This window comes from Paenibacillus validus NBRC 15382 (assembly GCF_004000985.1).
GTDB lineage: Bacteria > Bacillota > Bacilli > Paenibacillales > NBRC-103111 > Paenibacillus_G > Paenibacillus_G validus.
In genome coordinates this window covers 1-55,990 of the sequence record NZ_BIMH01000032.1, presented here as the reverse complement: position 1 = coordinate 55,990, position 55,990 = coordinate 1, and the positions used below count along the sequence as shown (strand labels likewise).

The 55,990-nt window shown below is 50.5% G+C and carries 70 protein-coding genes and 1 other annotated feature; of the genes, 1 reads left to right on the top strand and 69 read right to left on the bottom strand.

Features of this window, described 5'->3' with window-relative positions; genetic code table 11:
- Positions 1–65 precede the first annotated feature (65 nt).
- From cwlD to PVA01S_RS18280, 69 genes are all read right to left on the bottom strand, one after another.
- On the bottom strand, positions 66–827 hold the full coding sequence (gene cwlD / locus PVA01S_RS18620; protein WP_127608827.1) for an N-acetylmuramoyl-L-alanine amidase CwlD: 762 nt from the start codon (positions 825–827) through the stop codon (positions 66–68).
- A 73-nt stretch (positions 828–900) separates the two neighbouring features.
- Positions 901–2,076: a sulfate adenylyltransferase gene (gene sat, locus PVA01S_RS18615; protein ID WP_054799666.1), complete on the bottom strand. Its 1,176-nt coding sequence runs from the start codon at positions 2,074–2,076 to the stop codon at positions 901–903.
- Positions 2,077–2,120: 44 nt separating this feature from the next.
- The gene (locus PVA01S_RS18610; RefSeq protein ID WP_054799667.1) at positions 2,121–2,813 is read right to left on the bottom strand and encodes a phosphoadenylyl-sulfate reductase; all 693 of its coding nucleotides are present in this window, start codon (positions 2,811–2,813) and stop codon (positions 2,121–2,123) included.
- A gap of 212 nt (positions 2,814–3,025) precedes the next feature.
- Positions 3,026–3,418 (bottom strand): 30S ribosomal protein S9, encoded by a 393-nt coding sequence (gene rpsI, locus PVA01S_RS18605; RefSeq protein WP_054797104.1) that lies wholly within the window; start codon positions 3,416–3,418, stop codon positions 3,026–3,028.
- Positions 3,419–3,436: 18 nt separating this feature from the next.
- Entirely contained in the window at positions 3,437–3,874 is a 438-nt protein-coding gene (rplM, locus tag PVA01S_RS18600; RefSeq protein ID WP_054799668.1) for a 50S ribosomal protein L13, read from the bottom strand.
- A gap of 132 nt (positions 3,875–4,006) precedes the next feature.
- Positions 4,007–4,783: a tRNA pseudouridine(38-40) synthase TruA gene (gene truA / locus PVA01S_RS18595; RefSeq protein ID WP_127608826.1), complete on the bottom strand. Its 777-nt coding sequence runs from the start codon at positions 4,781–4,783 to the stop codon at positions 4,007–4,009.
- A 107-nt stretch (positions 4,784–4,890) separates the two neighbouring features.
- Positions 4,891–5,259, bottom strand: coding sequence for a 50S ribosomal protein L17 (gene rplQ / locus PVA01S_RS18590; RefSeq protein ID WP_054797102.1), 369 nt, complete (start codon positions 5,257–5,259; stop codon positions 4,891–4,893).
- An 18-nt stretch (positions 5,260–5,277) separates the two neighbouring features.
- Positions 5,278–6,222 carry a DNA-directed RNA polymerase subunit alpha gene (locus PVA01S_RS18585; RefSeq protein WP_054797101.1) on the bottom strand — a complete coding sequence of 315 codons (945 nt, stop codon included), beginning with the start codon at positions 6,220–6,222 and terminating at the stop codon, positions 5,278–5,280.
- A gap of 127 nt (positions 6,223–6,349) precedes the next feature.
- Entirely contained in the window at positions 6,350–6,745 is a 396-nt protein-coding gene (rpsK, locus tag PVA01S_RS18580; protein ID WP_013921137.1) for a 30S ribosomal protein S11, read from the bottom strand.
- Between the two features lie 21 nt (positions 6,746–6,766).
- A complete protein-coding gene (gene rpsM / locus PVA01S_RS18575; RefSeq protein WP_127608825.1) occupies positions 6,767–7,135 on the bottom strand; it encodes a 30S ribosomal protein S13 in 369 nt (122 codons plus the stop codon).
- A 15-nt stretch (positions 7,136–7,150) separates the two neighbouring features.
- The gene (rpmJ, locus tag PVA01S_RS18570) at positions 7,151–7,264 is read right to left on the bottom strand and encodes a 50S ribosomal protein L36 (protein WP_003333770.1); all 114 of its coding nucleotides are present in this window, start codon (positions 7,262–7,264) and stop codon (positions 7,151–7,153) included.
- Between the two features lie 159 nt (positions 7,265–7,423).
- A complete protein-coding gene (gene infA, locus PVA01S_RS18565) occupies positions 7,424–7,642 on the bottom strand; it encodes a translation initiation factor IF-1 (RefSeq protein ID WP_009676800.1) in 219 nt (72 codons plus the stop codon).
- A 2-nt stretch (positions 7,643–7,644) separates the two neighbouring features.
- Positions 7,645–7,953, bottom strand: a complete 309-nt coding sequence (locus PVA01S_RS18560; RefSeq protein WP_054797098.1) for a KOW domain-containing RNA-binding protein — start codon at positions 7,951–7,953, stop codon at positions 7,645–7,647.
- Positions 7,954–7,959: 6 nt separating this feature from the next.
- A complete protein-coding gene (map, locus tag PVA01S_RS18555; protein WP_127608824.1) occupies positions 7,960–8,712 on the bottom strand; it encodes a type I methionyl aminopeptidase in 753 nt (250 codons plus the stop codon).
- A complete protein-coding gene (locus PVA01S_RS18550; protein WP_127608823.1) occupies positions 8,712–9,362 on the bottom strand; it encodes an adenylate kinase in 651 nt (216 codons plus the stop codon). Before PVA01S_RS18550 ends, map begins: the two co-directional genes overlap by 1 nt.
- 169 nt (positions 9,363–9,531) lie before the next feature.
- Positions 9,532–10,833 carry a preprotein translocase subunit SecY gene (gene secY, locus PVA01S_RS18545; protein WP_054799670.1) on the bottom strand — a complete coding sequence of 434 codons (1,302 nt, stop codon included), beginning with the start codon at positions 10,831–10,833 and terminating at the stop codon, positions 9,532–9,534.
- The gene (rplO, locus tag PVA01S_RS18540; protein WP_054797097.1) at positions 10,833–11,273 is read right to left on the bottom strand and encodes a 50S ribosomal protein L15; all 441 of its coding nucleotides are present in this window, start codon (positions 11,271–11,273) and stop codon (positions 10,833–10,835) included. The genes secY and rplO overlap by 1 nt, the downstream gene beginning before the upstream one ends.
- Before the next feature lie 33 nt (positions 11,274–11,306).
- Positions 11,307–11,495, bottom strand: coding sequence for a 50S ribosomal protein L30 (rpmD, locus tag PVA01S_RS18535; RefSeq protein WP_127608822.1), 189 nt, complete (start codon positions 11,493–11,495; stop codon positions 11,307–11,309).
- A gap of 10 nt (positions 11,496–11,505) precedes the next feature.
- A complete protein-coding gene (rpsE, locus tag PVA01S_RS18530) occupies positions 11,506–12,003 on the bottom strand; it encodes a 30S ribosomal protein S5 (RefSeq protein WP_127608821.1) in 498 nt (165 codons plus the stop codon).
- A gap of 29 nt (positions 12,004–12,032) precedes the next feature.
- The gene (rplR, locus tag PVA01S_RS18525) at positions 12,033–12,401 is read right to left on the bottom strand and encodes a 50S ribosomal protein L18 (RefSeq protein WP_127608820.1); all 369 of its coding nucleotides are present in this window, start codon (positions 12,399–12,401) and stop codon (positions 12,033–12,035) included.
- 64 nt (positions 12,402–12,465) lie between these two features.
- Positions 12,466–13,008 (bottom strand): 50S ribosomal protein L6, encoded by a 543-nt coding sequence (gene rplF / locus PVA01S_RS18520; protein WP_127608819.1) that lies wholly within the window; start codon positions 13,006–13,008, stop codon positions 12,466–12,468.
- 31 nt (positions 13,009–13,039) lie between these two features.
- Positions 13,040–13,438, bottom strand: coding sequence for a 30S ribosomal protein S8 (gene rpsH / locus PVA01S_RS18515; RefSeq protein WP_054797092.1), 399 nt, complete (start codon positions 13,436–13,438; stop codon positions 13,040–13,042).
- Positions 13,439–13,471: 33 nt separating this feature from the next.
- Positions 13,472–13,657, bottom strand: coding sequence for a type Z 30S ribosomal protein S14 (locus tag PVA01S_RS18510; protein ID WP_113022649.1), 186 nt, complete (start codon positions 13,655–13,657; stop codon positions 13,472–13,474).
- Positions 13,658–13,706: 49 nt separating this feature from the next.
- Positions 13,707–14,249 (bottom strand): 50S ribosomal protein L5, encoded by a 543-nt coding sequence (rplE, locus tag PVA01S_RS18505; protein ID WP_054797111.1) that lies wholly within the window; start codon positions 14,247–14,249, stop codon positions 13,707–13,709.
- A 32-nt stretch (positions 14,250–14,281) separates the two neighbouring features.
- On the bottom strand, positions 14,282–14,635 hold the full coding sequence (rplX, locus tag PVA01S_RS18500; protein ID WP_218029647.1) for a 50S ribosomal protein L24: 354 nt from the start codon (positions 14,633–14,635) through the stop codon (positions 14,282–14,284).
- Between the two features lie 94 nt (positions 14,636–14,729).
- The gene (rplN, locus tag PVA01S_RS18495) at positions 14,730–15,098 is read right to left on the bottom strand and encodes a 50S ribosomal protein L14 (RefSeq protein ID WP_054797090.1); all 369 of its coding nucleotides are present in this window, start codon (positions 15,096–15,098) and stop codon (positions 14,730–14,732) included.
- 41 nt (positions 15,099–15,139) lie between these two features.
- Positions 15,140–15,403 carry a 30S ribosomal protein S17 gene (rpsQ, locus tag PVA01S_RS18490; protein WP_054797089.1) on the bottom strand — a complete coding sequence of 88 codons (264 nt, stop codon included), beginning with the start codon at positions 15,401–15,403 and terminating at the stop codon, positions 15,140–15,142.
- A 24-nt stretch (positions 15,404–15,427) separates the two neighbouring features.
- On the bottom strand, positions 15,428–15,628 hold the full coding sequence (rpmC, locus tag PVA01S_RS18485; RefSeq protein WP_013921153.1) for a 50S ribosomal protein L29: 201 nt from the start codon (positions 15,626–15,628) through the stop codon (positions 15,428–15,430).
- Positions 15,618–16,052 carry a 50S ribosomal protein L16 gene (gene rplP / locus PVA01S_RS18480; RefSeq protein ID WP_054797088.1) on the bottom strand — a complete coding sequence of 145 codons (435 nt, stop codon included), beginning with the start codon at positions 16,050–16,052 and terminating at the stop codon, positions 15,618–15,620. The genes rpmC and rplP overlap by 11 nt, the downstream gene beginning before the upstream one ends.
- 2 nt (positions 16,053–16,054) lie before the next feature.
- Positions 16,055–16,720, bottom strand: coding sequence for a 30S ribosomal protein S3 (gene rpsC / locus PVA01S_RS18475; RefSeq protein ID WP_054797087.1), 666 nt, complete (start codon positions 16,718–16,720; stop codon positions 16,055–16,057).
- 13 nt (positions 16,721–16,733) lie between these two features.
- Entirely contained in the window at positions 16,734–17,069 is a 336-nt protein-coding gene (rplV, locus tag PVA01S_RS18470) for a 50S ribosomal protein L22 (protein ID WP_054797086.1), read from the bottom strand.
- Positions 17,070–17,117: 48 nt separating this feature from the next.
- On the bottom strand, positions 17,118–17,396 hold the full coding sequence (gene rpsS / locus PVA01S_RS18465) for a 30S ribosomal protein S19 (RefSeq protein WP_054799674.1): 279 nt from the start codon (positions 17,394–17,396) through the stop codon (positions 17,118–17,120).
- A gap of 39 nt (positions 17,397–17,435) precedes the next feature.
- Complete coding sequence (gene rplB / locus PVA01S_RS18460; RefSeq protein ID WP_127608818.1) at positions 17,436–18,266, bottom strand: 50S ribosomal protein L2; 831 nt, start codon at positions 18,264–18,266, stop codon at positions 17,436–17,438.
- Between the two features lie 32 nt (positions 18,267–18,298).
- Entirely contained in the window at positions 18,299–18,589 is a 291-nt protein-coding gene (gene rplW / locus PVA01S_RS18455; protein WP_127608817.1) for a 50S ribosomal protein L23, read from the bottom strand.
- Positions 18,589–19,212 carry a 50S ribosomal protein L4 gene (rplD, locus tag PVA01S_RS18450; RefSeq protein ID WP_054799675.1) on the bottom strand — a complete coding sequence of 208 codons (624 nt, stop codon included), beginning with the start codon at positions 19,210–19,212 and terminating at the stop codon, positions 18,589–18,591. The genes rplW and rplD overlap by 1 nt, the downstream gene beginning before the upstream one ends.
- Positions 19,213–19,236: 24 nt before the next feature.
- The gene (rplC, locus tag PVA01S_RS18445; protein ID WP_054797084.1) at positions 19,237–19,863 is read right to left on the bottom strand and encodes a 50S ribosomal protein L3; all 627 of its coding nucleotides are present in this window, start codon (positions 19,861–19,863) and stop codon (positions 19,237–19,239) included.
- 51 nt (positions 19,864–19,914) lie between these two features.
- Complete coding sequence (gene rpsJ / locus PVA01S_RS18440; protein ID WP_013921163.1) at positions 19,915–20,223, bottom strand: 30S ribosomal protein S10; 309 nt, start codon at positions 20,221–20,223, stop codon at positions 19,915–19,917.
- A 239-nt stretch (positions 20,224–20,462) separates the two neighbouring features.
- Complete coding sequence (gene tuf, locus PVA01S_RS18435; RefSeq protein WP_127608816.1) at positions 20,463–21,653, bottom strand: elongation factor Tu; 1,191 nt, start codon at positions 21,651–21,653, stop codon at positions 20,463–20,465.
- Positions 21,654–21,687: 34 nt separating this feature from the next.
- On the bottom strand, positions 21,688–23,763 hold the full coding sequence (gene fusA / locus PVA01S_RS18430) for an elongation factor G (RefSeq protein WP_127608815.1): 2,076 nt from the start codon (positions 23,761–23,763) through the stop codon (positions 21,688–21,690).
- A 35-nt stretch (positions 23,764–23,798) separates the two neighbouring features.
- The gene (rpsG, locus tag PVA01S_RS18425) at positions 23,799–24,269 is read right to left on the bottom strand and encodes a 30S ribosomal protein S7 (RefSeq protein ID WP_054797082.1); all 471 of its coding nucleotides are present in this window, start codon (positions 24,267–24,269) and stop codon (positions 23,799–23,801) included.
- A gap of 49 nt (positions 24,270–24,318) precedes the next feature.
- Positions 24,319–24,738, bottom strand: a complete 420-nt coding sequence (gene rpsL, locus PVA01S_RS18420) for a 30S ribosomal protein S12 (protein ID WP_054797081.1) — start codon at positions 24,736–24,738, stop codon at positions 24,319–24,321.
- Positions 24,739–24,870: 132 nt separating this feature from the next.
- Positions 24,871–25,122 (bottom strand): ribosomal L7Ae/L30e/S12e/Gadd45 family protein, encoded by a 252-nt coding sequence (locus tag PVA01S_RS18415; protein ID WP_127608832.1) that lies wholly within the window; start codon positions 25,120–25,122, stop codon positions 24,871–24,873.
- A gap of 154 nt (positions 25,123–25,276) precedes the next feature.
- A complete protein-coding gene (gene rpoC / locus PVA01S_RS18410) occupies positions 25,277–28,900 on the bottom strand; it encodes a DNA-directed RNA polymerase subunit beta' (RefSeq protein WP_127608814.1) in 3,624 nt (1,207 codons plus the stop codon).
- A 119-nt stretch (positions 28,901–29,019) separates the two neighbouring features.
- Positions 29,020–32,574 (bottom strand): DNA-directed RNA polymerase subunit beta, encoded by a 3,555-nt coding sequence (rpoB, locus tag PVA01S_RS18405; RefSeq protein ID WP_127608813.1) that lies wholly within the window; start codon positions 32,572–32,574, stop codon positions 29,020–29,022.
- 371 nt (positions 32,575–32,945) lie between these two features.
- Positions 32,946–33,542 (bottom strand): class I SAM-dependent methyltransferase, encoded by a 597-nt coding sequence (locus PVA01S_RS18400; RefSeq protein ID WP_127608812.1) that lies wholly within the window; start codon positions 33,540–33,542, stop codon positions 32,946–32,948.
- Between the two features lie 87 nt (positions 33,543–33,629).
- Positions 33,630–33,992, bottom strand: a complete 363-nt coding sequence (gene rplL / locus PVA01S_RS18395) for a 50S ribosomal protein L7/L12 (RefSeq protein ID WP_054797080.1) — start codon at positions 33,990–33,992, stop codon at positions 33,630–33,632.
- A 65-nt stretch (positions 33,993–34,057) separates the two neighbouring features.
- Positions 34,058–34,567 carry a 50S ribosomal protein L10 gene (rplJ, locus tag PVA01S_RS18390; protein ID WP_054797079.1) on the bottom strand — a complete coding sequence of 170 codons (510 nt, stop codon included), beginning with the start codon at positions 34,565–34,567 and terminating at the stop codon, positions 34,058–34,060.
- A 160-nt stretch (positions 34,568–34,727) separates the two neighbouring features.
- Positions 34,728–34,892, bottom strand: a sequence feature (ribosomal protein L10 leader region).
- A 57-nt stretch (positions 34,893–34,949) separates the two neighbouring features.
- Positions 34,950–35,642, bottom strand: coding sequence for a 50S ribosomal protein L1 (gene rplA, locus PVA01S_RS18385; protein WP_054799676.1), 693 nt, complete (start codon positions 35,640–35,642; stop codon positions 34,950–34,952).
- A gap of 92 nt (positions 35,643–35,734) precedes the next feature.
- The gene (rplK, locus tag PVA01S_RS18380; protein ID WP_127608811.1) at positions 35,735–36,160 is read right to left on the bottom strand and encodes a 50S ribosomal protein L11; all 426 of its coding nucleotides are present in this window, start codon (positions 36,158–36,160) and stop codon (positions 35,735–35,737) included.
- Between the two features lie 41 nt (positions 36,161–36,201).
- On the bottom strand, positions 36,202–36,735 hold the full coding sequence (gene nusG, locus PVA01S_RS18375) for a transcription termination/antitermination protein NusG (protein WP_127608810.1): 534 nt from the start codon (positions 36,733–36,735) through the stop codon (positions 36,202–36,204).
- A 28-nt stretch (positions 36,736–36,763) separates the two neighbouring features.
- On the bottom strand, positions 36,764–36,976 hold the full coding sequence (secE, locus tag PVA01S_RS18370; protein ID WP_127608809.1) for a preprotein translocase subunit SecE: 213 nt from the start codon (positions 36,974–36,976) through the stop codon (positions 36,764–36,766).
- An 18-nt stretch (positions 36,977–36,994) separates the two neighbouring features.
- Positions 36,995–37,144 carry a 50S ribosomal protein L33 gene (gene rpmG / locus PVA01S_RS18365; protein WP_014372565.1) on the bottom strand — a complete coding sequence of 50 codons (150 nt, stop codon included), beginning with the start codon at positions 37,142–37,144 and terminating at the stop codon, positions 36,995–36,997.
- A gap of 243 nt (positions 37,145–37,387) precedes the next feature.
- Positions 37,388–38,032: an RNA polymerase sporulation sigma factor SigH gene (gene sigH / locus PVA01S_RS18360; protein ID WP_127608808.1), complete on the bottom strand. Its 645-nt coding sequence runs from the start codon at positions 38,030–38,032 to the stop codon at positions 37,388–37,390.
- 114 nt (positions 38,033–38,146) lie between these two features.
- The gene (locus PVA01S_RS18355; protein ID WP_054797077.1) at positions 38,147–38,662 is read right to left on the bottom strand and encodes an NYN domain-containing protein; all 516 of its coding nucleotides are present in this window, start codon (positions 38,660–38,662) and stop codon (positions 38,147–38,149) included.
- A gap of 37 nt (positions 38,663–38,699) precedes the next feature.
- Entirely contained in the window at positions 38,700–39,440 is a 741-nt protein-coding gene (gene rlmB / locus PVA01S_RS18350; RefSeq protein WP_054797076.1) for a 23S rRNA (guanosine(2251)-2'-O)-methyltransferase RlmB, read from the bottom strand.
- A 16-nt stretch (positions 39,441–39,456) separates the two neighbouring features.
- Positions 39,457–39,990 (bottom strand): Mini-ribonuclease 3, encoded by a 534-nt coding sequence (locus PVA01S_RS18345; RefSeq protein ID WP_127608807.1) that lies wholly within the window; start codon positions 39,988–39,990, stop codon positions 39,457–39,459.
- Positions 39,987–41,402 (bottom strand): cysteine--tRNA ligase, encoded by a 1,416-nt coding sequence (gene cysS / locus PVA01S_RS18340; RefSeq protein ID WP_054797075.1) that lies wholly within the window; start codon positions 41,400–41,402, stop codon positions 39,987–39,989. Before cysS ends, PVA01S_RS18345 begins: the two co-directional genes overlap by 4 nt.
- Positions 41,392–42,060 (bottom strand): serine O-acetyltransferase, encoded by a 669-nt coding sequence (gene cysE / locus PVA01S_RS18335; protein WP_127608806.1) that lies wholly within the window; start codon positions 42,058–42,060, stop codon positions 41,392–41,394. Before cysE ends, cysS begins: the two co-directional genes overlap by 11 nt.
- A gap of 404 nt (positions 42,061–42,464) precedes the next feature.
- The gene (gene gltX / locus PVA01S_RS18330) at positions 42,465–43,916 is read right to left on the bottom strand and encodes a glutamate--tRNA ligase (protein ID WP_127608805.1); all 1,452 of its coding nucleotides are present in this window, start codon (positions 43,914–43,916) and stop codon (positions 42,465–42,467) included.
- Between the two features lie 40 nt (positions 43,917–43,956).
- A complete protein-coding gene (ispF, locus tag PVA01S_RS18325) occupies positions 43,957–44,442 on the bottom strand; it encodes a 2-C-methyl-D-erythritol 2,4-cyclodiphosphate synthase (protein WP_054797074.1) in 486 nt (161 codons plus the stop codon).
- Positions 44,439–45,146: a 2-C-methyl-D-erythritol 4-phosphate cytidylyltransferase gene (gene ispD, locus PVA01S_RS18320; RefSeq protein WP_127608804.1), complete on the bottom strand. Its 708-nt coding sequence runs from the start codon at positions 45,144–45,146 to the stop codon at positions 44,439–44,441. The genes ispF and ispD overlap by 4 nt, the downstream gene beginning before the upstream one ends.
- Before the next feature lie 99 nt (positions 45,147–45,245).
- Positions 45,246–46,343: a PIN/TRAM domain-containing protein gene (locus PVA01S_RS18315; protein ID WP_127608803.1), complete on the bottom strand. Its 1,098-nt coding sequence runs from the start codon at positions 46,341–46,343 to the stop codon at positions 45,246–45,248.
- 151 nt (positions 46,344–46,494) lie between these two features.
- A complete protein-coding gene (gene pssA, locus PVA01S_RS18310; RefSeq protein WP_127608802.1) occupies positions 46,495–47,232 on the bottom strand; it encodes a CDP-diacylglycerol--serine O-phosphatidyltransferase in 738 nt (245 codons plus the stop codon).
- Positions 47,233–47,308: 76 nt separating this feature from the next.
- Positions 47,309–48,358 carry a DNA integrity scanning diadenylate cyclase DisA gene (gene disA, locus PVA01S_RS18305; protein WP_054799679.1) on the bottom strand — a complete coding sequence of 350 codons (1,050 nt, stop codon included), beginning with the start codon at positions 48,356–48,358 and terminating at the stop codon, positions 47,309–47,311.
- Between the two features lie 48 nt (positions 48,359–48,406).
- Positions 48,407–49,774 (bottom strand): DNA repair protein RadA, encoded by a 1,368-nt coding sequence (radA, locus tag PVA01S_RS18300; RefSeq protein ID WP_054797073.1) that lies wholly within the window; start codon positions 49,772–49,774, stop codon positions 48,407–48,409.
- A 167-nt stretch (positions 49,775–49,941) separates the two neighbouring features.
- Positions 49,942–52,386 carry an ATP-dependent protease ATP-binding subunit ClpC gene (gene clpC, locus PVA01S_RS18295; RefSeq protein ID WP_127608801.1) on the bottom strand — a complete coding sequence of 815 codons (2,445 nt, stop codon included), beginning with the start codon at positions 52,384–52,386 and terminating at the stop codon, positions 49,942–49,944.
- 72 nt (positions 52,387–52,458) lie between these two features.
- On the bottom strand, positions 52,459–53,535 hold the full coding sequence (gene mcsB / locus PVA01S_RS18290) for a protein-arginine kinase McsB (RefSeq protein WP_054797072.1): 1,077 nt from the start codon (positions 53,533–53,535) through the stop codon (positions 52,459–52,461).
- A 29-nt stretch (positions 53,536–53,564) separates the two neighbouring features.
- Positions 53,565–54,083, bottom strand: a complete 519-nt coding sequence (gene mcsA, locus PVA01S_RS18285) for a protein-arginine kinase activator protein McsA (protein WP_127608800.1) — start codon at positions 54,081–54,083, stop codon at positions 53,565–53,567.
- A gap of 36 nt (positions 54,084–54,119) precedes the next feature.
- On the bottom strand, positions 54,120–54,581 hold the full coding sequence (locus PVA01S_RS18280) for a CtsR family transcriptional regulator (protein ID WP_054797071.1): 462 nt from the start codon (positions 54,579–54,581) through the stop codon (positions 54,120–54,122).
- A gap of 498 nt (positions 54,582–55,079) precedes the next feature.
- Between PVA01S_RS18280 and pdaA the strand changes: the two genes are divergently transcribed.
- Complete coding sequence (gene pdaA, locus PVA01S_RS18275) at positions 55,080–55,835, top strand: delta-lactam-biosynthetic de-N-acetylase (RefSeq protein WP_236595711.1); 756 nt, start codon at positions 55,080–55,082, stop codon at positions 55,833–55,835.
- The last annotated feature ends 155 nt before the right edge of the window (positions 55,836–55,990 follow it).

Here is a 55,990-nt window from a genome sequence, read left to right as displayed (position 1 = left end):
GTGTCACCTCAGCCGTTCTATTCAAATTTAATGGATCGATACACTGAGGCTATTATACCACATTTTTATGGGCTTCCCACTTTTTCACCGGAATAGTAACGAATGATGCCTTGGTATATCGATGCGGCTACCTTCTTCTGATACGTCGGATCTCCAAGCTGTTTGGCTTCGGCCGGGTTGGAAAGGAATCCGACTTCTACTAGCGCGCTCGGGATTTTCATTGCTTTCAGCAAATAAATTTCCTTGTCCGCTTGTTTCGCGATCCGATCGGTATTTTTCAAATTTTTCTTAATCTCTTCCTGAATCAATGTGGCAAGGGTATGGTTATCCGCATGATTACCTCGATAAAAAAACGTTTGCGCCCCAGTCCATTTCGTCGAAGGGATGGCGTTCATATGTATACTGATGAACATATCAGCCTTTTGCTGTGAAATAAATTGTGCACGGTTCAGCAGGTCTTCGGTTTTTCTTTTGCTGTACCCTTTGGTTGAAGGATCGGCCAAGTCGCGATCGTCCTCTCGCGTCATGACCACTAACGCCCCCGCTTGTTGCAAATAATCGCGCAAGTTAAGCGTTATCGCCAGATTCACTTCCTTCTCCACCAAGCCTTCCTTACTGCTAGCGCCTCCGTCCGGTCCCCCATGTCCCGGGTCCAAGGCGATGATTTTGCCGGAAAGGGGCGTCGTCCAGTAGGTCCACGTTTTGCTTGCGGGCAGTTCATATGTAAACATAAATAGCATTAACGCCACTAGCAGCGCGGACATGACGATTTTCAGCCCGCTGTGCATGGTTAGCCAGACAACGACCCTCTTTCTTCTTCGGAACATGAAAAATCCACCTCGCCTTCCCATAGACTCTCTTTCATCTATATGGGACGAGGTGGACAATTATACCTTATGCTTATACCTGATACTCAGGCTCTTTCATGCCTTCGATCAGCACTTCCGCCACTTCCGGACGGGTGAACTGCGGCGGCGGACATTGACCGTCGCGCAGCAGCGCGCGAACCTTGGTACCGGAAAGATGCAGATGATCCGATGACGGATGCGGGCATGTTTTGCTGGAGGCCATGTTGCCGCACTTGGTGCAGAAGAAGCTATGTTCGAAGAACAAAGGAGTAATCCCAAGCTCTTCAGCCGTAAAGTTGCTGAAAATTTCCTGTGCTTCGTAGGTGCCGTAGTAATCGCCAACGCCGGCGTGGTCCCGGCCGACGATAAAGTGCGAGCACCCGTAGTTTTTGCGAACCATAGCATGGAAGATCGCTTCACGCGGTCCCGCATAGCGCATAGCGGCAGGGAACACACCCAAAAACACGCGGTCTTGCGGATAATAGTTTTCCAAGAGAACCAAGTAACTTTTCATCCGAATCTCAGCGGAAATATCATCGGACTTCGTTTCCCCGACTAGCGGATTCAGGAACAGCGCATCGACGATCTCCATGGCGCTTTTCTGAATGTATTCATGCGCCCGGTGAACCGGATTACGCGTTTGGAAACCGACAACCGTCTTCCAGCCTTTCTCTGCGAAAATACGGCGAGTTTCCGATGGATCGAAGTAAAAATCTTCGAACTTTTCCGGCTTCGGACGATTCAATACTTGAACCGGACCCCCGATATAAGTGGACGGCTTGGTGAAAAGCTTCTGCACGCCCGGATGAGCCGGGTCGTCGGTCTTGAAGACTTTGACCGCTTCGTGGTTCTGATCGACTTGGTAGATGCTCTCTACCTTAATGAGTCCGTACGTAATACCGTCAGATTCGCCTACAAGGGCAACCTCTTGGCCGATTTGCAGCGATGCAGCTTCCTTCTCATCTATGCCCAGCGTGATGGGGATGCTCCAAACCGTCCCGTCGGCCAGTCGCATGCGCTCTACGACCGAATGATAATCCTGCTCAACCATAAATCCGGTTAAGGGCGAAAAAGCACCGACACCGATCAAGTCCAGATCGGAAATAGCCCAAGTGTTAATGCGCAGCTGATGCAGTCCTGCCGCCCGGTTTAAAAGCTGTTCTCTTTCGCCGCCGTCTACAACACGATTAATCAACGTGCCGCCATGCGGTTGTATCGTTGTTCCCATGATTCCGCTTCCTCCTGCCGAATGATCGTTATTCTAAGTATACGTTATTTGTGCAGACCGCACTCGGTCTTCTCGAAGCCCGCCCAACGGCCTGCTCGCGGATCCTCGCCTGGCGCTACCGGTTTGGTGCAATGCTCGCAACCGATGCTAGGGTAGTTTTGGTCGTGCAGTTGGTTGTATATGATGTTGTTGGAGCGAATATAGTTCCATACGTCTTCAGAGGTCCAATCGGCCAGCGGGTTAAACTTCACCAGTCCGAACTTCACATCATATTCGACTTTCTTCGCATTCGCGCGTGTTGGCGCTTGATCGCGGCGAATGCCGGTGATCCAGGCGTCGTAGTTTTTCAAGATGTCCGTCAACGGTTCTACTTTACGAATGTTGCAGCATTGAGTCGGGTCGTTTTTCCAAAGTTGATCTCCATGCGCGGCAGCTTGCTCCTCAAGCGTCAGTTTCGGCAGTACTTGTACGAATTCAAGGCCGTAATGCTGCTGCAAACGGTCACGCGTTTCATAGGTCTCTTTGAAGTGCACATTCGTGTCCAGGTAGAAAATGTCCGTCTTCGGACTAACTTTTTGGAGCATGTCGACGAGGACGACGTCTTCAGCTCCGAAACTACAGGCTAAGGTGATATTCGGGAATCTTTCTACCGCCCAGGCTAAAAGTTCCTGTGGAGTCTTGTTCTCAAATTCTTCGGCAGCTTTAGTAATCAATGCTTCTTTTTCAAACAAATTCATAGTCTGATGAACCTCCCGCGAGATAATCCCGAGTATAATAATAAGATTTTAGTGATTTATTAATAATTATAATTGATACGGACTTTTTGTCAATTTAAAATTTTTGTACTTCGCCATTTTGCATCATATTAGGGATTTGCCTAAACGGTGCAAGATGGGATTGAAAAAAGCCTTTCCGATGAAGATAATCGGAAAGGCTTTGCTGTTGCAAATTAACGTTTCGAGAACTGAGGAGCGCGACGAGCGGCTTTCAAGCCGTACTTTTTACGCTCTTTCATACGAGGGTCGCGAGTCAGGAATCCGGCTCTTTTCAGAAGACCGCGGTATTCCGGATCTGCTTTCAAAAGCGCACGGGAAATTCCGTGACGGATCGCGCCGGCTTGTCCGGAGATCCCGCCGCCATGAGCAAGAACCAAAACGTCGTATTTCGACAACGTCTCTGTCAAGTTCAACGGTTGTTTTACGATCAGTTTCAATGTTTCCAAGCCGAAGTATTCGTCCAGCTCGCGTTTATTGATTACGATACGGCCTTCGCCCGGTACTAAACGTACGCGTGCTACCGAGTGCTTACGACGGCCGGTGCCATAATATTGTACTTGTGCCACAAGACAGTCCTCCCTTTATTAACCGCGAAGTTCCCAAACTTCAGGTTGTTGTGCTTGATGCGGATGTTCCGAACCGGCATATACGTTAAGCTTTGTTTTCAGACGGCTGCCCAAACGGTTTTTCGGAAGCATGCCGTGGATCGCCGACTCCAATACGCGCTCAGGCTTCGTATTCAGAAGCTCTTGTGCGGTAGCTACTTTCAAACCGCCCGGATACAGGGAGTGACGATAGTATTTTTTGTTTTGGAGCTTTTTGCCTGTCAGGTGAATTTTCTCAGCGTTGATGACAATAACGAAATCGCCAGTGTCCACATGCGGAGTAAATTCAGGTTTATGTTTGCCGCGCAAAATGGCAGCCGCTTCGCTGGCAAGACGGCCAAGCGTTTTGCCGGTCGCATCGATGATGTACCATTTGCGTTCTACTTCATTTGGCTTCGCCATATATGTGGTACGCATGTAAATGTTCCTCCTAGATCTATCTTCATCACATTCATTCATATACTTATTCATCGGTTTCAAGACCCGGGGCCGTGGGGTAGCCAGTCAAAGAAACACCATCTAATAATATACTATATCCCATCCAAGGAATCAAGTAATTATCGGCGAATCCTCATAAAAAACTTCCCACAGCATAAGACCGTGCGCCATTGCCGTCGGACCGGCCAAACCGCGATTTCTGGCTTCGAGAATCGCTTTCATGTGCGAAGCTTCCCGCTTGCCTTCACCGATCTGCATCAACGTCCCGACAATGATCCGAACCATATTGTATAAAAAACCGTTCCCGGTCAAATAAATATGGAACACGCTGGATTGCAGGTGCTTGTCCGCCTCTTCTGTCTCCAGCCGCGCTTCGTATATCGTTCGAATACGGCTCGGAGCCACCGTTCTGATGGAGCAGAAAGAAGTGAAATCATGCTCGCCCTCTACGTAGGTCAGCGCTTCTCTCATCGCGTCTATGCGAAGCGCTGTAGGGTGATAAAACTCCATATGACGTCTTAGCGGGTCCATATACTTACCGACGCGTATCGAATAACGATACGTTTTCCGCTTGGCCCATCTCCGGGAGTGAAAATCGTCCGCTACCTGCCTCGCATCCCAAACCCGTATATCATCCGGAAGTCTGGCATTAATGGCCATGCACCAACGGTTCAGCGGAATTTGGGAAGATGTTAGAAAGTTAAACACCTGTCCTCGTGCGTGCACCCCGGCATCCGTACGTCCGGATGCCGTTATTTTGACCTCTTCGCCCGCCAGTAAAGCAATGGCACGCTCAAGTCGGTCTTGTACCGTGTTTAGTCCTGGCTGCGATTGAAAGCCGTTGTAAGACGTTCCATCGTAGCTTACCGTCATGCAAATATTTCTCACGACGAGCCCTCCGTGAACTGGGACTGGAATCAAGGCGCACATACGTACAAAAAAAGGGTTTCATCAGAATCAAAAGATCCCGTCCACCCTTTCACAACCTTTTTCTCTTATGCCCGGTCAACCAGTTCCAAGTAAACCATAGGCGCAGCATCACCGCGACGCGGTCCAAGCTTCAGGATACGTGTGTATCCGCCTTGACGCTCAGCGTAGCGAGGAGCCAAATCGGAGAAAAGTTTTTGAATCGCGTCTTGATTTTCGTTCGCTTGTTCACGACGAACGAAAGTAGCGACTTGACGACGAGCGTGAAGATCTCCCCGTTTAGCCAACGTGATCAATTTTTCTGCGATCGAACGCAACTCTTTTGCTTTCGCTTCTGTCGTTTGAATGCGCTCATGTATAAATAAGTCGGTTACCAGGTCACGAAACAATGCTTTACGCGAGCTGGAGTCACGATTTAACTTTTTGTATGCAGCCATCTGTGCAACCTCCTTCTGTTAATCTTCCATTCTTAGTCCAAGTCCGAGCTCTTCGAGCTTTTCTTGAACTTCTTCGAGAGATTTGCGTCCCAAATTGCGGACCTTCATCATATCTTCTTCCGTTTTCGTAATCAATTCTTGTACCGTATTGATGCCGGCACGCTTCAGACAGTTATAAGAACGAACGGACAGGTCGAGTTCCTCGATCGTCATCTCGAGTACTTTCTCCTTCTTGTCCTCTTCTTTCTCAACCATAATCTCGGCGTCTTTCGCTTCATCGGTCAGACCGACGAAGAGCATCAGATGCTCCGTCAAGATTTTGGCGCCCAAGCTTACCGCTTCTTCCGGTCGAATACTGCCGTCAGACCATACTTCAAGTGTGAGTTTGTCATAGTTGGTAACTTGGCCGACGCGCGTATTTTCTACGCTGTAATTGACACGAGTAATCGGAGTATAGATCGAATCGATCGGAATCACGCCGATCGGCTGATCCTCTCTCTTGTTCTTGTCTGCCGATACGTATCCGCGGCCGCGGTTCGCATGAATTCGCATGTGAAGCCGTGCATCGGAGGACAGCGTAGCAATGTGCAGATCCGGGTTTAAGATCTCCACATCGCTATCGCCGCGAATATCGCCAGCCACAACAGCCCCTTCACCTTCGGCGTCGATCTCAAGAACCTTTTCCTCATCGGAATGGATCTTAAGCGACAAGCCTTTAAGGTTCAGGATGATTTCCGTAACATCTTCCATGACACCCGGAACCGTGGAGAACTCGTGCAGGACGCCGTCGATTTGAACGGAATTAACCGCCGCACCCGGAAGGGAAGACAGCAATATTCTGCGTAATGAGTTGCCGAGCGTAGTTCCATAGCCTCTTTCCAAAGGCTCCACGACAAATTTGCCATATGTGCCGTCATCACTTAATGATACGGTTTCTATTTTCGGCTTTTCGATTTCGATCATTGTAAACCCTCCTTCAAACGTCGTTTCCTTCTGGATAACTTAAGACGCATAAAACGTGCAGTATACCTATCCAAATAGTATAGACACCATTTGGATATTTATACCACCCGGGCTTAGCGATCCTGGATTAGACACGACGACGTTTCGGAGGACGGCAACCGTTGTGAGGGATCGGAGTCACGTCTTTAATCAGGTTTACTTCAAGACCTGCAGCTTGAAGCGAACGAATCGCTGCTTCACGGCCTGCACCTGGTCCTTTAACCATGACCTCTACGGCCTTCATCCCATGCTCCATTGCCGCTTTCGCTGCAGACTCAGCTGCCATTTGTGCGGCGAACGGAGTGCTTTTACGGGAACCTTTAAAACCGAGGTTACCGGCGCTTGCCCAAGAAATCGCATTTCCGTGCGGGTCAGTGATGGTAACAATCGTGTTGTTGAATGTAGAGCGGATATGAGCTACTCCACTGTCGATATTTTTCCGATCGCGACGTTTCGTACGAACTACTTTTTTAGGTTTAGCCATTTTAAGCGTTACCCCCCTTTACTATTTTTTCTTATTCGCTACCGTACGACGAGGACCTTTACGCGTACGAGCATTTGTTTTAGTACGTTGACCGCGAACCGGCAAGCCGCGGCGGTGGCGAACGCCACGATAACATCCGATCTCAATCAGACGTTTGATGTTCAACGAGATTTCACGACGCAGGTCGCCTTCCACTTTCAGCGTTTTGTCGATAACCTCGCGGATTTTGCTCACTTCGTCTTCTGTCAGATCGCGAACGCGAGTGTCCGGATTGATACCGGTTTGAGCGACGATTTTCGCAGCCGTTGTGTTGCCGATCCCGAAGATGTAAGTCAAAGCGATGATCACGCGTTTGTCACGGGGTAAGTCTACACCAGCAATACGTGCCATTAAACGAGCACCTCCTTAGCCTTGTTTTTGTTTATGTTTCGGATTTTCGCAAATTACCATAACGTTGCCTTTGCGGCGAATGACTTTGCATTTTTCGCAAATCGGTTTGACCGACGGTCTAACCTTCATGGTGGTTACCTCCTCAAAGCTTTCCGTAAGGAAAGCTGCTTCGTAAGCATGGTCTTAGTTTTCCGCAGGAAAACTGACTTCGTAAGGATTTTGCTCAGCTTTCCGCGAGGAAAGCTGCTTCGTAAGCATATGGTTTAACTTCTCTTGCTACAAGTTCATCTATTTAAAACGATAGGTTATACGGCCTCTGGTCAAATCATACGGCGAAAGTTCAACCGTCACTTTGTCACCCGGCAAAATGCGGATAAAGTGCATTCTGATTTTTCCGGATACATGAGCAAGTATCTTATGACCGTTCTCCAGTTCTACCTTGAACATTGCATTCGGAAGAGGTTCAATCACTGTACCTTCAACTTCAATTACATCTTCTTTGGCCACAGTCATTCTCCTTTCTCTTGCGCATCGTGCGATAAATGGTTCACTGCCTGAGTCAAAGCAAATCGAAGCTTTCCGTTGGTAACTCGGCCCGTCTCGCGGAGACTGTCGGCCACTTCGGAGCTAATTGCCGGAAGAAGCTCGAGATGAATGAGATTTTTCTTCTTAGGTTCATCGAATTTCCGTTTGCCGCCGTCTGCAATCCACACGTATCGTTGGTCTACGACGCCGATTATGACGGCGTACTTCCCGGAATCCCGTCCCCGATTCACCCTTACGATTTGTCCGATATGAGGTTCATTCGTTGGTTCCATCCGCTTCTAAGCACCAGGCAACGTTAAAATCTCGTAACCGTCTTGCGTTATGGCGATGGTGTGTTCGAAATGTGCGCACAGTGTGCCATCCACCGTGACCACCGTCCAATTGTCTTCAAGCGTTCGGACGTAACGTTCACCCACATTAACCATCGGTTCGATCGCAAGCACCATCCCCGGCTTCAAGCGCGGTCCATGACCGGCGATGCCATAGTTCGGTATTTGCGGCTCCTCATGGAGCTCCGTTCCGATGCCGTGACCTACATACTCTCGAACAATCGAAAATCCTTCATTCTCTGCGCATCTTTGAATGGCATTGGATATCGTATACAGCCTGACGTCGGGTCCGGCTACTGCCAGCCCTGCGAGCAACGAGCGTTCCGTGACGTCGAGCAATTTGCTCGCCGTTTCGGAGATCGTGCCGACGCCATATGTCCAGGCGGAATCGCCATGATATCCTTTATATTGAGCACCGATGTCGATACTGATGATGTCACCGTCTTTCAGCTTGCGCTGACCGGGAATACCGTGAACCAATTCATCATTCACCGAAGCGCAGATGCTTCCGGGAAAACCATTGTAGCCTTTAAAAGATGGAATTGCACCCTGACTGCGAATAAAGTTTTCTGCGATCTGATCGAGCTCTTTCGTTGTAATATCGGGCTGAATGGCTTTTTGCAGCAAACGATGCGTCTCGGCCACAATACGGCCCGCCTCGCGCATGAACTCCAGTTCAGCTGCTGATTTACAAATGATCATTACGCTTGCCCTCGCAATAGTGAACTGATTTGTGCAGTGACCGTGTTAATTTCTTGCTCACCGTTAACCTCACGCAATATTCCCTTGTTACGATAATACTCCAGAAGAGGAGCGGTTTTATTGATATACTCGTCCAAACGAGTCCCTACTTTTTCTTCGGTATCATCCGAACGCTGATACAATTCACCCGAACATTTGTCGCAAACATTGTCACGCGCAGGTGGGTTAAACAAGACATGATACGTTGCACCGCAAGATTTACAAATACGACGACCCGTCAAACGGGCGAGCAGCAAATCGCGATCGACCGCGAGGTTAATCACATGATCGATGCTTTTGCCAAGTTCCGCGGCAATCCCGTCAAGCGCTTCGGCTTGAGAGATCGTTCTCGGAAATCCGTCGAGTAAAAATCCTTTATCGCAATCTGGCTGAGACACTCGATCACGGACAATACCGATCGTGATCTCATCCGGTACAAGCAACCCTTGATCGACATACTTCTTAGCTTCGACGCCAAGCGGCGTTTCTTGCTTCATGGCAAGCCGGAATGCATCACCGGTGGAGATATGCGGAATCTGGAACTCATCAACGATTCGTTCCGCTTGCGTTCCTTTACCTGCACCAGGAGGCCCCATAAAGATGATATTCACCGTGACTTCCTCCCCCACTTGCATCGTTCGATGCTAACAGCACAATAGGTGCCGATAGCTCTCATCAAATTCGCGTTACCGTGAATTTCCTTCAACCCATGCGACGCCGATGAACGTTGGTTCGTCAGCGTCATAGGTATTATATGAGTTCACTATCAGAACCTATTTGCTATTTATTAATGAAGCCTTTGTAATGGCGTTTGATCAATTGGCTTTCGATGGTTTTCATCGTTTCCAAACCTACACCGACTACGATAAGTAAGGAAGTACCGCCAATTTGAACCGACTGCGGCAAACCGGCGATTGCGGCGAAAATCATCGGAATAATCGATACCGCGGCCAAGAACAACGCACCGGAAAGGGTGATTCGAGTCATCACTCGGGTAAAGTACACTTCCGTGTTTTTCCCCGGGCGAATGCCTGGAATGTATCCGCCGTTCTTTTTCATCTGCTCGGCCATTTGTACAGGGTTAAACTGCACGAACGTGTAGAAGTACGTAAAGCCGATAATCAGCAGAACGTACAGTACCATGCCGAGAGGTGCCGTATGGCTCAAGTTTGTAATGATCCATTCCGCGACGCCATTCCCTCTCCAAAAGCTTGCAATGGTTGGAGGGAATACAAGCAGCGACAACGCGAAGATGACGGGAATAACGCCCGCAGCATTCACTTTAAGCGGAATGTGCGTGGATTGTCCGCCGAACATTTTACGTCCGACTACGCGTTTAGCGTATTGAACAGGGATCTTACGAACTCCTTGCTGAACGAAAATGACACCGGCAATCAACGCGATAACGACGATGAGAATGATCAGCACCTTAAGAATATTAAGGAACAGCGCATCTCCGGCATCGGCAAATTGCGTTTGGTAAATTTGGCCGATACCTGTCGGAATCGCAGCGACAATACCCGCGAAGATGATAATGGAAATACCATTTCCAATGCCATTTTCGGTGATTTGTTCCCCTAACCACATCAGAAATGCTGTACCAGCCGTGAGCACGATGGCGATTAAAGCATATGTCGTGAAATTCGGGTTAATAACCAGACCCGTGTAAAGCCGGTTAAAACCGATCGCAAAACTAAATGCTTGTATAAGCCCTAACACGATGGTCCCGTAACGGGTAATTTGACTAAGCTTCTTGCGGCCCACTTCGCCTTCTTTGGCCCATTGGGTGAACGTCGGGATGACATCCATCGACAACAGCTGAACGATGATCGATGCCGTAATATACGGTGTAATCGTCATCGCGAAGATCGAAAATTGGAACAGCGCACCACCGGAGAAAGTGTTCAACAACGCGAACACTCCACTCGTGCTGGCTTGATCTTGAAGCTTTAGAATCTCTGTGTTGATGTTAGGTACCGGAATAAAAGCACCAATTCTGTAGACGATCAACACAAGCAGCGTGAACAGGATCCGTTTCCTCAGATCGTCTACTTTCATAATATTGGATATGGTACGGAACATTAAATCACCTCGGTTTTACCGCCGGCAGCTGTAATTTTCTCTACCGCAGATTGGGAGAATTTGCTCGCCTTTACATTCAGTTGAACCGTGATTTCGCCGTTTCCTAAAATTTTGATGCCGCTCAACGGGTTTTTAACAACGCCGGATTCCATCAAAAGCTCAGGAGTGACTTCCGTACCGCTTGCGAACTTGTTCAAGTCCTCAACGTTTACAGTTGCATACTCTTTGCGGAACTGGTTGGTAAATCCACGTTTTGGCAAGCGACGATAAAGCGGGTTTTGACCGCCCTCGAAACCAGGACGAACACCGCCGCCGGAACGAGCATTTTGACCCTTATGACCGCGAGTTGACGTTTTACCCATGCCGCTACCAATACCGCGGCCTACACGCTTACGGGATTGACGGGAACCAGGGACAGAAGTAAGTTCATGCAATTTCATCGTTTGCACCTCCTCTAGCTATATGTTCAAATCTTAAGCTTCGATTTCTTTAACTTCGACCAGGTGATTCACTTGGCTGACCATACCGCGGATTGCCGCATTGTCTGCTTGTGTTACCGATTGATGAAGTTTGCGAAGTCCAAGTGCCGTAACCGTACGACGTTGTGTCTCAGGACGGCCGATCAGACTGCGTTTGAGGGTAATTTGCAATTGCTTAGCCATGGTATCCCTCCTAACCTAAAAGTTCTTCTACGGTTTTACCGCGAAGCTTAGCAACATCTTCCGCACGCTTCAGGCGCTCTAAGCCTTCCAGTGTAGCGTTAACCATGTTGATGGAGTTCGAGGATCCAAGCGACTTCGTCAAGATGTCGCCTACGCCCGCCAGCTCAAGCACCGCACGAACCGGACCGCCTGCAATAACTCCTGTACCTTTGGAAGCAGGTTTCAAAAGAACTCTACCCGCGCCAAAATGTCCGGTCACCAGGTGAGGAATTGTTGTTCCGACGATAGGAACATGGATCAGGTTTTTCTTAGCATCTTCGATACCTTTACGAATCGCATCAGGTACCTCGGAAGCTTTACCGATTCCAGCGCCTACCCAACCTTTGCCATCGCCCACAACAACAAGTGCGCTAAAGCTAAAACGACGACCGCCTTTTACAACTTTAGCAACGCGGTTAATGTGAACGACTTTTTCAGTCAGCTCTAAAGTATTGGGATCAATACGCAAGTCTTTTACCTCCTTATGTGTAGATTGGTTTAGAATTCAAGACCTGCTTCGCGAGCAGCGTCTGCAAGTGCTTTAACACGACCATGGTACAAGTATCCGCCGCGGTCGAAAACGACCTTCACAACGCCGGCTTTTTTCGCACGTTCTGCGATTAAAGAACCGACTTTAGCTGCTGCGTCTACGTTGCCGCCGTTGCCGAGGCCTTCTTTCAGCTCTTTATCTTGTGTGGAAGCAGCAGCGATTGTTACGCCCTTCACATCGTCGATCAATTGAGCGTACATATGCTTGGAAGAACGGAAAATGTTGAGGCGCGGGCGCTCAGCCGTTCCTTGAATTTTCTTACGAACGCGAAGATGTCTTTTCAAACGCGCTTTGTTCTTGTCGCTTTTAGTAATCATTCGAGGTCACTCCTTTCGAGATCGATGTCGAAGCAATCGGTTCAGCTTAGACTCTTAAGCTGCCTTATTTCTTCTTACCGGCTTTACCTTCTTTACGAAGAATACGTTCGCCTTCGTACTTAATTCCTTTGCCTTTATACGGCTCAGGTTCACGTACGGAACGGATTTTAGCTGCGGTAGCACCGACCAGCTCTTTATCGATTCCTCTTACGATGATTTTCGTGTTGGTTGGCACTTCGAACTCAATGCCAGTTGCCGGCTCGATTTCAACCGGGTGAGAGTAACCAACGTTCAAAACCAGCTTGTTGCCGGATTTGTTCGCACGGTAACCTACGCCAACGAGATCGAGATTTTTGACGAAACCGTCAGTTACCCCGCTCACCATGTTCTGAACGACGCTGCGCGTCGTACCATGAAGGGAGCGATGCAATTTATTGTCAGAAGGACGCTCTACGTTGATGACGTCTTCTTGAACACTTACTTTCATATCTTTGTGCAGTTCACGGCTCAAAGTTCCTTTCGGTCCTTTAACCGTAATCAATGTGTTGTCAAGTGTTACGTTAACTCCGCTAGGGATCGTGATTGGTTTGCGACCAATACGGGACATGTTGTGCACCTCCGTTCTTTAAAAATCGATATTACCAAACGTAGCAGATAACCTCTCCGCCAGCTTTCGATTGACGAGCTTCTTTATCTGTCATAACGCCCTTGGACGTCGAGAGAATCGCGATGCCGAGGCCGCCCAGTACGCGAGGTACTTCTTGGCTTTTCGCATAAACGCGAAGACCTGGTTTGCTGATTCTTTTCAATCCTGTGATAACACGCTCATTGTTGGAGCCGTATTTCAGGAACAAGCGAATGATACCTTGCTTGCTGTCTTCGATATATTCAGCGTCACGGATGAAGCCTTCCTTCTTGAGGATCTCAGCGATCTCGCGCTTGATCTTCGAAGCCGGAATTTCCACAGTCTCATGACGAACAACGTTAGCGTTGCGAATGCGTGTAAGCATATCTGCAATTGGATCGGACATAACCATGTGTTGTAAACCTCCTTCCCGAAACTTTGAGTTTTACCAGCTTGCTTTTTTAACGCCAGGAATTTGACCTTTGTATGCCAATTCGCGGAAGCAAATTCTGCAAATTTTGAATTTACGCAATACCGAATGGGGACGACCGCAGCGTTCGCAGCGCGTATATGCCTGCACTTTAAATTTCGGAGCACGCTGCTGCTTAATCTTCATCGAAGTTTTTGCCACTCTCGTTAACACCTCCATAGGTTCCAGTGAAACCCGTATCGTAAGCTAATTATTTCGCGAACGGCATGCCGAGCTGCGTCAGCAATTCGCGGGATTCTTCGTCTGTTTTCGCCGTTGTGACGATTACGATGTCCATACCGCGGACTTTGTCCACTTTGTCATACTCAACTTCAGGGAAAATGAGCTGCTCTTTCAAGCCAAGCGTGTAGTTACCGCGGCCGTCGAAAGCTTTCGTGGATACGCCGCGGAAGTCACGTACGCGCGGAAGGGCCACGTTGAACAGTTTGTCCAGGAAGTGATACATACGCTCGCCGCGCAGCGTTACTTTCACGCCGATTGGCATATTTTCACGCAGTTTAAAGCCTGCGATGGATTTTTTCGCTCTTGTGATAACCGGTTTTTGACCGGCGATCAACTGAAGATCGGAAACGGCGGTATCAAGCACTTTGGAGTTGGAAACCGCTTCGCCCACACCCATGTTGATAACCACTTTCTCGATTTTCGGAACTTGCATAACCGTGGTGTAGTTGAACTTTTGGATCAACGCTGGTGTAACTTCGTTCAGAAAACGATCTTTCATTCTTGCTGCCATGAGTTTGTGTACCTCCTTTCTTACCTTCTCAATTAATCGATAATCTCGCCGGATTTTTTCGCAACGCGAACTTTTTTACCGCTATCCAATACTTTGTAACCAATACGAGTCGGTTGGCCGCTTTTCGGATCAACCAGCATCACGTTGGAAACGTGAATTGGAGCCTCTTGCGTAAGAATTCCGCCTTGCGGATTTGCTTGCGAAGGTTTCGCATGTTTCTTGATCATGTTTACGCCCTCGACCAGCACGCGGTTTTGACGCGGGTAAGCTGCGATTACGCGGCCTTTCTTCCCTTTGTCTTTACCTGTGATAACAAAAACCGTGTCGTCTTTCTTGACGTGCAATTTATTGTTGTGGGACTCGAGTTTTTTCGGTTGTTTTGGCATTTGGATTTACACCTCCTACAGGCTTTCGTTAGAAAACCGCTTCGTAAGAAAAATCTTAGGCTTTCGATTGAAAGCCAGCATCTGTTTCGATCAATTAGATAACTTCAGGCGCCAGAGAAACGATTTTCATGAAGTCTCTGTCACGAAGTTCACGAGCTACCGGTCCAAAGATACGTGTGCCGCGCGGGCTCTTATCTTCTTTTACGATAACCGCTGCATTCTCGTCAAAGCTGATGTAGGATCCGTCCTTACGACGAGCACCGCGTCTCGTGCGTACCACTACAGCTTTAACAACGTCACCCTTTTTGACAACGCCGCCTGGTGTTGCTTCTTTCACCGAGCAGATGATCAAATCGCCAATGTTAGCTGTACGACGACCCGTACCACCCAACACACGGATACACATCAGCGACTTCGCACCAGAGTTGTCAGCTACGTTCAATCGAGTAAATGGTTGAATCATTGTGTATTCCCTCCTTCCGGAATTGATGCCAGATGCATATATTAAACGATAACCGCTTTTTCAACCACTTCAACCAATCTCCAACGTTTATCCTTGGAGAGCGGACGAGTTTCCATGATTTTTACAACATCGCCGATTTTAGCTTCGTTGTTCTCATCATGCGCTTTGAACTTCTTCGTATATTTAATGCGCTTGTGATACAAATCGTGTTTTTTGTAAGTTTCTACAGCAACAACGATGGTTTTATCCATTTTGTCGCTCACGACTTTGCCCACTTGCGTTTTGCGCTCGTTGCGTTCAGCCATTGCGAGATCCTCCTCTCAAATTCATTAACTAGTGATTCCCAATTCTCTTTCACGCAAAACAGTCTTTGCCCGAGCAATCTCTTTGCGTACTTTTTGAATCTGTACGGGATTATCCAGTTGACCTGTAGCCAGTTGAAAACGGAGGTTAAAGAGTTGCTCTTTAAATCCGGCAATCTTTTGTTCGATCTCAGCAGTGGTTAAGTTGCGAAATTCACTAGCTTTCATTTGCTTCACCACCCAGTTCTTCTCTTTTCACAAACTTCGTCTTGATCGGCAGCTTGTGAGAGGCGAGACGCATAGCTTCACGGGCGATTTCTTCGCTAACGCCGGCAAGTTCGAACAGAACTTTACCTGGTTTTACGACTGCAACCCATTTCTCTACGTTACCTTTACCGCTACCCATCCGAACTTCAAGCGGCTTTTGGGTAATCGGTTTGGAAGGGAAAATTTTGATCCAAACTTTACCGCCCCGCTTAATATAACGAGTCATCGCGATACGGGCAGCTTCGATTTGACGGTTGGTTACCCAAGCCGGTTCCACAGCTTGCAAACCGTATTCGCCGAAATGTACTTCCTGACCGCCTTTTGCGCGACCGCTCATGCTGCCGCGGTGCTCTTTGCGGTGTTTTACACGTTTAGGAACTAACATGATTAGTTGCCTCCTTCCGTAGCAGCCTTTTTCTTAGCCGTTGGAAGAACTTCGCCACGATAGATCCAAACTTTTACGCCGATCCGTCCGTACGTGGTGTGAGCTTCAGCCGTTCCGTAGTCGATGTCCGCACGCAGCGTGTGCAGCGGCACCGTACCTTCGCTGTAGCCTTCCGTTCTGGCGATTTCCGCTCCGCCCAAACGACCGCTAACCGATGTTTTAATCCCTTTAGCGCCGGATCTCATCGATCTTTGAATCGCTTGTTTCAACGCACGACGGAACGATACGCGACGCTCCAATTGTTGTGCAATGCTCTCAGCGACCAGAATCGCATCCAGGTCAGGGGATTTTACTTCACTGATATTGATGTGTACTTTCTTGCCGTTCGTCAGCTTGGACAGGTAGGCGCGGATCACTTCTACTTCGGAACCGCCTTTACCGATAACCATACCTGGTTTCGCCGTATGAATCGTAACGTTCACGCGGTTAGCCGCACGCTCGATTTCGATGCGGGAAACGGCGGATTCTTTCAATTTTTGCTTCAAATATTCGCGAATTTTAACGTCTTCCATCAACAAATCGCCGAAATCTTTGCCGGCATACCATTTGGACTCCCAATCGCGAATAATACCGATTCTAAGTCCTACCGGGTTTACTTTTTGGCCCACACGTTGTCCCTCCTTATTTCTCAGATACCACTAATGTAATGTGGCTGGTACGTTTATTGATGCGGCTCGCACGACCCATAGCGCGAGGACGGAATCTCTTCAAAGTCGGTCCTTGATCGACAAACACTTGGGAAATCACCAGGCTGTTAGGATCCAGGGAGTAGTTATGCTCCGCATTCGCAACGGCCGAGTTCAGCAGCTTCTCGATGATCGGAGATGCCGACTTAGGCGTATGACGCAAAATTGCAATCGCTTCACCCACTTGCTTGCCGCGGATCAAGTCAACCACGAGCTGAGCTTTACGGGGAGCAATGCGTACGTATCTTGCAATGGCTTTAGCTTGTTGCATGGATGTACCTCCTCTCGTTCACAAACTGAATCTATGTCACGTTCAATCTTAGCGTTTACCCGTTTTCTTATCGTCGTCGTGACCTTTGTACGTACGGGTTGGCGCGAATTCACCAAGCTTATGTCCTACCATATCTTCCGTTACATAAACCGGAACATGCTTTCTACCGTCATAAACGGCAAATGTGTGTCCGATGAATTGCGGGAAAATAGTGGAGCGGCGGGACCAAGTTTTGATCACTTGTTTCTTGGTTGCTGCATTCATGTCTTCCACTTTCTTCAAAAGATAGCCATCGATAAACGGCCCTTTTTTCAAACTGCGACCCATGCTTCGTTCCTCCCTTCTTTAAGCCAAACGGTAAGTCTATTACTTCGTACGGCGACGTACAATGTATTGGTTGGAAGCTTTGTTTTTCTTCCGTGTTTTGTATCCGAGCGTCGGTTTGCCCCATGGAGACATTGGAGATTTACGACCGATCGGGGAGCGACCTTCACCACCACCGTGCGGGTGATCGTTCGGGTTCATGACGGAACCGCGAACTTCCGGTCTTTGACCGAGCCAACGGGAACGTCCTGCTTTACCGATTTTGACAAGTTCGTAATCTTCGTTACCTACGGAACCGACCGTTGCGCGGCAAACTTTGAGGATTTTTCTCATTTCGCCGGAAGACAAACGAATCGTTACGTATTGATCTTCTTTACCGAGCAACTGAGCTTCTGTACCAGCAGCGCGAACCAATTGGCCGCCTTTGCCAGGTTTCAACTCAATATTGTGGATAACCGTACCGACCGGGATATTCTCGAGCGGAAGCGCGTTACCTACTTTGATGTCTGCATCCGGACCGGATACGACTTGGTCGCCCACTTTCAAGCCTTTAGGAGCGATGATGTAGCGTTTTTCGCCATCCACGTAATGGATCAGCGCGATGTTAGCGGAACGGTTCGGATCATACTCGATTGTAGCAACGCGACCGGGTATTCCATCTTTATTCCGTTTGAAATCGATAATGCGGTATTTACGCTTATGTCCGCCGCCTTGGTGACGAACCGTAATTTTACCTTGGTTGTTACGACCCGCTTTTTTGCTCAGAGGAGCCAAAAGCGATTTCTCCGGCGTCGATGTTGTGATTTCTTCGAATGTCAAAACCGACATCGCACGTCTGGCCGGGGACGTAGGCTTATATTTTTTGATTGGCACGTGGATTCCCTCCTTACTTCAAAAATTATGCTTTAGACGGACTCGAAAAATTCGAGTTCTTTGCTGTCTGGCGTAAGAGTAACTATCGCTTTTTTCCACTCGGACGTATATCCGGAGTAACGACCGTAACGCTTAGGCTTAGCCGGCATTCTCAATGTATTTACATTGGTTACTTTCACTTTGAAAATTTGCTCGATCGCTTGTTTGACTTCCGTTTTGTTGGAACGGATATCAACCTCGAACACATATTTCTTCTCAGCCATCATTTCGCTGGTACGTTCAGTAATGATCGGGCGCTTAATAATATCGCGAGGGTTTTTCATTACGCAAACACCTCCTCTACTTTTTGCACCGCATCTTTCGTAATGATCAGCTTGTCGTACACCATAACGTCAAGCACATTAATACCTTCAGCCGCGACAAACTTCACGCCTGGGATATTACGCGCGGACAACGCTACGTTCTCGTCATAAGCTGCCGTTACGACCAAAGCCTTACGTTCTACTTTCAAGTTGTTCAAGATCGCTGCGAAATCTTTCGTTTTTGGAGCTGCCAATTGAAGCTGATCCAATACGATAATCTCACTTGCCAGCACCTTGGAAGACAACGCGGATTTAATCGCCAAGCGACGTACTTTCTTTGGCAATTTGAACGAATAGCTGCGAGGTGTCGGTCCGAAAACGACGCCGCCGCCTTTCCATTGCGGAGAGCGGATACTACCTTGACGCGCACGACCCGTACCTTTTTGTTTCCAAGGCTTACGACCGCCGCCGCGAACTTCGGAACGCCCTTTAACTTTATGAGTTCCCATGCGAAGCGAAGCGCGTTGCAAAAGCACCGCCTGGTTTAACGCGTAAGCATGCGGTTCGATACCAAACACGCTATCCGCCAATTCCAATTCGCCAACTTGCGAACCACTAACATTAAATACTGCTACTTTTGGCATTTGTTATCCTCCTTTCTTGCTTTCTTACTTCTTCACCGTAGATTTAACGGTTACGAAGCTATTTTTAGGACCCGGAATGGAGCCTTTAATCAAGAGCACGTTACGCTCAGCATCGACTTTAACCACTTCAAGCTTCTGGATAGTTACAGTTTCCGTACCCATATGTCCTGGCAGGTTTTTACCCTTCGGAACACGGTTAGCTTGGATCGAACCCATGGAACCAGGACCGCGGTGATAACGGGAACCGTGAGCCATTGGACCTCTGGATTGGTTATGTCTTTTGATATTACCTTGGAACCCTTTACCTTTGGATGTTCCAGTTACATCAACGAATTCGCCTTCGGAGAATAGATCGGCTTTGATTTCCTGGCCAACTTCATAACCAGCAATCTCAATACCGCGAATCTCTTTAATGTAGCGCTTAGGTGTTGCTCCAGCTTTCTTCGCATGGCCCAACTCCGGTTTATTCGCTCTGTGTTCTTTCTTCTCTTCAAAACCGATTTGGATGGCTTCGTAACCGTCATTCTCCGCATCTTTCTTTTGCAGCACGGTGCAAGGACCTGCCTGGATTACGGTAACCGGTACAACCAATCCTTCGGGAGTAAACACTTGAGTCATCCCAAGTTTCTTACCTAAGATACCTTTAGTCATCGTTGACACCTCTTTTCCTCTCTTGCTTTAAGTTTATCCACAATGTGTATATTACAGTTTGATTTCGATGTCCACACCGGACGGCAGATCCAAACGCATCAACGCATCAACGGTTTGCGGCGTCGGATTGACGATATCGATCAAACGCTTATGCGTACGCATTTCGAATTGCTCGCGCGAATCTTTGTACTTGTGTACCGCGCGCAAGATCGTGATGATTTGCTTCTCGGTTGGAAGCGGAATCGGACCAGACACTCCAGCACCGGAACGCTTGGCTGTGTCCACAATTTTCTCAGCGGATTGATCCAAAACTCTGTGATCATAAGCCTTCAAACGAATACGAATCTTTTGCTTTGCCATAGTATTCCCTCCTTCTATCGCCCAATTTAGTATCGGACATACTCCGTGAAAATCTCCTGACGACCGCCCCTATGGCAAAGGAGCCGGGTGTGTCAGCAACCTCTCACATCATCGCAACGTCACAGACCAACGTTCACTATTATATTAAATATTGAAACAAAAAGCAAGAAGAAAAGCGACTTTTGCCTAAAAATAAATAATCCCTTCATCTATTTAGATGAAGGGATTGGAAACTGCAATTATTTTTGGATGGAAGCAACGGCACCGGCGCCAACTGTACGGCCGCCTTCGCGAATTGCGAAGCGAGTACCTTCTTCGATAGCGATTGGCGAGATCAGCTCAACCGTTACCGTGATGTTGTCGCCAGGCATAACCATCTCTGTGCCTTCCGGCAAGTTGATGATACCCGTAACGTCAGTTGTACGGAAGTAGAACTGCGGACGGTAACCTGTGAAGAAAGGCTTGTGACGGCCACCCTCTTCTTTAGTCAGAACGTAGATTTGAGCCGTGAAGTTCGTGTGAGGCTTAACCGAACCCGGTTTAGCCAATACTTGACCACGCTCGATATCTTTACGGTCTACACCGCGAAGCAATGCGCCAACGTTGTCGCCAGCTTGTGCGGAATCAAGCAATTTACGGAACATCTCTACGCCCGTAACAACGGATTTGCGAGTGTCTTCTTGAAGACCGATGATTTCGACCTCATCGCCGACTTTAATTACACCGCGCTCTACACGACCTGTAGCAACGGTACCACGACCAGTGATCGTGAACACGTCCTCTACCGGCATCAGGAAAGGCTTGTCTGTATCGCGCTCAGGCGTTGGGATGTAAGTGTCGATGTGCTCGAACAGCTCAACGATTTTGTCAGCCCAAGGACCGTCTGGGTTTTGAAGAGCTTCACGAGCTGCGCCGCGAACGATCGGAGTGTCGTCGCCAGGGAACTCATACTCGTTAAGAAGGTCGCGAACTTCCATTTCAACCAGTTCAAGCAACTCTTCGTCTTCAACCATGTCGCATTTGTTCAAGAATACGACGATGTAAGGCACGCCTACTTGGCGGGACAACAGGATGTGCTCGCGAGTTTGCGGCATAGGGCCGTCAGCTGCGGATACAACCAGGATCGCGCCGTCCATTTGCGCTGCGCCGGTGATCATGTTTTTAACATAGTCGGCGTGGCCTGGGCAGTCTACGTGTGCGTAGTGGCGGTTAGGCGTTTCATATTCAACGTGCGCAGTGGAGATCGTGATACCGCGCTCGCGCTCTTCTGGAGCTTTATCGATTTGGTCAAATGCTACAGCGGCACCGCCGTATTTTTTCGACAATACAGTTGTGATTGCCGCTGTCAACGTTGTTTTACCATGGTCAACGTGACCGATCGTACCAATGTTAACGTGCGGCTTATTGCGTTCAAATTTCGCTTTTGCCATGAGTGGATTGCCTCCTTAGATAATGGGATTTATATTAGGCACCTTTGTTTTTTGCGACGATTTCTTCCGCAATCGACTTAGGTACTTCTTCATAGTGCGAGATTTCCATCGAGTATACGCCACGGCCTTGCGTACGGGAACGCAAAGTTGTGGAGTAACCGAACATTTCGGACAAAGGCACCTTGGCACGAATGATTTGTGCGCCGAAACGCGCATCCATACCTTCGATACGTCCGCGGCGGGAGTTCAGGTCGCCCATAACGTCGCCCATGTACTCTTCCGGAACGGTAACTTCGACTTTCATGATCGGCTCAAGCAATACCGGTTTACACTTCTCAGCCGCTGCTTTAAGTGCCATCGAACCGGCAATCTTAAACGCCATCTCCGAGGAGTCGACGTCATGGTAAGATCCGTCAACGACGGTAGCTTTGATATCCACAAGCGGGAAGCCTGCGTATACGCCGTTTTTCATAGACTCTTCAATACCCGCTTGGATCGGAGCAACGAATTCCTTAGGAATCGATCCACCCACGATTTTGCTTTCGAACTGGAAGCCAGTTCCCGGCTCAAGCGGTTCGAACTCCACCCAACAATGTCCGTATTGACCACGGCCACCGGATTGGCGAACGAACTTGCCTTCGACTCTAGCCGGTTGACGGAACGTTTCACGGTAAGCAACCTGCGGTTTACCCACGTTAGTTTCTACCTTGAACTCGCGAAGCATACGGTCAACGATAATCTCAAGGTGAAGCTCACCCATACCGGAGATAATCGTTTGGCCTGTTTCTTCGTCCGTGTGTGCGCGGAAAGTCGGATCTTCCTCGGAGAGCTTGGCCAAAGCAACGCCCATTTTATCTTGGTCGGCTTTTGTTTTCGGCTCAACTGCGAGCTGGATAACCGGCTCTGGGAAGTTCATGGATTCGAGAACGACCGGGTTTTTCTCATCACACAGCGTATCGCCGGTAACGGTATCCTTCAAGCCAACGGCAGCTGCGATATCACCGGAGTAAACTTCGCTGATCTCTTGGCGGCTGTTCGCGTGCATTTGGAGAATACGGCCGATCCGTTCACGTTTGCCTTTCGTTGCGTTCAATACGTAGGAACCGGAGTTCAATACACCGGAATATACGCGGAAGAACGTCAATTTACCGACAAACGGATCCGTCATGATTTTGAACGCAAGTGCCGCAAACGGTTGATCGTCAGAGGATTTGCGAACAACTTCCGTACCGTCGTCCAGCGTACCTTTGATGTCCGGTACATCGAGTGGAGACGGCAGGTAATCAATAACTGCATCCAGCATCATTTGAACGCCTTTGTTACGGTAAGACGAGCCGCAGATGACCGGGAAGATACTAACGGAACAAACGCCTTTGCGCAATGCACCTTTAATTTCTTCGATCGTCAGCTCTTCGCCTTCGAGGTATTTCATCATGAGCTCTTCGTCCAGTTCTGCAACTTTCTCGACAAGCTCAGAGCGAAGCTCCTCGACTTTATCTGCGTATTCCGCAGGTACATCAGACTCAATAGGATCTTTACCCAAATCGTCTTTGTACACATAGGCTCTACGCTCGATCAAATCGATAACGCCTTTGAAATCATTCTCGGCACCGATCGGCAGTTGGATAGCCACTGCGTTCGCACCAAGCTTCGCGCGCATCGATTCGATAACTTGCAAGAAGTCTGCGCCGATGATGTCCATTTTATTGACATAAGCAATCCGTGGAACACCATAACGGTCCGCTTGTCTCCAAACGGTTTCCGATTGCGGCTCAACGCCTTCTTTGGCACTGAATACGCCTACTGCTCCGTCCAATACGCGGAGGGAACGCTCAACCTCAACTGTGAAGTCAACGTGTCCCGGGGTGTCGATAATATTGATGCGGTGATCTTTCCATTGAGCTGTTGTAGCAGCGGAAGTAATCGTGATTCCGCGCTCTTGCTCTTGCTCCATCCAGTCCATCGTAGCTGCACCTTCGTGAACTTCACCGATTTTGTGCACGCGGCCTGTATAGAACAAGATACGCTCAGTTGTAGTCGTCTTACCAGCATCGATATGCGCCATAATCCCGATGTTACGCGTATCTTTCAAGGAGAACTGTCTAGCCATCAGGTTGTCTCCTTCCTAAAAATAGGAATTGTATTTTACCAACGATAGTGTGCGAACGCTTTGTTGGCTTCAGCCATTTTGTGCGTATCTTCACGTTTTTTCACGGAAGCACCAGTGTTGTTGCTGGCATCCATGATTTCGGCAGCCAATCTTTCTTCCATCGTCTTCTCACCGCGAAGACGGGAGTAGTTGACGAGCCAACGAAGTCCCAAAGTGGAGCGGCGCTCCGGACGAACTTCGATCGGAACTTGATAGTTGGCGCCCCCCACACGGCGAGCTTTGACTTCGAGGACAGGCATGATGTTCTTGATGGCTTGTTCAAACACTTCCATCGGATCTTTACCTGTACGCTCTTGAATCAGATTGAAGGCATTGTACAGAATAGATTGTGCTACTCCTCTTTTACCGTCAATCATGATGCGGTTGATCAAACGAGTAACCAATTTGCTGTTGTATACCGGATCTGGCAATACGTCTCTGCGAGTAACTGGACCTTTACGAGGCATAGTTATCCCCCTTTCTCAAAAAGTGCATTCGATTTTTTAAAATAAAAAATTACTTTTTCACTTTCGGGCGTTTCGCGCCGTACTTGGAACGAGCTTGCTTACGGTTGTTCACGCCTGCAGTATCGAGCGCGCCGCGAACGATGTGGTAACGTACCCCTGGAAGGTCTTTTACCCGACCGCCGCGGATCAGAACGACGCTGTGCTCTTGCAGGTTGTGTCCGATACCCGGGATGTAAGCTGTTACCTCAACACGGTTAGTCAAACGAACACGCGCATATTTACGAAGAGCGGAGTTCGGTTTTTTCGGTGTCATTGTACCTACACGAGTACATACACCGCGTTTTTGAGGGGAGCTGATATCCGTTTGCTCTCTTTTCAAAGCGTTGAAGCCTCTTTGAAGAGCTGGGGATTTGGATTTAACTACTTTCGCTTGGCGTCCTTTACGAACGAGCTGGTTAATTGTTGGCATTGTGGCCACCTCCTTCAAAATGAATGTTCTTCCGTTTTTCAAGCCCACAGATCCAGGCGAATCGTAAATGAACATAGGAAACGTTTTTGCCCGGGAGTTTGTTGCATTTCCCCGAACAAAAACGTCGGCTCTTTATTCATTCACTACAGCCGCCATAGCGGCGCCTACTTCGATGCCACACGCTTTACCTAACATATTCATGGATTCCACGTATGTGACTTTAACCCCCATTTTCTTGCAGAGGTTAACCATTTTTATCGTGATCCGCGGATCTGCATCTTTAGCAATAAAAACTTCCGTGGCCTCTCCTAGCTCCACCAGCTTCATCGCTTGCTTGGTGCCTATTGTCAATTTCGCAGCCTGCTTTACTTTATCGAGACTCAGGTTGAATCCCCTCCGAACTACAGGTGACGAGGCATGTAAAATGGCACACTTTGATATATTAGCACTTCGCTTATATCGTGTCAAGAATCGCCGCTCGCTTTCTCACAATTTTTACAGATGGCAAGAAAGCAAACGGCGCATTTCGATTCATAATCTATTCAACAGTTACTGCTTCCGGCGCCTCGTCGGTCTGTTCATCCTCCGGCTCGGCATTCGGATCGGTGATCCGAATATTGCGGTAACGGCTCATCCCCGTACCTGCCGGAATCAGTTTGCCGATAATGACGTTCTCTTTCAAGCCGAGCAACTGGTCGACCTTCCCTTTGATGGCAGCGTCCGTAAGTACGCGAGTCGTCTCTTGGAAAGATGCGGCCGACAAGAAGGAGTCGGTTTCGAGCGACGCTTTCGTAATCCCGAGCAATACGGGTTTGGCTACAGCCGGTTCTTCGCCTGCAAAGAGCGCCACCTTGTTCGCTTCTTCATATTCATGAATATCGACGAACGAACCTGGAAGCAGCGTGGTATTACCGGCATCTACGATGCGAATTTTGCGCAGCATCTGACGGATCATAACCTCAACGTGCTTGTCGTTGATTTCTACCCCTTGATTCCGGTAAACGCGTTGAACCTCTTGCAGGATATAGTTTTGCACACCGCGAATCCCTTTGATGCGCAGCATTTCTTTCGGGTCGATGGAGCCTTCTGTCAGCTCGTCGCCGGCTTCCACGTTCTGGTTCACGGTCACGCGAATCCGAGAGCCGTACGGCACCGCGTACGTTTTGGATTCGGCTTCGCCCTGCACTTCGATCTCGCGGCGGTCTTTCGCTTCGCGAATTTCCTTAACCACGCCGTCAATCTCCGAGATGATCGCTTGCCCCTTCGGATTCCGAGCCTCGAACAACTCCTGAATCCGCGGCAAACCTTGCGTAATATCGTCGCCGGCAACGCCGCCAGTATGGAACGTACGCATCGTGAGCTGGGTACCCGGTTCGCCGATGGATTGGGCGGCAATAATACCGACCGCTTCCCCGATTTCAACGTGTTGACCCGTAGCCAGGTTGCGTCCGTAACATTTTTTACATACGCCATGCTTGGAACGGCAGCTCAGTACGGAACGAATTTGAATACGTTCTACGTTCGCCGCGATGATTTTATCAGCGATCGAGGCTTCGATCAGCTCATTGCGGGATACCAGGATTTCGCCGGTTTGCGGATGGCGAACCGTTTCAAAGGAATAACGGCCTTCAATCCGGTCGTACAGATCTTCAATGATCTCTTTCCCGTCGCGAATCGTGCTGACCATGAAACCTTTGTCCGTACCGCAATCTTCATCGCGAACGATAACGTCCTGCGCCACGTCGACGAGACGACGCGTCAGGTAACCGGAATCCGCCGTACGAAGCGCCGTATCCGCCAAACCTTTACGCGCTCCGTGCGTGGAGATAAAGTACTCCAAGACGGTCAGGCCTTCGCGGAAGTTCGATTTGATCGGCAACTCCATGATTTTACCCGACGGATTCGCCATCAGACCGCGCATACCGCCCAGCTGGGTGATCTGCGATTTGTTACCCCGTGCTTTGGATTCCACCATCATGTTGATGGAATTGTATTTGTCGAGCGATTTCATCAGAATATCGGTAATTTCGTCCTTCGCCTTGCTCCAGATCGCGATGACACGGTCATAACGCTCGTCATCGGTGATCAAACCGCGGCGGTACTGGTTCGTCACGACTTTGACTTTCTCGTCGGACTCAGCCAGAATCTGATCCTTCTCAGTAGGTACCGTAACGTCGGCTACCGCGATCGTAATCCCCGCACGCGTCGAGTACGTGAACCCAAGCTGTTTAATATTGTCGAGAATGATCGATGTTTGGGTCGTATGATATCGACGGAAGCATTCTGCGATGATCGTACCGAGGTAGTCTTTACCTACGGCTTTCGTCTCCGGCAGCTCTTCCATCTTGGCGCGGATGTCTCCGCCCTTCTCGAACACGAAATACTTGTCGGATACACCGTTCAACAAGTTCGCTTTCGTCGCTTCGTTGATATACGGGAAATCTTTCGGATAAATCTCATTGAAAATGATTTTACCGACCGTTGTAATCAATATCGCTTCCTGCTGCTCTGGCGTAAAGCTGGTTTTACCCAGCGCTTTCGCCGGAATCGCAACACGGGCATGAAGCGAAGCATCGCCGCGATGATACATCGACACCGCTTCCGCTACCGTACGAATGATCGTTAGCGAGCCCTTCGAGTTTTTGTTCTCCGTCGTCAGATAGAAGCTTCCGAGAACCATATCCTGCGAAGGCGTAACAACAGGCTTACCGTCTTTCGGGTTCAAGATGTTCCCGGACGCCAGCATCAGTACGCGGGCTTCGGCCTGCGCTTCCGCCGACAACGGCACGTGCACCGCCATTTGGTCGCCGTCGAAGTCGGCATTGTATGCCGTACAGACGAGCGGGTGAAGCTTAATGGCGCGGCCTTCGACCAGAATCGGTTCGAATGCCTGAATGCCCAAACGGTGAAGGGTAGGGGCACGGTTCAACAGAACCGGATGCTCTTTAATGACTTCTTCGAGCACGTCCCAAACTTCCGGACTTACGCGTTCCACTTTGCGCTTCGCGCTCTTGATGTTATGCGCAAGACCTTTATTAACAAGCTCCTTCATGACGAAGGGCTTAAACAATTCAAGTGCCATTTCCTTAGGAAGACCGCACTGGTACATCTTCAGGCTCGGCCCAACTACGATAACGGAACGACCGGAATAGTCTACCCGTTTACCGAGCAGGTTTTGACGGAAACGTCCTTGCTTCCCTTTCAGCATATGGCTGAGGGATTTCAATGGCCGGTTCCCCGGACCCGTTACCGGACGGCCGCGGCGGCCGTTGTCGATCAAAGCGTCAACGGCTTCCTGGAGCATCCGTTTCTCGTTCTGCACAATGATGTCCGGCGCGCCGAGATCGAGCAGACGCTTCAACCGGTTGTTCCGGTTAATCACGCGGCGATACAAATCGTTCAAGTCGGAGGTCGCAAAGCGGCCGCCGTCCAACTGAACCATCGGACGAAGCTCCGGCGGGATGACCGGCAGTACGTCGAGCACCATCCACTCCGGCATATTTTTGGAATTCCGGAACGCCTCCATGACTTCAAGGCGCTTAATCGCCCGGTTACGGCGTTGACCTTGAGCCGTCTTAAGCTCTTCCTTCAGCATATCGACTTCTTTCTCGATATCGATATCCTGCAGCAGCTTCTTAACGGCTTCCGCGCCCATACCGGCTTGGAAGGCGTAGCCGTATTTCTCGCGATAGCTGCGGTATTCCTTCTCAGACAACAGCTGTTTTTTCTCCAGCGGCGTATCACCCGGATCGGTGACCACATAGGAAGCGAAGTAAATGATTTCTTCCAAGGAACGCGGAGACATATCGAGCGCAAGCCCCATACGGCTAGGAATACCTTTGAAGTACCAAATATGAGATACCGGAGCGGCAAGTTCGATATGCCCCATCCGCTCGCGGCGAACTTTCTGGCGCGTCACTTCAACGCCGCAGCGATCGCACACGACCCCTTTGTAACGGACACGTTTGTACTTACCGCAATGACATTCCCAGTCCTTGGTCGGTCCGAAAATTTTCTCGCAAAACAGACCTTCTTTTTCCGGCTTCAAAGTTCTATAGTTGATTGTCTCCGGCTTCTTCACTTCGCCGCGGGACCACGAACGGATCTTGTCCGGGGAAGCCAAACCGATTTTCATGAACTCAAAATTGTTGACGTCGATCAAGGAGCAACCCTCCTCCATGTTTTGTCTGTCAAAACGCTATCGGACGCATGCGCCGTATCGATATGTGCCTTAGATGCCGGTCAGCACCCAAGGCACAATACTTATTCTGCTGGCAGAGCTTACTCTACACCCATCTCTGCGCCTTCTAAATTCAAGTTCAGCTTGTCGCTTGTCACTTCGTCTTCGTCGTCCATTTCTTTCATTTCGATCTCTTCTTCGTTCTCGGAGAGAATCTTCACGTCCATCCCCAAGCTTTGAAGTTCCTTGATCAAAACCTTGAACGACTCCGGTACGCCAGGTTCCGGCACATTCTCGCCCTTGACGATCGATTCGTACGTTTTCACGCGGCCGACGACGTCATCGGATTTAACGGTCAATATTTCCTGCAGCGTATAGGCGGCACCATAGGCCTCAAGCGCCCATACTTCCATCTCCCCGAAACGCTGGCCGCCGAACTGGGCCTTACCGCCAAGCGGCTGTTGCGTAACGAGCGAGTATGGACCTGTGGAGCGCGCATGGATTTTATCGTCAACCATGTGCGCAAGCTTGATCATATACATGACGCCGACGGTAACTTCCCGTTCGAACGGATCGCCGGTGCGGCCGTCAAACAGAAGCGTCTTACCGTTGCGCTGCATGCCGGCTTCTTCCATCGTATCGAACACGTCGTATTCGCGAGCGCCGTCGAATACAGGCGTAGCGGTATGGATGCCGAGATATCTCGCAGCCATGCCCAAGTGAACCTCAAGAACTTGACCGATGTTCATCCGCGAAGGAACGCCGAGCGGGTTCAAAACAACTTCAACAGGCGTACCGTCCGGAAGGAACGGCATGTCCTCTTCCGGTAAGATGCGGGCAACGACACCTTTGTTACCGTGACGACCAGCCATTTTATCGCCCTCGGAAATTTTCCGTTTTTGGGCAATATAGACACGAACCAGTTGATTGACGCCCGGCGGCAGCTCGTCTCCGTTCTCGCGGGTAAACACCTTCACGTCAACGACGATACCGTCCGTACCATGCGGCACGCGGAGGGACGTGTCGCGAACTTCACGCGCCTTCTCGCCGAAGATCGCATGAAGCAAACGCTCTTCCGCCGTCAGCTCGGTCACGCCTTTCGGCGTTACTTTACCGACCAGGATATCGCCTGCGGCGATTTCCGCGCCGACACGGATAATTCCGCGTTCGTCAAGGTTCTTCAACGCATCTTCCCCGACGTTCGGGATATCGCGCGTAATTTCTTCCGGTCCGAGCTTCGTGTCACGCGCTTCGGATTCGTATTCTTCAATGTGAATGGAAGTATACACATCTTCCTTCACCAGTCGTTCGCTCAGCAAAATCGCATCCTCGTAGTTGTACCCTTCCCATGTCATGAAGGCTACGACCACGTTGCGGCCAAGCGCCAATTCGCCTTGTTCCGTCGAAGGCCCGTCGGCTAGAATGTCGCCGACACGGACTTGCTCGCCTTTATGGCAAATCGGACGTTGGTTGATGCAAGTCCCTTGGTTAGAACGTAAAAATTTATGCAATTTATGTTTAATGATATCGCCATTAACGACGCGGCCATCTACAATTTCCTGACGGCGCACCCAGATCTCGTTGGCGGAAACCTTCTCTACAACCCCGTTCACTTTGGAAACGATACATACACCGGAATCTTTCGCCGACTTATGCTCCATTCCCGTCCCGACGAGCGGCGCCTTCGGAATGAGCAAAGGTACGGCCTGACGCTGCATGTTCGATCCCATGAGGGCACGGTTCGAGTCATCGTTCTCCAAGAACGGAATGAGCGCCGTCGCGACGGATACGACCTGTTTCGGAGAAACGTCCATATAGTCGACGCGGTCTTTGGCAATTCTCAAGTTATCGTCTTTGTAACGAACAATGACCGTATCGTTGGCAAACTTGCCGTCTTCGGTCAGTTCGGCATTCGCCTGAGCGACAACGTAGTTATCCTCTTCATCGGCGGTCAAATACGAAATCTCATCCGTAACGACTCCCGTGTTGGGATCGACGCGACGATAAGGCGCCTCGATAAATCCAAACTCATTCACGCGCGCGAACGTCGACAAGGAGTTGATCAAACCGATGTTCGGACCCTCTGGCGTCTCGATCGGGCACATCCGTCCATAATGGGAGTGATGCACGTCGCGGACTTCAAAGCCTGCGCGCTCACGGGTCAAACCACCTGGTCCGAGAGCGGATAAGCGCCGTTTATGCGTCAGTTCGGCCAACGGATTCGTTTGGTCCATAAACTGGGACAACTGCGAGCTTCCGAAAAACTCTTTAATCGACGCAATGACCGGACGAATGTTGATCAGCTGCTGCGGGGTAATCGTGTTGACGTCTTGAATGGACATCCGTTCACGAACGACACGCTCCATCCGGGACAAACCGATCCGGAATTGGTTCTGGAGCAGCTCGCCTACGGAGCGGAGACGACGGTTCCCGAGATGGTCGATATCGTCGGTGCTGCCGATTCCATGCAGCAAGTCCATAAAGTAATTAATAGACGCAATGATGTCGGCAGGTGTAATGTGCTTGACGGTTTTGTCGATTTTACCGTTAGCAATCACTTTCACGACTTTGCCGTCTTCGATCGGCGAGTAAACATTGATGCACTGCAGCGGGATTCGATCATTCTCCACCACGCCATTCGTGATGTTGTACTCTTTGAAGCCTACGCTATCTTCCAGGAATGGAAGAATCGTGTCGAGCAATCGTCGATCGATCAACTGACCGGCTTCCGCAATGATTTCGCCTGTGCCCGGGTCAACGAGCGTTTCAGCTAAACGCTGATTGAACAAGCGATTTTTAATATGAAGCTTCTTATTAATTTTGTAACGGCCTACGTTAGCCAGATCGTATCGCTTCGGATCGAAGAAACGCGCGACCAGCAAGCTTCTGGCGTTATCGAGCGTAGGCGGCTCACCCGGACGAAGACGCTCGTAAATTTCGATCAGAGCCTTGTCGGTAGAGTCCGTATTGTCTTTATCCAAGGTGTTGCGAATATATTCATCGTCGCCGAGCAAATCGATAATTTCCGCATCCGTTCCAAAGCCGAGTGCGCGAAGCAATACGGTAACCGGAATTTTCCGCGTACGATCGATCCGAACATAAATAATGTCCTTGGCATCCGTCTCGAGTTCGAGCCATGCGCCGCGGTTCGGAATGACTGTAGCCGTATAGGTTTTCTTCCCGTTTTTGTCGACCTTGGTGCTGAAATAGACGCTGGGGGATCGAACCAGCTGACTGACGATAACCCGTTCCGCACCGTTAATAATGAAAGTTCCCGTTTCGGTCATCAGAGGGAAGTCTCCCATGAACACTTCCTGTTCTTTAACCTCTCCGGTTTCTTTGTTGATCAGGCGCACTTTCACTCGAAGCGGCGCTGCGAAGGTCACATCACGTTCCTTGGACTCATCCACCGAATACTTCGGCTCTCCGAGAGAATAGTCGATAAATTCCAACACCAAATTCCCCGTAAAATCCTGAATCGGGGAAATATCTTGAAACATTTCGCGCAATCCCTCATCCAAAAACCATTGATATGATTTTTGTTGAATTTCAATAAGGTTTGGCACTTCCAAAACCTCATGAATCCGAGCGTAAGACCTGCGTTTACGTCGACCTAATTGAACAAGATGACCCGCCAACTTAGATTCACCCCTCATGTCTACTCAATAGAACAAAATAAAAGCCTCTGCGGGAAGCCTTCTCGACTCAAGCACTCGCGAAGTCAAACTTCTTGTAGAAGCTTCTAATCCTGATGCAAATTAATAGACCTTTTTTTCACTTCATTGTTACCACAATTTTCTACATACCTTGTAGGGTTTACGTAAAATCTAAACATTATACGTCAGATGTTTAAATTTTATTCAACCGAGGCATAAAAAACTTCTTGACATTTTAGTTAACTAAAGACAAATTACCCAATCATAATGCTGACATTTTACTATAATAACACAGTGCAAAATACAAGTCAACATAATTCCCATCATCGGCGAAAAACGGAAAGATGCGATTGCACCAGCTCGTTCTATCGCTATTTCGTCGCCTTGATGATCCAATAGCCGCGGTCCCGTTCCACTTCTTCCACTTGCGAAAAGAGAGATTCGAGCTTCGCGTAAGCCGAAGGCGCGCCCTGCTTCTTCTGAATGACGACCCATAGCGCCCCGCCTTCCAGCAAGGCTTCATGCGCTTGCTCGAATATGCGATGCACCGTCTCTTTTCCTGCACGAATCGGAGGATTCGTAAGCACCGCATCGAAAAACTGGCCTTTCACCGCGGCAAGCAGATCGCTTTGTACAATCGTCACATTGGCAATGCGGTTATGCTCCGCATTCCTTCTAGCCAAAGATATCGCTCGTTCGTTGATATCCAGCATCGTGACATGACCTTGCGCCGCGATCCAAGCAGCGGCTAGACCTATCGGCCCGTATCCGCATCCAACATCCAGCACTTTAGCTTGGGGCGTCAATTCAACCGTCTCCACGAGAAGCTTCGATCCGAAATCGACACCTTTTTTGGAAAATACGCCCGCATCCGTCATAAATACAAACTTATGCCCGCGCAGCGTCTCCTCAATCCGATGCAAATCATGCTCTACACTTGGCTTAGACGTGTAATAGTGTTCCGCCATGCGCGAATCCTCCCATTCTTTTTTGCAGACAAAAGCAAAACCCCTTGCAGAGGTCGTCCTCGAACAAGGGGTGCGTTTGGAAGTTAATTACTTCACTTCTACGGAAGCGCCTGCTTCTTCCAATTTTGCTTTTACAGCTTCTGCTTCTTCTTTGGATACTTTCTCTTTCAACGCTTTCGGAGCGTTGTCTACGAGATCTTTTGCTTCTTTCAAGCCGAGGCCTGTGATTTCGCGAACAACTTTGATAACGTTGATTTTGGATGCACCAGCGTTGTTCAAGATGACGTCGAATTCAGTTTGCTCTTCGACTGCTGCTGCGCCAGCGCCTGCAACGACAGCTACTGGAGCTGCTGCAGTTACGCCGAATTCTTCTTCGATTGCTTTAACCAGGTCGTTCAGTTCCAATACTGTCATGCCTTTAATGGCTTCCAAGATTTGCTCTTTGCTCATGGTTAAACCTCCATTATCTTAATTAAGATGTTTTAGTTTGTGGTCTTGCACAGGTACGGCTTGTATTACGCTTGCGCGCCGCCTTCTTGCTTCTCAGCGACAGCTTTAACCGCAAGGGCGAAGTTGCGCACTGGAGCTTGGAGCACGCTGAGCAACATGGACAGAAGACCTTCGCGGGAAGGCAGTTCAGCCAATGCTTTGATTTGATTGAAGTCTACAACTTTGCCTTCAACCACGCCTGCTTTAACTTCCAATTTATCGTTCTTCTTAGCAAAATCCGTCAGGATTTTGGCAGGAGCGATAATGTCGTCTTTGCTGAATGCAATTGCGGTAGGACCGCTCAAGAACGAGTCCAGTTCCGTCAATTCTGCAGTTGCTGTCGCGCGGCGTACCAACGTATTTTTCAATACTTGGAACTCAATGCCGGCTTCACGCAATTGTTTACGAAGCTCAGTCACTTGAGCTACGTTCAAACCGCGGTAGTCCGCAACAATCGCGCAGGAGCTTGCTTTCAGTTTTTCGGATACTTCCGTCACCTGAGCCGCTTTTTGCTCAATGATTTTTGCGTTTGCCATTTTTGCACCTCCTACAAGTTTTCGTCAGAAAACTGCTTCGAAAGCATCTGCCAAGTTTTCGATAGAAAACCGTAACCGTCTTCCTAAGCATTCTCCTTGTAACCCGAAACTTATCGTAAACATCGTCCGCACTAGCCGAGCGTCTGTCGAAAACATCTTCGCCTGAAAACGAAAATGCCTTCGCAGACAACGCGAAGGCATGATGATTCCCATATTCACTAGCCGTAAAGCTTCGAATATCGAACGTTTATCATAACACCTCGGCAGGAGATTAAGCTTGGAGCATCCAAGCACCTGCTGTCTACGGTAAGCATATTCACTTGTTATTGAACCTAATTAGGTTAGCACGCCTGACCTTGAAAGTCAACTGGCAAGCTGTTCCTTATCGTTGGTTCGCTACGTTGATGCGAGCGCTCGGACCCATCGTCGAGGATACCGCGATGTTCTTCAGGTATACCCCTTTGGCAGCTGCCGGTTTCGCTCTGTTCAACGCGTCGATCAGGGCTTTGAAGTTTTCTGCGAGCTTCTCGGCGTCGAAGGAAACTTTCCCGATCGGAGCATGGATTTGTCCGGCTTTATCCAGACGGTATTCGATTTTACCAGCCTTAATTTCCTGAACGGCTTTCGCTACGTCAAACGTAACAGTGCCCGCTTTAGGGTTAGGCATCAAACCTTTACCACCCAAGATACGACCGAGTTTACCGACTTCACTCATCATGTCCGGCGTAGCTACGCAGACATCGAAGTCGAACCAACCTTGTTGGATTTTATTGATCATGTCTTGATCGCCTACGAAATCAGCGCCAGCCGCTTCCGCTTCTTTAGCTTTTTCGCCTTTTGCGAATACAAGAACACGTTTGGTTTTACCTGTACCGTGAGGCAATACAACCACGCCGCGAACAGCTTGGTCTTGTTTTCTCGGGTCTACGCCCAAGCGCACAGCCACTTCGACGGTTTCGTCGAATTTGGCTACCGCCGTCTTCTTAACCAACTCGATAGCTTCGAGCGGCTCATAGAACGTGTCGGCGTTGATCAACTTGGAAGCTTCCAAGTATTTTTTGCCGTGTTTAGCCACTTTGCAGTCCTCCTATGTGGTATTAGCGGAATATCCTCCCACTGGTTGAAGTTCTCCTCCGACGAGGAAAACTTAAGCATGGCAGCCTTCGATTAGTCCTCGATGACTACGCCCATGCTGCGAGCCGTACCTTCGATCATACGCATAGCAGCCTCGACGGATGCAGCGTTCAGGTCAGGCATTTTTTGCTCGGCGATTTCGCGCACTTGCGAGCGTTTTACGGTTGCGACTTTCTTCTTGTTCGGTTCGCCGGATCCTTTTTCGATCTTTGCAGCTACGCGCAAAAGAACGGCAGCCGGAGGCGTTTTTGTCTCGAACGTGAAAGAACGGTCTTCGAAAACCGTGATTACGACCGGAATGATCAAACCTGCTTGATCTGCGGTACGAGCGTTGAACTCTTTGCAGAACGCCATGATGTTAACGCCTGCTTGACCGAGTGCCGGACCGATCGGCGGCGCCGGATTCGCTTTACCTGCTGGAACTTGCAGTTTTACCATTTTGATAACTTTTTTTGCCATTGTGTGACACCTCCTCGTTCGTAGTATGACAGACGATCATGTTACAGCTTTTCCACCTGATGGTAGTCAAGCTCCAACGGCGTTTCCCTGCCAAACATATTGACGTGCACCTTCAGCTTGCTTTTGTCGACCAGAATTTCTTCCACGGACCCAACGAAGTTGGCGAACGGACCGACCTTCACGCGAACCGTCTCTTTCAGTTCGAAATCGATCTTCGGTTTCGGTTCTTCCATGCCCATATGCTTGAGAATCGACTCTACTTCTTCAGGAAGCAAAGCCGTCGGTTTCGAACCGGAACCGGTCGACCCGACAAAGCCGGTAACGCCAGGCGTATTGCGCACAACATACCAGGAATCGTCCGTTTGGATCATCTCCACCAGCACGTATCCCGGGTATACTTTACGCATTACGGTCTTTTTCTTACCGTCTTTGTTCACAAGCTCTTCTTCCATAGGCACGAGCACGCGAAAGATCTTGTCCTTCATGTCCATGGATTCCACACGTTTTTCTAAATTGGCCTTCACCTTGTTTTCATACCCGGAATAGGTATGTACGACGTACCATCTTTTTTCCATTCCCATTAGCGCCACCAATCAGCCTGAATTATTGAAACACGAGGCGAAGCAGCTCAGAAATCCCTAAGTCCAGAACGTAGAAGTACACCGTCACGAAGATGACCGTAAACAACACGACCAGCGTGTAACTAATCAGCTCTTTACGGCTGGGCCATTTCACTTTTTTCAACTCGGACCAAGCGTCCCCAAAAAAAGAAAACGTGCTGCCGAATCCCTGCTTCACTTTAGCTAAAAAGGACACAACTACACCTCCAAAAAACTAGCGAGTTTCGCGATGAGCCGTTTGTTCATTGCAAAATTTGCAATATTTCTTGAGCTCCATGCGGTCAGGATGGTTGCGCTTATTTTTGGAAGACGTATAGTTTCTCTGCTTGCAGTTTGTGCACGCTAACGTGATGATCACCCGCATGATGTACACCTCCTACGGACCAGCCTTTGATTTACAACCTTATGCGACCAGCAAAAAAACGCCTACTCGTTTTAAGGCTACCTGAACACTTTAGCACACGGCATACTTCATGTCAAGGAAAAAGGATTACACCTGTCATGCTCGTTATTACCAGTATGGACCGTCAACGGGGCTGTTAAACCACCCGCAGCGGTCAACGGCACAAAAAAGGGCACCTTCTCGGGTAGAGGAAAGGTGCCTACTTTATGCGTCGCGAACTTCCAAATATCTCTCCAATTTGCGTTTAACGCGCTGCAGGGCGTTGTCAATAGACTTGACATGGCGATCCAAATCTACAGCAATTTCTTGATAGGATCTTCCGTCCAAATACAGCATCAGCACTTTGCGCTCGAGATCGCTCAAAATCTCGCCCATCTTGTCTTCCAGACCGCTGAATTCCTCTTGATTAATAATCAGTTCTTCCGGATCGGATACGCGGGAACCGCAAATGACATCCAGCAACGTTCGATCTGAATCTTCATCGTAGATCGGCTTGTCCAAGGAAACGTAAGAGTTAAGTGGGATATGCTTCTGGCGGGTGGCTGTCTTGATAGCCGTGATGATCTGACGGGTAATGCAGAGCTCGGCAAATGCTTTGAAAGAGGCAAGCTTATCGCCGCGGAAGTCGCGAATGGACTTGTACAGCCCGATCATGCCTTCCTGTACGATATCTTCTCGATCGGCTCCGATCAAAAAATAAGATCGTGCCTTGGCGCGTACGAAGTTTCGATACTTGTTAATCAAGTATTCCAGCGCATCGCTATCGCCTTCGCGGACCGCTTCGACTACATCTTCGTCTGCCTTGAGGTCGTATTCGTACATTCTCAATTCTTTGAAGTCGACACTCACCACAATCCCTCCGGCCTGCGCTTGAAAGATAGGATTAGTATACATTATGTAACCTAACATCGTCAATAAAATTCGCGCTAGCAAAAGCTTCAAAGCCCACGGCGTTACGCTATTTTATCGCTCACGCCGCCAATCCTCGAGCCGTTTGCGCTGCTCGTCGCTTAAGCGGCTGTCGAACGTATTTCGCTTGGTTTCGGCCTCATCCTTGATCTTACGCCGGATTTCCTGACGCGCAAGGCGAACCTTCACCAGCAGCTCGCTGGCCGGAACCCGGTAGGCTCCCTTGCCGAAGATGACGTGCTGCTCGGTCATATCCGAAGTCGCTACATAAATCTGCTTACGCCGCCCGATATGGGTGACCACTAATCTTTCAATCAGCTCGTCCGCCGTTTCTTTCTCTTTCGTAAAATAGATGGGGAGCTTGCTCTGTGTGTATTTACCGCCCAGCCCGGGTACAAAGTAAGCATCAAAGACGAGAATGACCTTCATCCCGGAGTACGACTGGTATTCCGCCATGATCTGAATCAACCGGTCCCGCGCTTCTTCGAGCCGGATTTCCTTCAGCTTCTGCAGCTCCGGCCACGCTCCGATAATGTTGTACCCGTCCACAATCAAAATTTCTTGGATCATGCCGACCACCCGCCGAGATCAAACCGGCTGTGGCCGCTCACTGTGCCGCAAGCCGTTGGCGCACCACTTCGTACATAAAGACGGAAGCGGCAACCGACGCGTTCAGTGAATTGATTTGACCGAACATCGGCAGCTGCAGAAGAAAGTCGCACTTTTCCCGAATGAGCCGGCCAATGCCTTTGCCCTCGTTGCCGATCACGATCGCCAGCGGCAAATTTAAGTTCGTCTGGTAAAGCGGAGCCTTGGCGCCCACGTCCGCACCGGCGATCCAGACGCCCTGCTGCTTCAACTGCTCGATCGTCTGCGCCAAGTTCGTGACCCGCGCAACCGGCACGTATTCAACGGCGCCGGCCGATGTCTTGGAGACGGTCGCTGTCAATCCGACGGACCGCCGCTTCGGAATAATCACGCCATGTACGCCCGTGCAGTCGGCCGTCCGCAGAATCGAACCGAGATTGTGCGGATCTTCGATTTCGTCCAAAATGAGCAGGAACGGCGTCTCATTCTTCTCCGCCGCGCGCGCAAGCAAATCCTCGACGTCTACGTAGTCGTACGCAGCCACCTGCGCGACGACGCCCTGATGCTGAATGTCCCCGGCCATTTGATCCAGCTTCCGCTTATCGGCGAACTGGACGATAACCCCTTGCTGCTTAGCCTCCGCGATGATCGGCTGCGTCAGCTGTTTTTGCGCCTGCTCGGCCACCCATATTTTATTGATCGTGCGGCCGGAACGCAGCGCTTCCAACACGGAATGCTTGCCCCCAATGATTTCTTCCATGCAGGTCGTCCTCTCGTTATAGTTTAGATTTCTTGAGTTCAGCTTCTTCTTCCCGCTCCAACGACAAGTTCAGCAAGAACAGCAGCCGTTCCCAACGGCGCATGTAATATAAATAACCGATCAAGCATTCGAACGCGGTGCTGTGCCGGTATTCGAGCACGTCCGCGTTCTTCGCCTTCGTAGCGGACTTGGCGTTGCGGCCGCGCTTCACGATGTCCGTCTCCTCCTCCGTCAACAGAGGAAGCCACCGCGTTAACGATTTGGCCTGCGCTTTGGCCGATACGTACCGAGTCGCGAGCCGATGCAAATGATTCGGCTTGTGGTTCGTTTGCGACACCACATATTGCCGGATAAACACCTCGTACACGGCGTCTCCCATGTACGCGAGCACCAGAGGGTTCAACAGCCGCGGCTCGCGGGCCGGCGGAAACGCAAACAGGTTAACGCCGAATGGATCCGGTTCCGGTCCTGGATCACGTTTCGATTCAGTGTTACTTCTCGATTCACTTCCAACTTCAGGCTTCAACTCGTCTCGTCCGTTCCCCGTCATTTGCGCCGCCAACGAATGCCCTGAGCCGTATCTTCCAGCACGATGCCGCGTTCAGTCAATAGATCGCGAATTTCATCCGCACGAGCCCAGTTCTTGCTTTTGCGGGCTTCGGTACGGTCGGCGATCAGCTGCTCGATTTCTTCGTCAAGCAAATCGTCCGCTTCGGGCGCCAGAATGCCGAGCACATCGTCCATCGCCGCAAACTGCTGCAGCAAAAGCTCCAGCGTAGCCGCATTCACTTCCTCCCGGTTAGCGTAAGGGTTGGCCACATTGACTAATTCGAATACGGCGGTAATCGCATCCGGCGTATTGAAGTCGTCGTTCATTTTCGCTTCGAATTGCGCCTTCACGTCCTGAACCGCTGCTGCAATCGCGGGATCCGCTGCAGCGGGAGCGCCCCCCGTTTCCGCCGCTGCGGATTTCAGGCGATGCTTCAGCGCGGAGATACAGTTTTCAATGCGGGCTAAGCTGCCTTTGGCCTGCTCCACGGCCTCGTCGCTGAAATTGAGCGGGTTGCGGTAATGGCCCGACAGCATGAAATAACGAATGACTTGCGCGGGAATCGTCTTCAAGAGCTGGTGTACGGTTATGCCGTTGCCGAGCGATTTCGACATTTTCTCATTATTGATATTGACGAACCCGTTATGCATCCAGTAATTAGCCATCTGATGCCCGGTTAAACCTTCGGATTGCGCGATTTCGCATTCGTGGTGCGGGAATGTCAAATCCTGTCCCCCGCCGTGAATATCGATCGTCTCGCCCAAATATTTGCGAACCATGGCGGAACACTCGATGTGCCACCCGGGGCGGCCGTCGCCCCAAGGGCTCGACCAGCTGATTTCACCGGGCTTCGCTGCTTTCCAGAGCACGAAATCTTGCGGGTTCTCTTTGCGCTGATCGACATCGACACGGATACCGAACTGCAGTTCGTCAAGATTTTGCTGCGACAGCTTGCCGTATTCCGCAAACTTCGACGTGCGGAAGAATACGTCACCTCCCGCTTCATAGGCAAGCCCTTTGGCTTCAAGGCCCGAGATGAACGCGATAATCTCGCCCATATTTTGGGTCACTCGCGGATGCACGGTCGCTTCACGAACGCCGAGCCCTTTCGTATCTTCATAATACTTTTGCACGAACAAGTCGGCTACTTCAGGAACCGTCGTTCCCATTTCTGCCGCCTTCTTAATCAGCTTATCGTCCACATCCGTAAAATTAACGACATACTTCACGTTGTACCCGATCGATTCGAGATATCGACGCACCACGTCGAAGAAGATGACCGGCCGTGCATTGCCGATATGAATATAGTCGTAAACCGTCGGCCCGCATACGTACATGTTTACTTGTCCCGCTGTGAGCGGCTTAAACTCATCCTTGTTGCGGGTTAACGTATTGTAAATCTTAAGCGTCATGAGATTCGCTTCCTCCGTTCTTTCGTTCCGATTCCAGGTGCGTCACTTTCGTTTTCAGTTCATCGACCTGCTCCTGCAGTTGGCGGAACATCTCGATGACCGGATCCGGCAAATTGTTGTGCTCCAGCCGTCCGACGCGCACCCCGTCCCGCTTCACGATCCGTCCCGGGATGCCGACCACCGTACTGTTCGGCGGCACTTCCGACAGCACGACCGCGTTCGAGCCGATCCTTGAATTTTCTCCGACCGTGAAGGAGCCCAGAACCTTGGCTCCGGCCGAGATGACGACATTGTTACCGAGTGTCGGATGCCGTTTGCCCTTCTCTTTCCCCGTACCCCCGAGCGTCACCCCGTGATACAGCAGCACGTCGTCCCCGATCTCGCACGTTTCCCCGATCACCACACCCATGCCGTGGTCGATGAAAAACCTTCTGCCGATCTTCGCCCCCGGATGAATCTCTATGCCTGTCATGAAGCGGCTGACTTGAGAAATGATTCGTGCGATCGTAAACCAGCGCTTCTTATAAAACCAATGCCCCACCCGGTGCGCCCATAGCGCATGCAAACCGGAGTAAGTAAATACAACCTCGAACCAGCCTCGCGCGGCAGGGTCATTCTCAAATATCGTATCGATGTCTTCTTTCATTCTGCTGAACATAGCTGGGACCCCACTTCCCCTGAACCTTGATAAAATGCCGCAATAACAAAAAACCCCTGCAGCCCGATTCGGCTGCAGAGGCGTTGTTCTTCGCGGTTCCACTCTGCTTGGTTGAACGAACCCGCAGCTTCGCGCGGCCCGTCACTCCCATCTTCATCGTTCGTATCGTGAACGCTACGGTAAAAACTACCCTGATGAGCGACAGCGGATAACCCTGGTCTCCGCTGAAAGTCAGATCGTCTTTACGGCTCCCGGGTGCACTTCCGCCGAATAAGGAATGGACAACTCGCAGCCGGCCGTCTAAGCCGGTCGTCCTCTCTGGGAATCCTCATATCTGCGTACTTTCCCGTTCGTCGCCGTTGGCATATGGTATTGTTTAAGATGTTAGCAGAAAACTAGACGCATTACAATAACTTCTTCAGACGTGCAAGCACGGTATCCCGGCCCAGAAGACGGATCGTCATATTCAGGTCCGGACCGTGCATTTGGCCGGTCAAAGCGACGCGGATCGTCATAAAGAGAGGTTTGCCTTTATAGCCGGTTTCCGTCTGGACCGCTTTGACCAAGGCTTTAATCGTGTCCACACTGAAGTCAGATGCGCCTTCCACCTGCTTCTGGAAGCTGCCGAGCACGATCGGGGCGTGTTCTTCGGCGAGCATAGCCTTCGCCTCGTCATCCAGCTGCACGTCCTCGCGGAAGAACAGCTCGGAGACCGGTACGATTTCCGCCGCGTACCGAAGTTGATCCTGATACAGCCCCACCAACGCGCGGACCCACTCGGCCTGTTCGTCGCTCAGCGTCGCGGGCAACCGTCCGGCCTGCTGCAGATGCGGCAGTGCGAGCGTTACGATTCTCTCCGGATCGGCTTTTTTAATATATAAATTATTCATCCAGTTAAGCTTATCCATATCGAACACGGCCGGGCTTTTGGACACACGGTCCAAGTCGAACTGGGCAATCAGCTCGTCCTTGCTGAAAATTTCCTCTTCGCCTTTCGGGGACCAGCCCAACAGCGCGATAAAGTTCATCACCGCTTCCGGCAGGTAGCCGAGCGCTTTGTACTGCTCGATGAATTGAATGATCGACTCGTCGCGCTTGCTCATTTTCTTGCGGTCCTGGTTCAGAATGAGCGATAAATGCGCGAATTCCGGCGTCGGAAGTCCAAGCGCTTCGTACATCATAATTTGACGCGGCGTATTCGTCAGATGCTCCTCGCCGCGGATGACGAGCGTGATTTTCATCAAGTGATCGTCCAGGATCACGGCAAAGTTATAGGTCGGAATCCCGTCCGGGCGGACGATAATAAAGTCGCCGATACCCGCGGACTCGAACTCGACATGCTCCCGGATGCGATCTTCGAACGCAATCACTTTATTGGCCGGCACGCGAAAACGGATGGACGGCTTGCGCCCTTCGGCCCGGTAAGCTTCCGCTTGCTCCGCTGTCAAGTGACGGCATTTGCCCGAATACATCGGCATATGGCCGGCCGCTTCTTGCTCGGCGCGCTCCGCCTCCAGCTCGGCCTCCGTGCAGAAGCAAGGATAGGCGTTCCCTTCGCGCAGCAGCTGCTCCACGAACGGTTGATACAGATCGAGCCGTTCGGTCTGCCGGTAAGGCCCGTACGGTCCGCCGATGTCGACGCTCTCGTCCCAATCGATGCCGAGCCAGCGCAGGCCTTCCAACTGACTATCCACACCGGACTCCACGTGCCGACTCTGATCGGTATCCTCGAAGCGTATAATGAACTGCCCCTCATGCTTGCGGGCATATAAATAGTCGAACAATGCGGTACGGGCGCCCCCGATATGTAAATGTCCGGTCGGACTCGGCGCATACCTTACGCGAATATTTGCCATGACCCCATTCTCCTTCCGTCTCCCTTGAAACTAATACTCGTTATGATAGCACACCTTGAACCAGACAGACAATCGCCTGCGCGGCGATGCCTTCCCCTCGTCCGGTAAAGCCGAGCTGCTCGGTGGTCGTCGCCTTGACGTTCACCTGCGACGCTTCCGCGCCGAGCGCAGCGGCAATCCGTTCCACCATAGCCGGAATGTATGGAGCCATCTTCGGCTTCTGCGCGATGATCGTACAATCCGCGTTGCCGAGCCGATACCCCGCTTCCGTCGCCAGCTTCCATATGTGCAGCAGCAGCTTGTAGCTGTCCGCATCCTTGAATTCCGCATCCGTATCCGGAAAATGCTTGCCGATATCCCCCATCGCCAGAGCGCCGAGAATAGCGTCGCTTAACGCATGCAGCAGCACATCCGCATCGGAATGACCGAGCAGTCCTTTCTCATAAGGAATTTCGACGCCTCCGATGATGCATTTGCGGCCCTCGACCAATTGGTGCACATCAAACCCTTGCCCTACGCGAATCATTGGCTTCCCTCTCCCCTGACGTTTCGTAGTATCCACGCCGCCCAAGGCAAATCCTCCGGCGTCGTAATCTTAATGTTATAATAATCGCTTTCGACAACCGATACCTGCCGCCCGAGCCGTTCCACCAGCATCGCGTCGTCCGTACCCGTGAAGCCTTCTTCTCGCGCTTTCGCATGCGCCTCCAACAGCAAGGCAAGACGAAAAGCTTGCGGGGTTTGAATCGCCCACAAGCTGCTGCGGTCCGGCGTCGCCTCTATGACGCCTTCTCTGTTCACGATTTTGATCGTATCCTTCACCGGTACGGCAAGCACCGCCGCTTCCGTCAATTCGGCTTGCCGCAAGCAAGCCCGAACATGCGTTTCCGCTGCAAACGGGCGCACGCCATCGTGAACGAGCACCCATTCGACGCGGTCCCCCAGCGCCGACAGCCCTTGACAGACGGAATCTTGGCGTTCCTTCCCGCCTGCGAGGATTGCGGTTACTTTAGAGAGACCGTATGCCCTCACATAAGACCGGCAGCGGTCTACATCGCCCGCTCCCGTCACCAGCACGATTTCGTCCACGAACGGCATCCGATTGAACGCCGATAATGTATGAACCAGAATCGGCTTGTCGTCTAACTGCAAATATTGTTTGCTTTCCCGCGTGCCCATGCGCGTACCTTTACCGGCCGCCACAATGACGACGCCAACGCCTGTGTTCAAACCGTCCACCTGCCCAAACCGTCTGGCGTTTTCCTCGCAGCCCGCATTCTCGCTTCATCTGCTTACCCCGGAAAAACGCATCCTCTCTATCATAACGCTTTAGAGCGCTTTTTCCAATAGTTTCGGTTTGGCGAAAATCATCCGGCCTGCCGACGTCTGCAGCACGCTTGTCACCAGCACATCCAGCGTCGTTCCGATAAAATCGCGTCCGCCTTCCACGACAATCATCGTGCCGTCATCCAAATAAGCGACGCCTTGACCGTGCTCTTTACCGTCCTTAATCACCTGAACGAGAATCTCCTCGCCCGGCAGCACGACCGGCTTGACCGCATTGGCCAAGTCGTTAATGTTCAGCACCGAGACGCCCTGAAGCTCGCACACCTTATTCAGGTTGAAATCGTTCGTAATCACTTTGCCCTGCAGCACTTTCGCCAGCTTCACCAGCTTGCTGTCCACTTCGGAGATTTCTTCGAAGTCTCCTTCATAGATCAATACCTTAACGTCGAGCTCCTTTTGAATTTTGTTCAAAATATCAAGCCCTCGGCGTCCCCGGTTGCGCTTCAGCAAATCGGAGGAATCGGCAATATGCTGCAGTTCCTCCAGTACGAATTCGGGTATGACCAACGTCCCCTCAATAAAACCGGTCTTGCAGATGTCGGCGATTCGCCCATCGATGATGACGCTCGTATCTAAAATTTTGTGTTCCTCAAAACCTTTCACTTCACCAGGGGCCCGGCGTGTCCGATCCCCGGCGCGCTTTTCCAGCATAGCCACGAGCTCTTCTTTTTTGACCGTCCCCAGCCTATAGCCGGCGTACCCCAGCACGCCGATACACAGCATATGCAGGAGCGGATTGGAAAAGCCCGAGCGCTCAAGCGGCTGCAAGATCAGCGAAGACACGAGCAGTCCTACGCCCATACCGGTCGTACCGGCTAACAAATCGGTAACCGGCACGTGAGCGACACGCTCTTCTCCGCTGCGGATCATCCGCAGCAAATATGCGAGCGTCCATCCGCTTACGGAATAAAACACAAGCGCGCCGATCGCGAACATCCAAACGGCTTGTCCTTGGATCGTTTCTATCCCGATGACTGATGCTATGACTTCAAAAAAAGGTTTACCTAACGTATCACTCCACCCGTTCCCCAATGCTCCCCCGACGACGGCAAACAAGAGCTGGAACCATTTTTTCATCATAGTCTTCACCTCCATAAAATCCTATTTTGCATTCTAGTTACAATTATGAACCAAAAGCTCTCTGCCTAATCGTAGCCAAGGTAAGAAAATGCAAAAAAGCATTTATTTCCCTTTCGGAAAATAAATGCTTTTCATTTTCGCTTTGTTCCGTTTAGATGGCCGTGGTCTTGGACTCCGGCTCATCTACCGCTTTTTTTCGTTTGCGGCGGAGGAAGAAGAAGACTCGATCAACGTTTTTTTTTAGCCCGTACAGCGCATATAACAGCAGCGGTACGAAGATCATCTTGGATAAGGTACCCGGGAATTGAATCGCCAGGACGACGGCGGCAATCACGACGACCGGCGTAATCCAAATCGCCGCTTTCGGGATACCGATTTTCTTAAAGTTCGGATACTTCACGGTGCTGATCATTAAATAGGACAAGAGCAGCGTCGACAACGCAAGCACGATCGTATTCAGTTCTTGGTGAAACAGCGCAAGCGTACACAGAACGCCGCCTGCAGCTGGAATCGGCAAGCCGATAAAGTAACCCGGCGTTCCGGCAACTACATTGAAGCGAGCGAGACGCAAAGCCCCGCAAATGGGGAAGATGGCGGTGACGATCCAAGCGGCAGCTGCATTCAGCTCCGTGAAAGCGACGACATACATAATGAATGCCGGGGCAACGCCGAACGAGATGACATCGGACAACGAATCCAGTTCTTTGCCGAATTCGCTTTGCGCATTAAGCGCCCTTGCTACGCGACCGTCCAAACCGTCAAGCAGCATCGCCACGATCACCATGATAGCCGCAAGCTCAGGTTTATTGTTAAATACGGAGATAATCGCGATAATACCCAGAAAAAGATTCCCAATCGTGAACAGGTTCGGGAGAGATTTTGCTATCATGTATTTGATCCACCTCTGGTTTTACTGTGCCCCAATACCAATATGTATATGAGGCCACCTTATGATTGTATGCAAGTTAGATATGTCTGTCAATGAGTACCTGATCTTGGATACGCTTCAAGCCTTCTTTTATGGTCCGGGCCCGCACTTCGCCGATCCCGTCCACTTCATCCAGCTCATCGATGGTCGCCATCATAAGGTGCGGAAGCTGCCGGAAGCGTTCAATCAGATTATTGATGATAATCGACGGCAGCCGAGGAATTTTGTTCAACACGCGGTAGCCGCGCGGCGACACGATTTCTTCCGCGCCGGCGGAAATATGCGGATAGCCGAGCAATCTTGAGATCTGCGCATGATCGAGAATTTCATCGCTGGCAAGCCGTTTCAACTGTGCGAACACGTCCCTGACCTTCTCTTCGTTGCATTCCTTAATATAATCTTTGACGAGCAAATAAGCCTCGCGTTCTGTATTGCCTACCAATTCCTCGAGCTGCATGCTGATCAAACGCCCCTCGTTGCCGAGTTCGTTGATATATCGATTAATCTCCGCTTTAATCCGCAGCACCATTTCAATCCGTTGGATGACGCTGGTGACGTCGTGCAGCGTAACGAGCTCCTCGAATTCGGAAGCTCCCAGATTCGTCATATCCTGATCGAGCACAGACTTATATTTCTCAAGCGTTTGGATCGCCTGGTTGGCCTTCGTTAGTATGACGCCGATGTCCTTCAACGCATACCGAAGATTTCCTTGGTACAACGTAATGACATTACGCCGCTGGGAAATGGACACGACGAGCTTCGAGGTTTGCTTCGCTACCCGTTCGGCCGTACGATGCCGGATCCCGGTTTCCGAAGAGGAAATCGAGGAATCGGGGATAAGCTGCGTGTTGGCATACAAAATACGTTTCAAGTCCTCGCTGAGAATGATCGCGCCATCCATTTTAGCCAATTCATATAAATAATTCGGGGAAAAATCACAGTTAATGGAAAATCCCCCATCCACAATTTCCATGACCTCCGGACTGTAGCCGACTACGATCAACCCGCCCGTTTTGGCGCGCAGCACATTCTCGAGTCCGTCCCGAAACGGGGTGCCCGGCGACACCAGTTGCAATAATTGGCTCATTACGTCGCGTTTTAGATCTTCCTTGCTCAAAGATGTCCCTCCTGACGACTAAACTAAAGCGGCGGACAGCGCTTCCGCAACGGTCTGCACGCCAATGATTTCGATCCCCTTCGGGGGTGTCCAACCTTTTAAACTTTTCTGAGGCATAATGACCCGTTTGAAGCCAAGCTTCTGGGCTTCACGGACGCGCTGATCGACGCGGGACACGCCGCGCACTTCCCCGGTCAATCCCACTTCACCGAATACAACATCGAACGGCTGGGTAGGCTGATCGCGAAAACTTGATGCGATGCTGACGGCAACCGCCAAATCGACGGCCGGCTCATCCAGCTTCACCCCGCCCGCCACGTTCAGATATGCGTCTTGATTTTGGAGAAACATGCCCATCCGCTTCTCCAGTACGGCTATAATTAACGAGAGCCGGTTGTGATCATATCCGGTCGCCATACGCCTCGGGGACGGAAAGTTCGTCGTTGAAATCAACGCCTGCAGCTCCACAAGCACAGGCCGGGTCCCCTCCATGCTGGCGACGACCGTCGAGCCGGCAACGCCGAGCGGGCGCTCGGACAAGAACAGCTCGGACGGATTGTCGACTTCGACCAACCCGCTTTCGCGCATTTCGAAAATCCCGATTTCGTTCGTCGAGCCGAATCGATTCTTAACGGCCCGAAGCACCCGGTATGAATGATGCCGCTCTCCTTCAAAATACAGAACGCAATCGACCATATGTTCGAGGAGACGAGGCCCAGCGATAGCCCCTTCCTTAGTAACATGGCCAACAAGTACGGTTGCGATACCTTTAACCTTGGCGATCCGCATAAAATGCCCGGTGCACTCGCGAACTTGGGAGACGCTTCCCGGTGCTGACGCCACGGCCGGATGGTACACGGTCTGAATCGAATCGATAACGATAAAATCGGGCTGCACCTCTTCGATCGCCGCCTCGATAAATTCCACATTCGTCTCGCTCAGCACGAACAGAAGGGGCGATACCGCCTGCAGGCGATCCGCGCGCAGCTTGGTCTGCCGTACCGATTCCTCGCCCGAGATGTACAGCACCTTTAACATCTGCGCCGTGAGCTCATGCGAGGTTTGAAGCAGCAGCGTCGATTTCCCGATACCCGGATCGCCTCCGACCAAAATTAACGAGCCCGGCACCAAGCCTCCGCCGAGCACCCGGTTCAACTCCTTGTTCCGCGTGACAATCCTGGCTTCTTCACTGCTTTCTATGTCTATGATCGAAATCGCTTTTTCTTTCTTATTGGTAATCGAAGTGTGCGAGCCCCTGCTCTTGCTGACCGTCTCCACTTCTTCGACGAACGTATTCCATGCTTCACAGCCAGGACACTTGCCCAGCCATTTCGGCGATTCATACCCGCATTGCTGGCAATAAAATTTCGTTTTCGTTTTGCTCATATTTCTTCTCCCGACTTAAGTTCCATTACAAAGTTTACCATGCCTAAGAATCCTTGAAAACCCTTATAGCCATGTCAGGCAAAATAAAAAAAGCTTTCGTCCAAAGCTGTATGCAAATAAAGAAAAAACCCGCTGCCGGTATACCCGACAGCGGGAAAATCTGTTTCCTAGGCTTCCGTGCCTACGCTTTGATTTCGTTGAACGACAAGTTCGCCATCCTTCTCATCAATCGTTAATGTATCGCCTTTCGAGATGTTTCCGCGAAGCAGCTCTTCGGACAAGCGGTCCTCGATATGCTTCTGAATGGCCCGGCGCAGCGGTCTGGCTCCAAAGCTCGGATCGAAGCCCTCTTTAGCCAAGAACGCCTTCGCGGAGTCCGTCAGCACGAAGTCGACGTCCTGCTCCTTAAGACGTTTACGCAGCTCGTCGGCCATCAAGGTTACGATTTGCGCGATATGCGTTTCGTCGAGCGAATGGAAGACGATGATTTCGTCGATCCGGTTCAAGAATTCCGGACGGAAGCTTTTCTTCAGCTCGCCCATCACTTTGTCTTTCATGTTATTGTAGTCTCTGCCCGCATCGTGCGCCGCGGTAAAGCCCAGCGTCGAATTTTTCTTAATGACGTCCGCGCCGACGTTGGAGGTCATAATAATCAACGTATTGCGGAAGTCGACCGTACGGCCTTTGGAATCGGTCAGACGGCCGTCCTCGAGCACTTGAAGCAGGATGTTGAACACTTCCGGGTGCGCCTTCTCGATCTCGTCGAGCAGGACAACCGAGTACGGCTTGCGGCGGACCTTCTCGGTCAACTGGCCGCCTTCCTCATAACCGACATATCCCGGAGGCGCGCCGACCAGACGGGATGTCGAGTGCTTCTCCATGTACTCGGACATGTCGATCCGGATTACCGCGTTCTCGTCGCCGAAGAGGGACTCGGCCAGCGCACGCGCCAGCTCTGTTTTCCCGACCCCGGTCGGGCCAAGGAAGATGAACGAGCCCATCGGGCGTTTCGGGTCTTTCAGACCGGCTCTCGCACGGCGGATCGCACGGCTGACGGCTTTCACCGCTTCGTCTTGACCGATAACGCGGTCATGCAGAATCGATTCCATTTTGAGCAGGCGTTCCGTTTCCTCTTCGGCCAATTTGACTACCGGGATGCCGGTCCAGCTGGCGACCACCTGTGCAATATCCTCCGGCGTTACCTCGGAATCGGTGCGGCCTTGCTTCTCTTTCCACTCGTTCTTCGTGGAATCGAGCTCTTCGCGCAGCTTTTGCTCGGTATCGCGGAGGGATGCCGCCTTCTCGAACTCTTGGCTTTGCACCGCAGCATCCTTCTCTTTGCGGATATCCTCGAGCCTATTTTCCATATTTTTCAAATCTGGCGGTACCGTGTATGAGCGAAGTCTCACTTTGGAGCTCGCTTCGTCAATCAAGTCGATTGCTTTGTCCGGTAAGAACCGGTCCGTAATGTAACGATCGGACAGTTTGACCGCTTGCTCAATGGCTTCGTCCGTAATTTTCACGCGGTGATGCGCTTCATAGCGATCGCGCAAACCGTGCAGGATTTGGATCGCTTCTTCCGGCGACGGCTGATCGACCGTAATCGGCTGGAAGCGTCTTTCAAGCGCCGCGTCCTTCTCGATATATTTGCGATACTCGTCAAGCGTCGTCGCGCCGATGCATTGCAGCTCGCCGCGAGCCAGCGCCGGCTTCAGGATGTTGGAAGCGTCGATCGCGCCTTCTGCACCTCCTGCGCCGATGAGCGTATGCAGCTCGTCGATGAACAGAATGATGTTCCCGGCTTGACGAATTTCGTCCATGATTTTTTTAAGGCGATCTTCAAATTCACCGCGGTATTTCGTTCCGGCCACCACCGAACCCATGTCAAGGGTCATGACGCGTTTGTCTCGCAGTGTCTCCGGAATTTCATTAGCCACTATTTTTTGCGCGAGGCCTTCGGCAATCGCCGTTTTACCCACCCCGGGCTCCCCGATCAAGACCGGGTTGTTCTTGGTCCGGCGGCTCAGCACTTGGATGACGCGCTCAATCTCTTTGCTCCGGCCGATAACCGGATCCAGATTGCCTTCCTTCGCGTAAGCCGTCAAATCGCGCGCTAGGCCATCCAGCGTCGGCGTATTCACGTTAACGGGATTGCCGTGGCTCGGCGATACGACCTCGCTGCTGCCCAGCAGCTGCAGCACTTGCTGACGCGCCTTGTTAAGGCTGACGCCGAGGTTGTTAAGCACGCGCGCCGCCACGCCCTCGCCTTCGCGAATCAGGCCGAGCAGAATGTGTTCGGTGCCGACATACGTATGGCCGAGTTTGCGGGCTTCGTCCATCGACAGCTCAATTACCTTTTTCGCACGAGGCGTGTAGGCGATATTGGTAGGTTGTTCTTGACCGCGGCCGATGAGCGATTCGACTTCGTCTTGAATTTTCTCCAGGCCGAGGCCGAGCGCGATCAAAGCTTTAGCCGCGATCCCTTCGCCTTCGCGAATCAGTCCGAGTAAAATATGCTCGGTTCCGATATTGTTATGACCCAATCGGACTGCTTCCTCTTGAGCCAAAGAGAGCACTTTCTGCGCACGTTCCGTAAATCTGCCAAACATCATGAGTAACACCTCCAAGATTGGTATACATTTTATTTATGCTGCGTTAACCACAAGACGAGGCTTATCCTGATGTCAGCGAGCTTCATCCGATTCGGACATTTTATCCCGGATCAGCTGCGCTCTTCTAATGTCTCTTTCTTCAGGCGATAGCTTTTCTCCTGCTGTTTGCTGCAAAAAACCTGGTTGCGTCATCACCAGCAGTTCATTCAGCGCCTGAGGAGACACTTTCTTGATAAAGCCCATATCAATGCCTAGCCGCACATCTGAAAGCCGCTGGGCCGCTTCCTTGGAATCCATAATAGCCGCATACGATAAAATTCCGAAAGAACGGCTTACCCGGTCGAGCAGCTTCGCTCTGCTTTCTTGCGCCAGCTTTTGGCGTGCCGCCCGTTCATGCTCAATGATTTGCCGGACGACACTGTGCAGGTTATCGATAATTTCTTCTTCCGATTGACCCAGCGTAATTTGATTCGAAATTTGGAATAAATTGCCCAGTGCCTCGCTGCCTTCCCCGTACAGTCCTCTCACCGCCAGCCCCACCTGTGTGATGGCCGACAAAATCCGGTTAATTTGCTGCGTTAGCACAAGCGCCGGCAAATGAATCATGACCGAGGCTCGAATGCCGGTTCCCACGTTAGTCGGACAGCTTGTCATGTAGCCCCGTTTCTCATCAAACGCGTACTCCAGATGGCTTTCGAACAAATCGTCGATCTGATTCGCCAAGTCCCACGCTTCCTTAATCTGAAAACCGGGGCACAAGCATTGTATTCGAAGATGGTCCTCTTCATTCACCATGATGCTGATCGATTCGTTGTCGGACAAAATGACCGCGCCGTTCCGCGACTCGTTAGCGAGCGCCGGACTGATCAAGTGTTTCTCCACGAGCACCCTTCGCTTCAACTCATCCAATTCGGACAACGGGAGCAGCGTAAACCGGCTGATCGTATCGAGTTCTTCGTTCCCGAGCACTTCGGATACTTTATCGAGCACTTCCTTGGATTGTTGGTTCGTCGCCAGCATAGGGAACGGGTACGCTCTTACGTTGCGGGCGATACGGATTCGGCTGCTGATGACGATATCCGAGTCCGGGCCATCTCCCTTCATCCAATCGCTTAACGCATTTTCCGTAAAGCGGTGCACTTCCGCCATTAGGAATCCTCCTCTCTATCGTCCATCGTTTAAGCTTCTGATATTTTTCGTTCCAATTCCCGAATTTGATCTCGGATCTTTGCCGCTTGCTCAAATTCTTCTTTCTCAATGCGCACAAGCAGTTCTTTCTTCAGCGAGTCGATTTCGCGTTTATATTGAATTAACCCGCCTGATCGTTTCGGAACCTTGCCCGTGTGCACAATATTGCCGTGAACCCGCTTGAACAACGGATCCAGTTTCTCTGTAAAATGCTTGTAACACTCGCTGCAGCCGAATCTTCCGACTTTGCTGAACTGACTGTACGTCAAGCCGCAGTGTTCGCAGCGTGTAGGTTGAATTTTAGAAGCAGACGCATTGTGCGAAGACGGCTCGAAATCAAGAAGCCCGCTCAGCAGGTTGTGGATTGAAAATCCGTTCGGAGTGCCCGGAATGAGCTCCCCCTTCTCTCTGGCGCATGTTTCGCAAATGTGAAATTCGGTTTTCTCGCCATTCAGTATTTTCGTAAAGTGAAGCGTCGCTTGTTTCTTTCCGCATTCCTGACAGATCAAGACGGCCCCTCCTTCAGTTCATGAATTGAAGGTTAATTATTTGCCCAGCAGCGATATCAGCATCGCTTTCAACAGCTTGGCGCGAATTTCGTCCCGCAGCGGCAGCTTTAAGGCCAACACTTCACGGGCCATCGCCGCTTTCATTAAGCATGCTTCCCGCCGGGTAATGTACTTGCCTTCCTCGAGTTGATACAAGAGCCCTTCAGATGCGGTCTGGTCGATGTGCGTGCCTATATTCTGGAAAATAAAGTCGAGCACCGTACCCTGCGAATGCAGCCCGATTTTCTGAATGCGTATGTACCCTCCGCCGCCGCGCTTGCTTTCGACAACGTAACCTTTCTCCAAGGTAAAGCGGGTACTGATCACATAATTGATTTGCGATGGAACGCAATTGAATTGATCGGCCAGTTCATTGCGCTGGATCTCGACCACGCCGTCGGGGCTCTGCTGCAAAATTTGCTTCAGATACTGTTCAATGACTTCTGAAACATTGCGCATCCATTTGACCTCCACGACTAAAGTTGAAGAAAACGTCAAAGGTTTAGTCTTGTTTCTGACTTTGACTTTCTTTGACTTTAAAAACATTATAGCAGATTTACACAAGAATGCAACTATTCCCTAACGCCTTAAACCTCATGCGCTGATGCATATTCTGACCTCATTTCGGACCTCATCGATCTACAGTTATTATGTTTAAATTCAGTGGGATTATGTTTTCATTATTTACATGGCTCTCCACGATATACATCAAGGACTCAAATCGGCTATCCACATCTAGATTACCAGGGTGGTTCAACCTTCGATCCCCCTCAGCAATACCCAGACTATGGGAAATCAACCACTACACCCCCTCGGCACCTTTAGCGGACAACACATATCCGTTCCAGACGGTGGCACAATACAGTGTATGAACGGCGTGGCAGCTTTGTCTACGTTGCTAATCTGACCGTAAGGAGTGAACCTATTTTGAAACGGATCTGCTACTTCGTCCTCACTGTGGCACTGGCCTTGGTTAGCCAGTTCTCGATCTCAGCCATTCCAGCCTATGCTGACGGACCCTATCATTTCGGATTTAAAAAAAGCGTAAACGGCCAGTTACCCTCCATCGATGAAGAAGGCTTTAAATCATTGCTGCAAAAATATGAAGCGATCTTCACCGGAGATACTTCCCAAAAAGAATTATATTTAACTTTTGATAACGGCTATGAGAATGGGTATACGTCCCGAATTCTGGACGTGCTGAAACAAAAGCAGGTGCCCGCCATTTTCTTTGTCACAGGCCACTACGTCACAAGTCAACCCGAGCTGCTGAAGCGGATGGTGCAAGAAGGTCATCTGATCGGTAATCATTCTTGGCATCATCCCGACATGAGTCAAATTTCTGCGGACCGCATTCGTGAGGAATTAACGAAGGTCAAGACAGAGGTTACCGCCGTAACAGGGCAACAGGAAATGCGATATTTACGTACCCCACGGGGTATATTTAACGAACGGACGTTGGATGTAAGCAAACAGCTCGGCTATATCAACGTATTCTGGTCGATCGCCTACAAGGATTGGGACACGAAGGATCAGAGAGGGGCGAAATACGCCTATGATAAAGTGACTTCGCAGCTTCATCCTGGAGCGGTTATCTTGCTTCATTCGATTTCCAAAGATAACACGGATGCGTTGGCCAGCATTATCGATGAAGCGCGTCGGCAAGGTTATGTGTTCAAAAGTTTGGGGGAAATGAGTGTTCGAACGCCTTAAGCAAGACAAAGAGCCAGCGAGAACGGGGCAGTATTACGCTCATGCTGGCTCTTTGATTTTTTATTCATAGCTGAATCATGATGCGTGATCTCCGCTATTTGCGGTAAAATAAATAAAAGCCCGGTTGGATAAATTCCAAACGGACTTTTATGGAT

Bases quoted from the DNA above. Each gene is read 5' to 3' on its own strand.
- PVA01S_RS18345 (WP_127608807.1), bottom strand. From the start codon at position 39,990: ATGACGGGGAACGGACGAGACGAGTTGAAGCCTGAAGTTGGAAGTGAA.
- radA (WP_054797073.1), bottom strand. From the start codon at position 49,774: ATGAGCAAAACGAAAACGAAATTTTATTGCCAGCAATGCGGGTATGAA.
- map (WP_127608824.1), bottom strand. From the start codon at position 8,712: ATGATCATTTGTAAATCAGCAGCTGAACTGGAGTTCATGCGCGAGGCG.
- fusA (WP_127608815.1), bottom strand. From the start codon at position 23,763: ATGGCTAGACAGTTCTCCTTGAAAGATACGCGTAACATCGGGATTATG.
- rplO (WP_054797097.1), bottom strand. From the start codon at position 11,273: ATGAAATTGCATGAACTTACTTCTGTCCCTGGTTCCCGTCAATCCCGT.
- PVA01S_RS18280 (WP_054797071.1), bottom strand. From the start codon at position 54,581: ATGCGCAATGTTTCAGAAGTCATTGAACAGTATCTGAAGCAAATTTTG.
- sat (WP_054799666.1), bottom strand. From the start codon at position 2,076: ATGGGAACAACGATACAACCGCATGGCGGCACGTTGATTAATCGTGTT.
- cysS (WP_054797075.1), bottom strand. From the start codon at position 41,402: ATGACGCTTAAGATTTACAATACGTTAACCCGCAACAAGGATGAGTTT.
- PVA01S_RS18610 (WP_054799667.1), bottom strand. From the start codon at position 2,813: ATGAATTTGTTTGAAAAAGAAGCATTGATTACTAAAGCTGCCGAAGAA.
- mcsB (WP_054797072.1), bottom strand. From the start codon at position 53,535: ATGGCGGAAGTGCACCGCTTTACGGAAAATGCGTTAAGCGATTGGATG.
- rplF (WP_127608819.1), bottom strand. From the start codon at position 13,008: ATGTCCCGTATTGGTCGCAAACCAATCACGATCCCTAGCGGAGTTAAC.
- rplX (WP_218029647.1), bottom strand. From the start codon at position 14,635: ATGCCAAAACAACCGAAAAAACTCGAGTCCCACAACAATAAATTGCAC.
- nusG (WP_127608810.1), bottom strand. From the start codon at position 36,735: ATGGAAAAAAGATGGTACGTCGTACATACCTATTCCGGGTATGAAAAC.
- rplW (WP_127608817.1), bottom strand. From the start codon at position 18,589: ATGAAAAACCCTCGCGATATTATTAAGCGCCCGATCATTACTGAACGT.
- ispF (WP_054797074.1), bottom strand. From the start codon at position 44,442: ATGATTCGCGTAGGGCAAGGGTTTGATGTGCACCAATTGGTCGAGGGC.
- rpsL (WP_054797081.1), bottom strand. From the start codon at position 24,738: ATGCCAACAATTAACCAGCTCGTTCGTAAAGGACGCCAAGCGAAAGTA.
- rlmB (WP_054797076.1), bottom strand. From the start codon at position 39,440: ATGGAAGAAATCATTGGGGGCAAGCATTCCGTGTTGGAAGCGCTGCGT.
- rplM (WP_054799668.1), bottom strand. From the start codon at position 3,874: ATGCGTACCACATATATGGCGAAGCCAAATGAAGTAGAACGCAAATGG.
- rpoB (WP_127608813.1), bottom strand. From the start codon at position 32,574: ATGAGGGGTGAATCTAAGTTGGCGGGTCATCTTGTTCAATTAGGTCGA.
- rpmC (WP_013921153.1), bottom strand. From the start codon at position 15,628: ATGAAAGCTAGTGAATTTCGCAACTTAACCACTGCTGAGATCGAACAA.
- rplK (WP_127608811.1), bottom strand. From the start codon at position 36,160: ATGGCAAAAAAAGTTATCAAAATGGTAAAACTGCAAGTTCCAGCAGGT.
- gltX (WP_127608805.1), bottom strand. From the start codon at position 43,916: ATGGCAAATATTCGCGTAAGGTATGCGCCGAGTCCGACCGGACATTTA.
- disA (WP_054799679.1), bottom strand. From the start codon at position 48,358: ATGAGCCAATTATTGCAACTGGTGTCGCCGGGCACCCCGTTTCGGGAC.
- PVA01S_RS18315 (WP_127608803.1), bottom strand. From the start codon at position 46,343: ATGATGAAAAAATGGTTCCAGCTCTTGTTTGCCGTCGTCGGGGGAGCA.
- rpmJ (WP_003333770.1), bottom strand. From the start codon at position 7,264: ATGAAGGTTAGACCGTCGGTCAAACCGATTTGCGAAAAATGCAAAGTC.
- PVA01S_RS18585 (WP_054797101.1), bottom strand. From the start codon at position 6,222: ATGATCGAAATCGAAAAGCCGAAAATAGAAACCGTATCATTAAGTGAT.
- rpsS (WP_054799674.1), bottom strand. From the start codon at position 17,396: ATGGGTCGCAGTTTGAAAAAAGGGCCGTTTATCGATGGCTATCTTTTG.
- pssA (WP_127608802.1), bottom strand. From the start codon at position 47,232: ATGATAGCAAAATCTCTCCCGAACCTGTTCACGATTGGGAATCTTTTT.
- rpsJ (WP_013921163.1), bottom strand. From the start codon at position 20,223: ATGGCAAAGCAAAAGATTCGTATTCGTTTGAAGGCTTATGATCACAGA.
- rplC (WP_054797084.1), bottom strand. From the start codon at position 19,863: ATGACTAAAGGTATCTTAGGTAAGAAACTTGGGATGACTCAAGTGTTT.
- secY (WP_054799670.1), bottom strand. From the start codon at position 10,833: ATGTTCCGTACCATATCCAATATTATGAAAGTAGACGATCTGAGGAAA.
- rplN (WP_054797090.1), bottom strand. From the start codon at position 15,098: ATGATTCAACCATTTACTCGATTGAACGTAGCTGACAACTCTGGTGCG.
- cysE (WP_127608806.1), bottom strand. From the start codon at position 42,060: ATGTTCAGCAGAATGAAAGAAGACATCGATACGATATTTGAGAATGAC.
- rplQ (WP_054797102.1), bottom strand. From the start codon at position 5,259: ATGGCTGCATACAAAAAGTTAAATCGTGACTCCAGCTCGCGTAAAGCA.
- rplP (WP_054797088.1), bottom strand. From the start codon at position 16,052: ATGTTAGTTCCTAAACGTGTAAAACACCGCAAAGAGCACCGCGGCAGC.
- clpC (WP_127608801.1), bottom strand. From the start codon at position 52,386: ATGATGTTTGGCAGATTTACGGAACGTGCGCAGAAAGTGCTCTCTTTG.
- rpsM (WP_127608825.1), bottom strand. From the start codon at position 7,135: ATGGCACGTATTGCTGGTGTAGACTTACCCCGTGACAAACGCGTGATC.
- rpsG (WP_054797082.1), bottom strand. From the start codon at position 24,269: ATGCCTCGTAAAGGTCCAGTTACTCGCAGAGACGTATTGCCAGATCCG.
- rpmG (WP_014372565.1), bottom strand. From the start codon at position 37,144: ATGCGGGTGATCATCACGTTAGCGTGCACAAACTGCAAGCAGAGAAAC.
- tuf (WP_127608816.1), bottom strand. From the start codon at position 21,653: ATGGCAAAAGCGAAATTTGAACGCAATAAGCCGCACGTTAACATTGGT.
- rpsQ (WP_054797089.1), bottom strand. From the start codon at position 15,403: ATGGCTGAACGCAACGAGCGCAAAACGCAAGTGGGCAAAGTCGTGAGC.
- cwlD (WP_127608827.1), bottom strand. From the start codon at position 827: ATGTTCCGAAGAAGAAAGAGGGTCGTTGTCTGGCTAACCATGCACAGC.
- PVA01S_RS18560 (WP_054797098.1), bottom strand. From the start codon at position 7,953: ATGGAACCAACGAATGAACCTCATATCGGACAAATCGTAAGGGTGAAT.
- rplE (WP_054797111.1), bottom strand. From the start codon at position 14,249: ATGGCAGCAAGAATGAAAGATCGTTTTCTGAACGAAGTTACACCAGCG.
- rplD (WP_054799675.1), bottom strand. From the start codon at position 19,212: ATGCCAAAAGTAGCAGTATTTAATGTTAGTGGTTCGCAAGTTGGCGAA.
- rplR (WP_127608820.1), bottom strand. From the start codon at position 12,401: ATGATTACTAAAAGCGACAAGAACAAAGCGCGTTTGAAAAGACATCTT.
- PVA01S_RS18355 (WP_054797077.1), bottom strand. From the start codon at position 38,662: ATGATCCAAGAAATTTTGATTGTGGACGGGTACAACATTATCGGAGCG.
- rpmD (WP_127608822.1), bottom strand. From the start codon at position 11,495: ATGGCTAAGCAATTGCAAATTACCCTCAAACGCAGTCTGATCGGCCGT.
- rplV (WP_054797086.1), bottom strand. From the start codon at position 17,069: ATGCAACAAGCTAAAGCCATTGCAAGATACGTACGCATTGCTCCCCGT.
- rpsK (WP_013921137.1), bottom strand. From the start codon at position 6,745: ATGGCTAAACCTAAAAAAGTAGTTCGTACGAAACGTCGCGATCGGAAA.
- rplL (WP_054797080.1), bottom strand. From the start codon at position 33,992: ATGAGCAAAGAGCAAATCTTGGAAGCCATTAAAGGCATGACAGTATTG.
- PVA01S_RS18400 (WP_127608812.1), bottom strand. From the start codon at position 33,542: ATGGCGGAACACTATTACACGTCTAAGCCAAGTGTAGAGCATGATTTG.
- rpsH (WP_054797092.1), bottom strand. From the start codon at position 13,438: ATGGTTATGTCCGATCCAATTGCAGATATGCTTACACGCATTCGCAAC.
- rplJ (WP_054797079.1), bottom strand. From the start codon at position 34,567: ATGGCAAACGCAAAAATCATTGAGCAAAAAGCGGCTCAGGTGACGGAA.